Consider the following 56,557-nt stretch of genomic DNA (forward strand, 5'->3'; position numbering starts at 1 on the left):
GGTGTCGACCTTGGCCGAGATGGCGTCGGCGACCGCGTCCAGGATCTCGTCCTTCGTCGCGAAGTGGTTGTACAGCGAGGGGCCGCGCACCCCCAGCTCGGCCGCCAGCCGCCGGGTGGACAGCGCGGCCAGCCCCTCGGCGTCGACCAGCGCGGTGGCGGCAGTGACGATCCGCTCGCGGCTCAGCAACGGCGTGCGCGGGCGCACCATTCGTCCTCCACCTGTGACCACGGGTCCGACCGGCCCGCGCGCACGGGACGGGCGAGCCGGCGTGCCCGGTCGCGACGCGGGAGCGAGGCGCCACTCTCCCACAGCCGCCCGACCCCGCCGGCGCACTCGGGACCCTGGACGAACGTAAACTTGCACCGCTAGTTTGCTGGCAGCCGGCACGCCCCGCCCGCTGCCTCCCCCGACCTGGAGGGCCCGTGGACCTCAGCCTGACCCCCGAGCAGCACGCCGTGCGCCGTCTCGCCGCCGACTTCGTCGACCGGGAGGTGGTCCCCCACCGCGCCGCGTGGGACCGCGCCGAGTCCGTCGACCTCGGCGTCGTCAAACAGCTCGGTGACCTCGGCCTCCTCGGCCTGACCGTGCCCGAGGCCGACGGCGGGTCCGGGGGTGACCACCTGACCTACTGCCTCGTCCTGGAGGAGCTCGGCCGTGGTGACTCCTCGGTGCGCGGCATCGTGTCGGTCTCCCTGGGTCTGGTCGCCAAGTCCGTCGCCGCGCACGGGACGCCGGAGCAGAAGGAGCGCTGGCTGCCGGGGTTGTGCTCCGGCCAGTCGCTCGGCTGCTTCGCGCTGACCGAGCCCGGCACCGGCTCGGACGCCGCTCACCTGACCACGAGGGCGCGCCGGGACGGTCGCGACTGGGTCCTGGACGGGGCCAAGGTCTTCATCACCAACGGCACGTGGGCGGACGTCGCGCTCGTCTTCGCACGGACCGGCGGCGACGGCGCGCGCGGCGTCACCGCCTTCCTCGTCCCGACCGACACCCCCGGCTTCGAGCGCACCGAGATCCACGGCAAGCTCGGCCTGCGCGGCCAGGCCACCGCGGCGCTCACCCTGGACGGCGTCCGCGTGCCCGCCTCCGCGGTCCTCGGCGAGGAGGGCGAGGGCTTCCGCATCGCCATGAGCACCCTCGACAAGGGCCGGATGTCGGTGGCCGCGGGCTGCGTCGGCATCATCCAGGGCTGCCTGGACGCCGCCCTCGCCTACGCCGGTGAGCGCCAGCAGTTCGGCCGGCCGATCGCCGGCTTCCAGCTGGTCCAGCAGCTGCTGGCCCAGGTCGCGGTCGATGCCGAGTCGGCCCGGCTGCTCACGTGGCGCGTCGCCGACCTCGTCGACCGCGGCGAGCCGTTCGGGACGGCGGCGTCGATGGCCAAGTGGTTCGCCAGCGAGGCCGCCGTCCGGGCCGCCAACGACGCCCTGCAGGTCTTCGGCGGCTACGGCTACGTCGACGAGTACCCCGTCGGCAAGTACCTGCGCGACGCCCGGGTGATGACCCTGTACGAGGGCACCAGCCAGCTGCAGCAGCTGCTCATCGGCCGCGCGCTCACCGGCGTCAACGCCTTCGTCTGACGCTCCCCCAGCGACCCACCACCCCATCACCCACCGCGTCACCCACCACCACGTCACGCACCACCACCGGAAGGGACGGTCATGGACTTCTCGCTCACCGAGGAGGAGAAGGCGATCCGCGACACCGCGCGCGCCTTCATCCGCAAGGAGGTGGTGCCGCTCGAGCAGGAGGTCCTGCTGCGCGAGCGCAGCCACCGCCCGGGTCTGGAGATCAGCGAGCTGCGCGAGCTGCAGCGCAAGGCCAAGGAGTTCGGCTTCTGGGGCCTGGCCACCCCGGAGGAGTACGGCGGCATGGACCTGCCGGCGGTCACCCAGTCGCTGCTGTGGACGGAGATCGGCCGCTCCTTCGTCCCGTTCCGCTTCGGCGGCGAGGCCGACAACATCCTCTTCGAGGCCGACGACGCGCAGAAGGAGGAGTACCTGCTGCCCACCATCGCCGGTGAGCGCATCTCCTGCTTCGCGATCACCGAGCCCGGCGCGGGCTCCGACGCCGCGAACATCACCTTCTCCGCCCGCCGGGACGGTGACGACTGGGTCCTCAACGGCGAGAAGACCTTCATCACCAACGGCAACGACGCGGACTTCGCGATCGTCGTCGCCGTCACCGACAAGGAGAAGGGCGTCCGCGGCGGCGGCACCACCGCCTTCCTCGTCGACCGCGACATGGGCTGGAAGTCCGAGTTCATCCCCACCATGGGCGAGGGCGGCCCCGCCTCCCTCGTGTTCGAGGACGTGCGCGTCCCCAGCCGCAACGTCCTCGGCGAGGTCGGTCAGGGCTTCGAGCTCGGCATGCGCTGGATCGGCAAGGGCCGCTTCACGATCCCCTCCCACGCGGTCGGCATCGCCGAGCGCGGGCTGCAGATGGCGATCGACCACGCCAACAGCCGGCACACGTTCGGCAAGCCCATCGCCACCAACCAGGCGATCCAGTGGATGGTCGCCGACTCCGAGGTCCAGCTCGAGGCCGCCCGGCTGCTCGTCCTGCGGGCGGCGTGGACGATCGACCAGGGCCTGGACGCGCGGCACGCCTCGTCCATGGGCAAGCTCTACGGCGCCGCGATGGTCAACGACGTCATCGACCGGGTCCTGCAGATCCACGGCGGCATGGGCTACACCCGCGAGCTGCCGATCGAGCGCTGGTACCGCCAGGTCCGCCTGTACCGGATCTTCGAGGGCACCGACGAGATGCAGCGCCTGATCATCTCGCGCGACCTGCTGCGCGGCTACACCAAGGTCGGGGGGCACCTGGCATGAGGACCTTCCCCAGCGTCTCCGACCTCGTCGCGGCCGTCGGCGAGGAGCTCGGCCCCGGTCCCTGGTACGACGTCACGCAGCACGACGTCGACCTGTTCGCCGACGCGACCGGCGACCACCAGTGGATCCACGTCGACCCCGAGCGCGCCGCGCAGGGCCCGTTCGGCGGCACCATCGCGCACGGGTACATGACCCTCTCGCTCGTGCCCCGGCTGATGAAGGACCTCTACGCGGTCGACGGGGTCGCGATGGGCGTCAACTACGGCCTGGAGAAGGTCCGCTTCCCCGCCCCCTCGCGGGTCGGCGGGCGGGTCCGCGCCCGCGCCCGTCTCGCCGACGCGACTCCCGTTCCCGGCGGCTACCAGCTGGTCACGCACGTCACGATCGAGGCGGACGGCGGCGACAAGCCCGTGTGCGTCGCCGAGACCGTCTCGCGCGTCTACCCCGTGGGAGGGACGACGTGACCCTGCTGTCCCTGGCCACGGTGCTGGCCGACTCGGCCCGCCGCTACCCCGGCAAGACCGCCGTCGTGCTCGGCGACGAACGCGTGTCCTACGCGGACCTGTGGCTGCAGGCACGCGCCTACGGCGCGGCGCTGCGCGAGCTCGGCGTGCAGCCCGGCGAGACGGTGGCGCTGATGTGCCCCAACGTCACCGACTTCCCCCGCGCCTACTACGGCGTCCTCGCCGCGGGCGCCGTCGTCGTCCCGGTGCACCTGCTGCTCACCGCCGAGGAGGTCGCGTACGTGCTGCGCGACAGCCGGGCGAGCGTCCTGCTCGTGCACGGCGCGGTCGCGCCCGCCGGTGTCGCCGCGGCGCAGGCGGCCGGGGTCCGGGTCGTGACCCTCGGGGTCCCGGCGGACCTCGCCGGCGGTGCACCGCGTCTGGAGGACCTCGCGGCCGCGGTCGAGCCGCTGCGCTCCTACGCCTCCCGTGAGGCCGAGGACCCGGCGGTCGTCCTGTACACCAGCGGCACGACCGGCCAGCCGAAGGGCGCGGTCCTCACGCACCTGAACCTCGTGCTCAACGCGACCGTCAACGTCTTCGACGCCAACGACGCCCGGCACGAGGACGTCGTCCTCGGCTGCCTGCCGCTGTTCCACAGCTTCGGCCAGACCGTGGGGATGAACGGGGCGTTCCGGCTCGGCTCCACGTTGGTGCTGCTCCCCCGTTTCACCGGCGCGGACGCCATCAGGCTGATGCTCGCCGAGCAGGTCACCGTGTTCCACGGGGTCCCGACGATGTACATCGCGCTGCTGGACGCGGCGGCCGGGGCGACGGAGCTGCCGCGTCCGCGGTTGTGCGTCTCCGGCGGGGCCTCGTTGCCGGTGGCCGTCCTGGAGCGCTTCGGCGAGGTCTTCGGCGCCACCGTCTACGAGGGCTACGGGCTGTCCGAGACGTCGCCCACCGCCACCACGAACCAGCCGCACTTCGGCACCCGCCCGGGCACGGTCGGGCACCCGGTGTGGGGCGTGGAGGTCGAGATCGCCCGCCCGGAGGTCGAGGACCGGATCGAGCTGCTGACCGGCCCCGACGAGCTGGGGGAGATCGTCATCCGCGGGCACAACGTGTTCGCGGGCTACCTCGGTCGTCCCGAGGAGACGGAGCGGGCGGTCGTGGACGGCTGGTTCCGTACCGGCGACCTCGGCAGCCGCGACGCCGACGGCTTCGTGCGCATCGTGGACCGGACGAAGGACGTCGTGATCCGCGGCGGCTTCAACGTCTACCCGCGGGAGGTCGAGGAGGTCCTGGTCCGGCACCCGGCGGTCGCGCAGGTCGCGGTCATCGGGGTGCCGGACGAGACGCTCGGCGAGGAGGTGTGCGCCGTGGTGGTCCTGGCACCTCGTGAGGACGGGACGCCCCCGCCGGGCTCGGAGGAGCTCATCGAGTGGTCGAAGGGGCGCCTCGGGCGGCACAAGTACCCCCGTCGGGTGCAGGTCGTCGACGAGCTGCCCCTCGGGCCGAGCATGAAGGTCCTCAAGCGCGAGCTGCGGCGCACCGTCGCCGAAGCCGCCGCTGCGGGCGCCTGACCCGCCTGGGGACGCGGAACGGGCCGGACCCCTTGGGGTCCGGCCCGTCCCGCGTCCGTCATCAGACCGCTCCGTCGTCTGACCGCGTGGTGCCCCCGGCAGGATTCGAACCTGCGCTCCCGCCTCCGGAGGGCGGTGCTCTATCCCCTGAGCTACGGGGGCGGTGCTGACCGCGACCTGGTGCGCCGCGGCGGTGAGGAGCCTAGCAGGGTCCGCGGGCTCCCCCGAACCGCGGGGTGGCCCGCCGTGAGCCGGGCTCCCGGGGCGCGACGCGGCGCCCGGTCTCAGCCGTTGGAGGGGGTGTACTCCCAGTGCCAGGGCTCGTAGGGGCCGCTGCCACCCGAGCGGGCCCAGGCCGGGTTGTCCCAGCCGAACCGGGGCGCGTTCTCCCTCATCCACCGGTACCGCGAGCCGCCGTTCTGGATGCCGCCACCGAGGTCCACGGCCATGCCCCAGCCGTGCTCGCTCGTGCCGGGCCGCGCGGCCAGGCCCGGCTTGCGGTTGCGCACGCTGACCTGCGCGGCGTACGAGCGGTACGAGTCGGTGATCATGATCGGCTCGCCGAACGCCTCGGTGTACGCGGCGTTCAGCTCCGCGAAGGCGACGGCGGCGTCGGCGCGCAGGTGGTGGCCCGGCTTCCACAGCTCGCACAGGTCGTCCAGGTTCAGCCGGCCGTTCGCCGCTCCCGTCTCGCGCACGACGCCGTCGCACCCGGGCAGGATCGGGCGGCCGAGGTCGCGGCTGGCCCGCTCGGCCTCCTGGCGGCTCGCGGTCAGCTGGTCCAGGCTCAGCGCCGCACCGGTGCCGACCCGCAGGGCCTCCCCGCCGGCAGGCAGCTCGGGGACGACGCGGAAGTCGCTCGCCGCCAGCAGCGCCTCGGCGGACAGGGAGGCCGCGTCCTGCACGGGCTCGCTGACCTCGCTGACCCGCTGGGCGACGGTCTGCGAGGTCTCCCCGCCACCGCGCGGCTGGTCACCGGTCATCGGCGCGACGACGGTCGCCAGCCCGAGGGCCCCGACGATGCCGACCCGCGGCAGCTGGCCCGTCCAGGCGGCCGCCCGGGCGCGACGGGCCCGGCGCAGCTCCGCGATCCGCGCGGCCTCGGCCTGCGCCTGGTGCGCCCGCACCTCCCGACGGCTCAGCCCGGCGGCCTCGTCCAGCTCGGTGCCGGCCGGCGCGGTCCAGTCGACCGCGTCCCAGTCCGTCCCGGAGGACCAGCCCTCGGGGTCGTCGGCCACGAACCCGCCCGGGCCGGCCCCGTCGTCCGCCGGGTCGTCGTCCGCCGGGTCCTCACCCAGCAGCTCCTCGTCCAGCAGCTCCTCGTCCAGCAGGTCCTCGTCCAGCAGGTCCTCGCCGACGGAGTCGCCGGTGGAGCCGCCGTCCAGCGGGCCCGCGGCCCAGCGCTCGTCGTCGGCGACGCCGGCGTCGACCCAGGCGTCGTCGGCCCAGGCGCTCCCGCTCGTGCCGGCGAGCCCCTCGTAGGGACTGCCCGCGTAGGGGTCGGGCTCGTAGCTGCCCTGCTGGTAGGACGGCTGGTCGTAGGAGGCGTCGCGGTAGGCCTGCGCGTAGACGTCGTCCTCGACGTCGAACCCTGCCGCCTCGGCGGGCAGCGTGTCGAAGCGCACCGCGGACGAGGTGGCGTCCGTGGTCTCCCACCCGTCCGCGGCGGGCGGGGCGTCGGGGACCCACGTCCCCTGGACACCGTCGGCCCAGCCGGGCTCGGCCGCCGCGGTGGCGTCGGGCTCCCCGGTGGTGGACCAGTCGCTGCCGGACCGGTCGTCGCCGGACCACTCGCTGCCGGACCACTCGCTGCCGGACCGGTCGTCGCCGGACCACTCGCTGCCGGCCCAGTCGGTGCTGCGGGACCAGTCCGACGTGCTCGACCAGTCCGAGGAGCCACTGCTCGACCAGGCGGTCCCCGACGCCTCGTCGGACCAGGCGCCGGGCTCCGTCCACCCTCCGTGCGCGTCCCCGCCGGCGTCGGACCACGACGTGTCGGCGTCGGCGCCGGACGGCGGGCGGTCGAAGGCGTAGACGAGGGGCTCGTAGCGGTACCCGGCCGACGAGTCGGACACCGACGAACCGGGCACGCCCTGCTCCCAGGCGTCCGTGGCGGCACCCTGACCGTCTCCGGCCGACGGCGGCTGCTCGTCCGGCGCCTCCTGGGCCTCGAGCGAGGCGAGGTAGGCGCGGTACTCGCGCCGCGTCATCGTGGCCGACAGCGGACGGTCCGCCGGTTCGGACGCGAACGGGTCCGAACCGGCGTGCGGGTACCCGACGTCCGCGCTCCGACGGGTGGTCCCGTCTGCCTGCGGCGGTAGCACGAGTCCTGCCTCCCGAGGGCGATCAGTCGCGGCGTCCGGCACGGTCGCGCCCACCGGGAACCCGGCGGGCGAAGTCACGTGATCGTAACGGAACGCCTGGGGGCCATCAAACCCCCCGGTCGGTTCCGGTCCGGGTCACCGGCCCGCCACGCTGGGTGGCGTCGACGACCTCGCCGATGAGCTCTTCGAGCACGTCCTCCATGAAGAGCACGCCCAGCTCGCGGCCGGCGCCGTCCAGGACGCGCGCCAGGTGGGCACCGCTGCGCTGCATCGCCGCCAGCGCGTCCTCCACCTCGTCGTCGACGCCCACGTTGACCAGCGAGCGGAGCCGCTTGTCGGGGACGGACCGGTCGTGCTCGTCGTCCTCGGCGTACAGGACGTCCTTGAGGTGCAGGTAGCCGACCAGCTCCCCGTCCTGCCCGGCGACGGGGAAGCGGCTGAAGCCGGTCCGCGCGACCAGCCGCTCCACGTCCTCGGGGGTCGCCCCGCGGACCAGGGTGACGACGTCGGCCACCGGGACCATGACGTCGCCGGCCACCCGGTCGCTGAACTGCAGCGCGCCGGTCAGGAGCCCGTGCTGCTCCTCCAGCAGGCCCTCGCGGTGGGACTCGTCGACGATGCTGTGCACCTGCTGGACGGTGTACGCGGACGCGACCTCGTCCTTCGGCTCCACCCGGAACAGGCGCAGCACCCCGTTGGCGACCGCGTTCAGGGCGCGGATGACCGGGGACAGCACCCTGGCCACACCCACGAGGGCGGGGGCCAGCACCAGGGCGACGCGGTCCGTGCCGGCCAGGGCGAGGTTCTTCGGCACCATCTCGCCGACGACGACGTGCAGGTAGACCACGACGGTCAGGGCCAGCGCGAACGCGATCGGGTGCAGCAGGCCGTCGGGCAGGCCGGCCGCGTGCAGCACCGGCTCGAGGCGGTGGGCCAGCGCCGGCTCGGCGACGGCGCCCAGGCCCAGGGAGCAGACGGTGATCCCCAGCTGGGCGCAGGCCAGCATCAGCGAGACGTGCTCCATCGCCCACAGGGTGGTGCGCGCCGCGCGGCTGCCGGCCGCGGCCCGCGGCTCGACCTGGGAGCGCCGGGCGGAGATGACGGCGAACTCGGCGCCGACGAAGAACGCGTTGCCCAGCAGCAGGACGAGGCCCACGCCGAGTCCCCACCAGTCGTTCACGCCGCACCCCCGTGCGCGGTGCGCCCGCGGCGCGGGCCCCGGTGGCTGCCGGGGGGCCCACCCGTCGCGTCACCGGTCGCGCCACCCGGCGGCACGGACATGCTGGCCGGGTCGGCGGCTCGGGGGCGGTCGTCCCCGGGCCCGCCGCGCGTGACCGTCACCGGTGCCGGCACGCCGCCGTCCGGTGTCGGCGTCGTCGCGCGCGGCAGCGGCCGCAGCCGGACCCGGTCGACCCGGTGCCCGTCCATCCGCACCACGCTGAGCACCCCGCCGGGCGCGTGCACCTCGTCGCCCACGGCCGGGACGCGCCCCAGCCGGGCCATGACGAACCCGCCGAGCGTCTCGTAGGCGGCCGAGTCGGGGACGTCGACCCCGAGGCGCTCGCGGGCCTCGTCCGGGCGCGTGGAACCCGGCAGCATCCACGCGCCGTCGCGCAGCCGGCGTGCCCCGGCGCGCGAGCGGTCGTGCTCGTCGGCGACCTCGCCGACGATCTCCTCGACCAGGTCCTCCAGGGTGACCACACCCGCGGTCCCGCCGTACTCGTCGGCGACGACGGCGAGCTGCAGCCCCTGGGCCCGCAGCTCGGCCAGCAGGGGGTCGAGGCGGATCGTCTCCGGCACCCGCAGGGCCTCGCTCATCAGCGCCCCCGCGGGCACCTCCTCGCGCTTGTCGTGCGGGACGGCGATCGCCTTCTTGACGTGCACGACGCCCACCACGTCGTCCACGTCCTGGTCGATCACGGGGAACCGCGAGAACCCGGTCCGCCGCGCCAGCCGCACCACGTCGGCCGCCGACTCGTCCCGCCGCACGCTCTCCATCTCGACGCGGTGCGTCATCACGTCGACGGCGGTGTGCCGGCTGAAGCCGAGCGTCCGCTCCAGGAGCGTGGCCGTCCCGGCGTCCAGCGTGCCGACCTCCGCGGAGCGGCGGACCAGCGCCGCCAGCTCGTCCGGCGACCGGCCGCTGGACAGCTCCTCCTGCGGCTCCACGCCGAACGCGCGCAGGACGCGGTTCGCGCTGCCGTTCAGGGTCCGGATGAGCGGCAGCGTCGACCAGGTGAAGGCACGCTGCAGGGGCACCGACCACCGGGCCGTCGCCAGCGGGACGGACAGCGCGAGGTTCTTCGGCACCAGCTCGCCGAGCACCATCGAGACGCCCGTGGCCAGGGCCATGCCCAGCCCGACGCTGGTCGGGCCGACGGCCGAGGCGGGCACACCGGCCGACGCCAGGGGGCCGGCCAGCAGCCGTGACACCGACGGCTCGACGAGGAAGCCGACGAGCAGGGTGGTCAGGGTGATCCCGACCTGGGCCCCGGACAGCTGCGTGGACAGGGTGCGCAGCCCGGCCAGCACGCGACCGGACCCGGCGTCGCCCTCCCGGGCGGCCCGCTCCACGCTGGGGCGGTCGACGGTGACCAGGGAGAACTCGGCCGCCACGAAGACGCCCGTGCCGAGCGTCAGCAGGACACCGACCCCGACCAGCAGCCACTCGGTCAGCACCGGTGGCCTCCGGCCGGGGCGCCGGTTCGTGAGGGGGCGGGGTCCGGCGGGGGATGTGATCCGTTCATCGCGAGCAGGATCCTACGGCGCGCCGGGCGCCGGTGGGCACCCCGTCCGCCCGGTCACCACCCCGACGGCAGCGGCCGGCCCTCCTCGTACCCGGCGCTGGACTGGACGCCGACCACGGCCCGCTCGGCGAACTCCGCCACCGTGCGCGCCCCCGCGTACGTGAACGCGCTGCGCACCCCCGAGGTGATCTGGTCCAGCAGGTCCTCCACCCCGGGCCGCTGGGCGTCCAGCACCATCCGGGAGCTGGAGATGCCCTCCTCGAACAGCGCCTTGCGGGCGCGGTCGAACGGCGAGTCGGCCCGGGTGCGGGCGGCCACGGCACGCGCCGACGCCATCCCGAAGCTCTCCTTGTACCGGCGGCCCTGGGCGTCGGTCATGAGGTCGCCGGGGCTCTCGTAGGTGCCGGCGAACCACGAGCCGACCATCACCTGGGAGGCGCCGGCGGCGAGGGCCAGCGCGACGTCGCGCGGGTGGCGCACCCCGCCGTCCGCCCACACGTGCGCCCCGACCTCGCGCGCGGCCGCGGCGCACTCCAGGACGGCGGAGAACTGCGGCCGGCCGACCGCCGTCATCATCCGCGTGGTGCACATGGCGCCCGGCCCGACGCCGACCTTGACGACGTCGGCGCCGGCGGCCACGAGGTCCCGCACCCCCTGCGCCGTGACCACGTTGCCCGCGACGACGGGCACGCCCGGGTCGAGCGCGCGCACGGCCCGCAGGGCCGCGAGCATCTTGTCCTGGTGGCCGTGGGCGGTGTCGACGACGAGCACGTCCGCACCGGCCTCGAGGACCGCCGCGGCGTTGCCGGCGACGTCGCCGTTGATGCCGACGGCGACGCCGACGCGCAGCCGGCCGCGGGCGTCCACCGCCGGGGCGTAGATCCGCGAGCGCAGGCAGCCGGTCCGGGTGACGACCCCGACGAGCCGCCCCTCGCGCACGACGGGCGCGAAGGAGCGGTGGGCGCCGGCGAGGGCGGCGAAGACCTGCTCGAGGCCGTCGTCGCCCGGGGGCCGGTCCTCCACCAGCGAGGCGTCGACCGTCAGGGGGTGCGGCGTCATCACCTCCTGCACCTGGGTGAACCGGTCCACGCCGGTGCAGTCGGCCTCGGCGACGACGCCGAGCGGCCGCTCCTCGGCGTCCACGACGACGACCGCCCCGTGCGCCCGCTTGGGGATCAGGTGCAGCGCGTCGGTGACCGTGTCCCCGGGGCGGACCGTCAGCGCCGTCTCCCACACGCGGTGGCGGCCCTTGACCCAGGACACGACGTCGGCGACGACGTCGAGGGGCGTGTCCTGCGGCAGGACGGCGAGCCCGCCGCGGCGGGCGACCGTCTCGGCCATCCGCCGTCCCGAGACCGCCGTCATGTTCGCCACGACCACGGGCAGGGTGGTGCCCGTGCCGTCGTCGGTGGACAGGTCCACGTCGAGGCGGGAGGTGACGTCGGAGCGCGAGGGCACCAGGAAGACGTCGGAGTACGTCAGGTCGTGGTCGGGACGCTGCCCGTCGAGGAACCGCACGAGCGACCACGGTAGCGCCGCGAGGTCCGGCGCAGCCGCCCGCGGAGGCGGGCACACGATCTCCACGAGGGCCCCACCGGACCCGCCGGGAGGCGGCGCCGCGGGCGCGCCGGCCGCGCGCCGTCGTCCGTAAGGTGGTCGGGTGGCGACGAGGCGAGGCGAGGGTGCGGGCGGGGACCGGGTCCGGCCGTCGGCGGACCCCGAGCAGGCGGGCGGACGGCGGCCGGTGGTGCTCGTCGTCGAGGACGAGCCGGCGATCGCGAACGCGGTCGTCACCCGGCTGCGCGCGGAGGGCCTGACCGCCCAGGCCGTGTACGACGGCCCGAGCGGGGTGGAGGCCGCCGCGACCATGCGGCCCGACGTCGTCGTCCTGGACGTCATGCTGCCCGGGATCGACGGGCTCGAGGTCTGCCGGCGGATCCAGGCCGACTCCCCCGTGCCGGTGCTCATGCTCACCGCGCGCGACGACGAGACCGACATGCTCGTCGGTCTCGGCGTGGGCGCCGACGACTACATGACCAAGCCGTTCTCCATGCGCGAGCTCGTCGCCCGCGTGCGGGCCCTGCTGCGTCGCGTGGAGCGGGCGCGCGCGGTCGCCGGCCGCGGCGCCGGCGACGCCACGCTGGTGCTGGGCGACCTCGTGGTCGACCGGGGGCAGCGTCGGGTCCGCCGCCGCGGCGACGAGGTGCACCTGACCCCCACCGAGTTCGACCTGCTGGTCTGCCTGGCCGAGGAGCCGCGCACCGTCCTGTCCCGCGAGCGGCTGCTCGAGCAGGTGTGGGACTGGGTGGACGCCTCCGGCACCCGGACGGTCGACAGCCACGTGAAGGCCCTGCGGCGCAAGCTCGGGCCGGAGGTGATCCGGACCGTGCACGGGGTGGGGTACGCCCTGGAGCCCGTCGAGGCGCCGTGACCGAGCACGGCGCCCGCCAAGGGCCGCGGCACGGTCTGGTCGACCTGCGGCCGCTGGACCAGGTCCGGTCCCTGAAGACCAAGCTCGGGCTGCTCGTCGCGGCGACGGTGACGGTCGCCGCGCTGGTGGTCTGGCAGGGCCTGCACCACGCGGTGGGCCCGCGGTGGACCGTGCCGGCGGCGGTGGTGGTGGCGCTCGCGGTCACCCAGCTGCTGGCCCGCGGGATGACCTCACCGCTGCGGGAGATGACCGCGGCGGCACGGGCGATGGCCACCGGCGACTACAGCCGCCGGGTGCGCGCGACGAGCCGCGACGAGGTGGGCCAGCTCGCGCACGCGTTCAACCGGATGGCGGAGGACCTGGAGACCGCCGACCGCCAGCGCCGCGAGCTGGTGGCGAACGTCAGCCACGAGCTGCGCACCCCCGTCACGGCGCTGCACGCCCAGCTGGAGAACCTCGTCGACGGCGTCACCGAGCCGGACCCGCAGACGCTGGAGGCGGCGCTGGCGCAGACCGAGCGGCTGGGCCTGCTCGTCACCCAGCTGCTCGACCTGTCCCGGCTGGAGGCGGGCGTGGTGCCGCTGGAGGTGGAGGACGTGTCGGTCCGGCCCTTCCTGGAGGACGCCGTGGCCTCGGCCCGGCTGGTCGCGGCCGGCGCGGACCGCGACGTCAGCTGGCACGTCGACGTCCAGCCGCCGGACCTGCTGGCCCGCGCCGACCCGGCCCGACTGCACCAGGTGGTGGCCAACCTGCTCGACAACGCCTCCCGGCACTCCCCGACCGGCGGACGGGTGCAGGTGCTCGCGCGCCGGCTGCCGTCGAAGGAGGGGGGCGGCGTGCGGCTCGACGTCGTCGACGAGGGACCGGGGATCGCGCCCGCCGACCGCGAGCGGGTGTTCGAGCGGTTCCACCGGGGCGGTCCCGGGGACGGCACCGGCGGCACGGGCGGCACCGGCCTGGGGTTGGCGATCGCCCGCTGGGCCGTCGAGCTCCACGGCGGGACGATCGAGGTGGCCGACTCGGACGCGGGGTGCCGGATCGCCGTCGTGGTCCCCCCGGGGCTGACCAGCCGCCCCGCGACGGCCGAGATCCCCCAGGTCGACCCGGTCGAGTGAGCCGCCGGCCGGTGCCTCACGCCGACCGTCGACGTCGATCATCCCGCGGGGGGAGCCGCCGGGTCAGTCAGCGGGGTGACGACGTTCGCCCTGCCGCCCGCCAGACTGGGCACCATGCACACACCTGACGACCGCGTGGGTGACGGCAGGATCGCCGTCCGCGGCCTCACCAAGCGCTTCGGCGACGTGCTCGCCGTCGACGACCTCACCTTCGACGTCTCCCCCGGCCGCGTCACCGGCTTCCTCGGCCCGAACGGGGCCGGCAAGACCACGACGCTGCGGATGCTGCTCGGTCTGGTGACCCCGACCTCGGGCACCGCGACGGTGGACGGCGTCCGCTACGCCGACCTGCAGGCCCCGCAGCGGGTCGTCGGTGCCGCCCTGGAGGCCAGCAGCTTCCACCCCGGCCGGACGGCGCGAGACCACCTCCGCGTGCTGGCCCGCACCTCGGGCGCGTCGGACGCCCGCGTGGACGAGCTGCTCGACCTCGTCGGGCTGGCCGGCGCGGGCCGCCGGCGGGCCGGGGGCTTCTCGCTCGGCATGCGCCAGCGGCTCGGGCTCGCCTCGGCCCTCGTCGGCGACCCGCGGGTGCTGGTGCTCGACGAGCCGGCCAACGGCCTGGACCCCGAGGGCATCCGGTGGCTGCGGGGCTTCCTGCGCCACCTCGCCTCGGAGGGGCGCACGGTGCTGGTGTCCAGCCACGTGCTGTCGGAGGTGCAGCAGACGGTGGACGACGTGGTGATCATCAGCCGTGGCCGCCTGGTGCGGCAGTCGACCCTGGCCGACCTCGAGCGCGAGGCGCGCTCCGGCGTCCGCGTGCTGGCGGCCGACCCGCAGGCGCTGGTCGCGTTGGCCGCCCGCAGCGGCTGGGACCTGGACACGTCCACCCCCGGCACGACGGTGGTGCGCGGGCTGGACCCGGCCGCGGTCGGGCACGCCTGCTTCGCGGCGGGCGTCGAGCTGCACGAGCTCACCCGGGTGGGGTCGGACCTGGAGTCGACGTTCTTCGCCCTGACCTCGGGCGGTCCGCCGGCGGGCACCCCGGCTCAGCCCGCGCCCCCCGGCGGCGGCCACGACGTCGGCGCCTCGGCCGAGGCCACCACCCACCGGACCGAGGAGGTCGCGCGATGACCGCGCTGCTGTCGACCGAGATGCTCAAGATCCGCACCACGCGGGTGTGGTGGGGCATGCTCATCGGGCTGCTGGTGTGGGCGGTGCTGTGGTCGCTGCCGAACGCCTTCTTCGTCGGCGCCGACCTCGGCGCCGAGGCGGGCGGCGCGGTCGTCCCGCCGATGACCGACGACGCGATGGCACGCACCGTGTACACCACCGCGCTCACCTCGTTCGGGTACGCCTTCACGCTCGTGCTCGGCGTCCTCGTGGTCAGCGGCGAGTACCGGCACCAGACCGTGACGCCGACGTTCCTGGCGACACCGCACCGGCACCGCGTGGTGCTGGCCAAGTGGGGAGCCACCAGCGTCTACGCCCTGCTGTACGGGACGCTGGCCCTGCTGGCCTCCGTCGCCGTGACGGTCGCGATCCTCGCGGCACGCGGGCAGGAGCTGAACCTCGGCGCCGAGGGGCTCCCCCGGGCCCTGGCCTTCGCCCTCCTCGGCTTCGTGCTGTGGGGCCTGATCGGCATCGGGCTCGGCACGCTGCTCGGCAACCAGGTGGTCGCGATCCTCGTCGGGGTCGGCTTCATCTTCGTCGAGTTCGTCGCCACGATCGCCCTCAGCTTCGTGTCGTGGGGCCCGGACCTGCTCAAGTGGCTGCCGAGCAGCGCGACGAACGCGATGCTCACGCCCGTCACCCAGGAGGTCGACGGGGTCAGCGCGGAGATCCTCCCGTGGTGGGGCGGGCTGCTGGTCCTGCTCGGCTACGCGCTCCTGTCCGCCGGTCTGGGTGCCGCGTCCACGCTGCGCCGCGACGTCACCTGACGGCCGTCGCCGTAGGACACGGACAGTGACAGGTCGCCCGCGGAGCGTTCCGCCCCGCGGGCGACCTGCCGCGTCCGCGGACGCGTGCTGGACTAGGGTTGGACCCGGCGTCACCCGTGCCGTGACGCGTCGACCCACGATGGATGGAAGAGGGCGATCCTCGCCGTGTCACAGTCCCCCGTCCCCAGCTCGCGGCCCGGTTCCTCCCAGGGCACGGACCCTGCGGCGGTCTTCGGTCCGAACGAGTGGCTCGTCGACGAGCTCTACCAGCGCTACCTCGAGGACAAGGAGTCCGTCGACCCGGCCTGGTGGGAGTTCTTCGCCGACTTCACCCCCCACGACACCGGCAGCGGCGGGGCGAGGCAGGACCGGCGGGCGCAGTCCCCGGCGGACGGTGCCGGAGGGGACGACCGCGAGGCCGGGGACGCGGGAGACGCCGGAGACGCGACGCAGGGCGCCGGGACGTCGGGCGCCCCCGCGCCGGCCCGCGGCACGGACGAGGCGCCGGCGCCGCAGGAGGACCGGGCGCCGCAGGGGGACGGGGCGCCGCGCCCGGCGGCCGCGCCCTCCGGCCCGGCCCCCACCCCGAAGGCGCAGCCCCCGGCACCGGCCCGCACCCCCGACGACATCGCGATCGACCCCCGGCCCGTGGCCGCGGACCTGCCGAAGCCCCCGCCGGCGAAGGCGGCCAACCGCAAGGCCGAGGACGAGCGGACGGAGGAGACCGTCCGCCTGCGCGGCCCCGCGGCCCGCGTGGTGACCAACATGGAGGCCAGCCTCGAGGTCCCCACGGCCACGAGCGTGCGCGCCGTCCCGGCCAAGCTGCTGGTCGACAACCGGATCGTCATCAACTCCAACCTCGCCCGCGCCCGGGGTGGCAAGGTCTCGTTCACCCACATCATCGGGTTCGCGCTCGTGCAGGCGCTCAAGGCCATGCCGGAGATGAACTACGGCTACACCGAGGTCGAGGGCAAGCCGGGCGTGATCAAGCCGGCCCACGTCAACCTGGGCATCGCCATCGACCTGGCCAAGGACGACGGGACCCGCCAGCTCCTCGTCCCCAGCATCAAGAACGCCGACACGATGGACTTCGCCCAGTTCTGGGCGGCCTACGAGGACGTCGTCCGGCGCGCCCGCGCCGGCAAGCTCACCGTGGAGGACTTCGCCGGCACGACCCTGAGCCTGACGAACCCCGGCACCATCGGCACGGTCCACTCCGTGCCCCGACTGATGAAGGGCCAGGGAGCCATCATCGGCGTCGGCGCGATGGAGTACCCCGCCGAGTACCAGGGCGCGTCGGAGGAGACGCTCGCCCGCCTCGGGGTCAGCAAGGTGATGACGCTGACCTCCACGTACGACCACCGCATCATCCAGGGCGCCCAGTCCGGTGACTTCCTGCGGATGGTGCACCAGCTCCTCCTCGGCGAGGAGGAGTTCTACGACCGGATCTTCCACTCGCTGCGGATCCCCTACGAGCCCGTCCGCTGGGTGCGCGACATCTCGATCGACGAGCAGGACGAGATCGGTCGCACCGCGCGCGTCGTCGAGCTGATCCACGCCTACCGCGTGCGCGGCCACCTGATGGCCGACACCGACCCGCTGGAGTACCGCCAGCGCCGCCACCCCGACCTGGACATCCAGACCCACGGCCTGACCCTGTGGGACCTGGACCGCGAGTTCCCCACGGGCGGCTTCGGCGGCAAGCCGGTGATGAAGCTGCGGCACATCCTCGGCGTCCTGCGCGACTCGTACTGCCGCACCGTCGGCATCGAGTACATGCACATCCAGGACCCCGAGCAGCGCGCCTGGATCCAGGAGCGCGTCGAGCGCCCGTACGCGAAGCCGGACCGCGACGAGCAGCTGCGGATCCTGCGGCGGCTGAACTCTGCCGAGGCGTTCGAGACGTTCCTGCAGACCAAGTTCGTCGGCCAGAAGCGCTTCAGCCTCGAGGGCGGCGAGTCCGTCATCCCGCTGCTGGACGCCCTGCTGTCCGAGGCCGCGGACGCCGGGCTGGACGAGGCCTGCGTCGGCATGCCGCACCGCGGGCGCCTGAACGTGCTCGCGAACATCGCCGGCAAGAGCTACGGCCAGATCTTCCGGGAGTTCGAGGGCGCCCAGGACCCGCGCAGCGTCCAGGGCTCCGGCGACGTGAAGTACCACCTCGGCACCGAGGGCACCTTCACCGCCGAGTCGGGGCAGACCACCAAGGTCTACCTGGCGGCGAACCCCTCGCACCTCGAGGCGGTCAACCCCGTGCTCGAGGGGATCGTCCGCGCCAAGCAGGACCGCATCGACCTCGGCGGCACCAGCTTCCCCGTCCTGCCGGTCCTGCTGCACGGCGACGCCGCCTTCGCCGGCCAGGGCGTGGTGGCCGAGACCCTCAACCTCTCCCAGCTGCGCGGCTACCGCACCGGCGGCACGGTGCACGTGGTCATCAACAACCAGGTCGGCTTCACCACGGCCCCGACCTCGTCGCGCTCGTCGGTGTACTGCACCGACGTCGGCAAGATGATCCAGGCGCCGATCTTCCACGTGAACGGCGACGACCCGGAGGCCTGCGTGCGGGTCGCCCGGCTGGCGTTCGAGTTCCGCCAGGCGTTCGACAAGGACGTCGTCATCGACCTGGTCTGCTACCGGCGTCGCGGTCACAACGAGGGCGACGACCCCTCGATGACCCAGCCGCTGATGTACTCGCTCATCGAGAACAAGCGCAGCGTCCGCAAGCTCTACACCGAGTCCCTCATCGGCCGCGGCGACATCACGGTCGAGGAGGCCGAGTCGGCGCTCAAGGACTACCAGGAGCAGCTCGAGCGCGTCTTCGCCGAGACCCGCGCGAGCACGTCGGGCAGCGAGGCGCGCGGCCACGACGGCGCCGACGGGCCCGGTGGGCTCGAGCAGCCCGACGCCCAGCGCGCGGACGACGCGGCGCAGCCGACCGCCCCCCGCCGCACCGCCGTCCCGCTCGAGGTCATCAAGCGGATCGGCGACTCCCACGTGTCGCCGCCCGAGGGCTTCGTCGTCCACCCGAAGCTGCGCCAGCTGCTGGAGAAGCGCTCGCAGATGTCGCGCGACGGGGGCATCGACTGGGGCTACGGCGAGCTGCTCGCCTTCGGCTCCCTGGTGATGGAGGGCGTGCCCGTCCGCCTGGCCGGCCAGGACTCGCGCCGCGGCACGTTCGTGCAGCGGCACGCGGTGCTCACCGACAAGACCAGCGGCGAGGAGTGGACGCCGCTGCTGTACCTGTCGAAGGACCAGGCGCGGTTCTGGGTGTACGACTCGCTGCTGTCCGAGTTCGCGGCGATGGGCTTCGAGTACGGGTACTCCGTCGAGCGCCCCGACGCCCTGGTGCTGTGGGAGGCGCAGTTCGGCGACTTCGCCAACGGCGCGCAGTCCATCGTCGACGAGTTCATCTCCTCGTCCGAGCAGAAGTGGGGGCAGCGCTCCTCGGTGGTCCTGCTGCTGCCGCACGGGTACGAGGGCCAGGGGCCGGACCACTCCTCCGCGCGCATCGAGCGCTACCTGCAGATGTGCGCCGAGGAGAACATGACCGTCGCGATGCCCTCCACGCCCGCGTCGTACTTCCACCTGCTGCGCCGCCAGGCCTACGCCCGGCCCCGCCGCCCGCTCGTGGTCTTCACGCCGAAGTCGATGCTGCGTCTCAAGGCGGCGGCGTCCGACGTGGAGGACTTCACCGAGGGCGGCTTCCAGCCGGTCATCGGCGAGCAGTACGCCGACGCCGAGCAGGCGAAGAAGGTCGACCGGGTGCTGCTGTGCACCGGCAAGGTCTACTACGACCTGCTGGCGCACCGGGCGAAGGTCGATGACGAGCGCACCGCGATCGTGCGCGTCGAGCAGCTCCACCCGCTCGACGAGGAGTCGTTCGCCGCGGCGCTCGCGCCGTTCGGGGACGCCGAGCTGGTCTGGGTCCAGGAGGAGCCGGAGAACCAGGGCGCGTGGCCGTTCATGGCGCTCAACCTGTTCGGCAAGGGCCTGGTCGACCGCAGGGTCCGGGTCGTCTCCCGCCCGGCGTCGGCCTCGCCCGCGACCGGCTCCAGCAAGAAGCACCAGGCCGAGCAGGCGGAGCTGGTGGGACGCGCCTTCGCCCGCTGACCCGCGCCGCACCCGGTGCCCGCGCCGCCCGGCGGCGCGGGCACCGTGGTGTCCGGAGGGCCCGCCCCGGGACGCCCGCGAGCCGGACGCGGGCGCGCACCCCGCACCGGACTAGGGTGCGCGCATGTACTTCACCGACCGCGGCATCGAGGAGCTGCAGGCCCGCCGGGGCGAGGAGGAGGTGTCGATCGCGTGGCTCGCCGAGCAGCTGCGGACCTTCGTCGACCTCAACCCCGAGTTCGAGACACCGGTGGAGCGCCTGGCGACGTGGTTGGCCCGGCTGGACGACGACGACGAGTGAGCGGCCCGGTGGGACGAGGAGGCCGTCGGGGGGAGCGCACGGCACCGGTGGGTGACCGTCACGTGGTGGGGAGGACGAGGTGAACGAGCAGGAGCCGGCTGCGCCGCGGCGGGTCTGCGTGGTCGGCGACGAGCTGGTCGCCGGCCTCGGTGACCCGAAGGCCCTCGGCTGGGTCGGCCGGGTCGCCGCCCGCACCCCCTGGGACTCCGTCACGCCGTCGGGGACGTACCCGCTGGGGGTCCCCGGTGAGGGCACCGCCGGCCTGCTCGAGCGCTGGTCGTCCGAGTGCGGTCGCCGGTGGCGGCCCGGTGACGACAACCGGCTGGTGCTGGGGCTCGGCGGTGCGGACCTCAGGCAGGGGCAGTCCCTGGCTCGCAGCCGGCTGAACCTGGCCAACGTCCTGGACGACGCCGCGGCGCGCGGCCTGCCCACGATGGTCGTGGGGCCTCCCCCGACCCTGGACGCCGCGCTCAACGAGCGGCTCGGCGAGCTCGCCGACGCGTTCGCCGACGTCTGCCACCGCCGGGACGTGCCCTATGTGGACTGCTTCGGGCCGTTGGCGGCGCACGAGCAGTGGTACGCCGACCTCTCCAGCGGCGACGGCCACCACCCGCTGCAGGCCGGCTACGGGCTGATGGCGTGGCTCGTGCTGCACGGCGGCTGGTACGAGTGGCTGGGGCTGCCCCGGCCCTGACCCGTCGGCCGCCTTCTCCCGCCACCCGGCGACGCGATATATCTTGACCTGCCTCGAAACGCGATATAGCGTGATCAGACACGATGTATCGCGGGAGGACGAGGGCGATGGCGGAGCGGTGGACGGTCTCGGGACCGCGGGTGATCGAGGTGGGCGGGCCGCAGGCGCCGCCCCGCGAGGTGCGGGTGCGTCTGGTCGGCGGTCGCGCCGACGTCGTCGCCCACGACGAGCTGGACGTGGTGCGCGTGGAGGTCGCGTCCGTCCGTGGCCGGGACCTCGTGGTGACCCGGTCGGACGGGGTGCTGGAGGTCGCCCACCCCACGCTGCGCTGGGAGGGCCTGCTCGATGCGCTGCGGTCCTCGTTCGGCCGGGACGACGCCGCGGAGGTGAGCATCGCCGTCCCCCGTGGCGTCGAGGTCCGTCTGGGGACGGTGGCGGCCGACGGCCTGGTGGCGGGCACGACCGCCCCGGCCCGGGTGCGCACGGTGTCCGGCACGGTGGTCGTCGACGGCGTCCACGGTCTCGTCGAGGCTCGGACCGTCTCCGGTGCGGTCGAGGTGAGGGACCAGCACGGCCCGTTGGTGGGGGACACGGTCTCCGGCTCCCTGACCGTCCAGGCGGCGTCGCTGCCGCACCTGCGGGCGAAGAGCGTCTCGGGCTCCCTGACGGTGGACCTCGCGAGCGCTCCGGCGACCCTGGCTGCGACGACCGTGTCCGGTGACGTCACGGTGCGCATCCCCGCCGACGCGGGCTTCGCCGTCGACGTGACGTCGGTGTCCGGGCACGTCGTCGCCGGCGGCCGGCGGCTCGCGGACCGCCCGGGCACCAACGGGGGGCACCTGACCCACGGCGACGGCGCGGTGAGCCTGCACGCGAAGACGGTGTCCGGTGACGTCACGCTGCTGCAGGCGGACGGCGCCCGGCCGGACGGGGTGCCCGCATGACGCCCGTCTTCGCGCACGGCCAGCTGCGCCTCTACCTGCTGCGGCTGCTGGACCAGGCCCCGCGGCACGGGTACGAGGTCATCCGCGCCCTGGAGGACCACTTCCAGGGGCTGTACTCCCCCAGCGCCGGCACCGTGTACCCGCGGCTCGCGCGGCTCGAGGAGGAGGGCCTGGTCGAGCGCGAGGACTCCGGGCGCAAGGCGGTCTACCGCATCACCGACGCCGGCCGTGCGGAGGTGCGGGCGCGCCAGGACGACCTCGCGGACCTCGACGCCGACCTGGCGGCCTCGGTGCGCCGGCTGGCCGCCCAGGTGCGTGACCAGGTCCGGACGGCGAGCAACGACCTGCGCGGCGAGCTCGCGGCGCAGGCCCGGGCCGCCCGGGCGGCGTCGCGGGTCGCGGGGTCCGCCCCACGGCCCGGGACCACGGTCGGGTCGTCCCCGGCCGAGCTGGCGCTGGAGCGGTTCCGCGGGGAGGTGGTGGGCCTGCTGCGGCGCTCACCGGTGTCGGCCGCCCAGGCGTCACGGGTGGACGCCGTCCTGGCGGCCGCGCGCGAGGAGATCCGGGACCTGCTCGCCCGGGAGCCGAGCTGACCGGACGCGCGCTCAGCGCGTCAGGACGACCTTGCCGAAGACCTCGCCGGAGGCCACGGCCGCGATGCCGTCCGCGGCCTGCTCCATCGGCAGGACGCTGTCGACGACGGGCCGGACGTCCTTGGCGACGCAGAAGCGCAGCAGGCGGTGCAGCTCGTCGCGGGTCCCCATCGTGGAGCCGACGACGTTCAGCTGCAGGAAGAACACCCGGTTGAGGTCGGCGGACGGGTCCGGCCCGGAGGTGGCACCGGACACCACGAGCGTGCCGCCGGGGCGCAGCGACTTCAGCGAGTGCGACCAGGTGGCCTTGCCGACGGTCTCCATCACGGCGTCGACCCGCTCGGGCAGCCGCTCGCCGGAGCCGAACGCGGCGTCGGCGCCGAGCTCGACCGCGCGACGTCCCTTGTCCTCGTCGCGGCTGGTGACCCAGACCCGGTAGCCGGCGGCCGCGGCGAGCACCACGAGCGCGGTGGCGACTCCCCCACCGGCGCCCTGGACGAGCACCGTGCCACCGGGCTGCAGGCCGGACTTGGTGAAGAGCATCCGGTAGGCGGTCAGCCACGCGGTGGGCATGCAGGCCGCCTCCTCGAAGGACAGCTCCGCGGGCTTGGGCACGAGGTTGCGCGAGGGGACGACCACCTCGTCGGCGAACGTGCCCTGGTGCACCTCCGACAGCAGCGACCGGCGGGGGTCCTCGGTCTCGTCGCCCACCCAGTCCGGGCTCGACACCACGGAGTGCACGACGACCTCGTTGCCGTCGTCGTCGATGCCCGCGGCGTCGCACCCGAGGACCATCGGCAGCCGCTCGGCCGGGAGCCCGACGCCCCGCAGGCTCCACACGTCGTGGTGGTTGACGCTGGCGGCACGGACCCGGACGCGGGACCACCCCTGCGGGACCTCCGGGGCGGGGCGCTCCCCGACCACGAGACCGCTCAGCGGGTCGTCGGCGGACTGGCTGGCGGCGTAGACGGCGAACACGGCGTCACGCTAACGCGCGGACCAGCACGCCGCACGGGCCCGGCGGCGTTAGCGTGCTCACGTGACGCAGCCCCCGACGGCGACCCCAGCGCCGCGGCTGCTCCTCGGACCGCTGCTGCGGTACGTCGACGAGCGGCGCGCGACCGTCTGGGTGGAGACCGACAGCCCCTGCGAGGTCAGCGTGCTGGGCGCCCGGACGCGGACGTGGACGGTGCACGGCCACCACTACGCCCTCGTCCAGGTCGACGGCCTGGAGCCGGCGTCCACGTACGAGTACGACGTCCACCTCGACGGCACGCGGGCGTGGCCGCCCCCGGACTCGCCCTACCCGCCGAGCGTCGTGCGGACGCTGCGCCAGGACGGCACCGTGCGCCTCGCCTTCGGCTCCTGCCGCCGCACGGCGCCCTTCGACACCGACGCGCTGCGCACCTTCGGCGCGGACGCGCTGGTCGCGATGGCCGAGCGGATGGCCGAGCAGGTGCGCGCCGACGGCGACCGCTCGGCGTGGCCCGACGCCCTCTTCCTCGCCGGGGACCAGGTGTACGCCGACATGCCGTCCGAGCCGATGGTCGAGCGGCTGCGTAGGGCGCACGCCGAGGCCGACGCGGACCACGAGGAGATCCAGGACGAGATCTGGGACTACGAGGAGTACACCTGGCTGTACCGCGAGAGCTGGACGCCGGAACCGGTGCGCTGGCTGCTCTCCACGGTGCCGACGTGCATGCTGCTCGACGACCACGACCTGCGGGACGACTGGAACACCTCGGCGTCGTGGCGGCGGCACGTCACGGCGCAGCCGTGGTGGCGTGACCGGGTGGTGGGCGCGTTCGCCTCGTACTGGGTGCACCAGCACCTGGGGAACCTCTCCCCCGACGAGCTGGAGGACGACCCGACGTGGCGGATGGTCCGCTCGGTCGACGACGACGCCGAGCGCACCCGCCGGCTCGACGAGTTCGCGTTCCGCTCGGACGCGGAACCCGGGTCGGCGCGGTGGAGCTTCCACCGCGACCTCGGCGGGAACGGCACCCGGGTCCGGCTGGTGGCGGTGGACTCCCGGTGCTCGCGCCGGCTGGACCCCGACGACCGGTCGATGCTCGACGACGCGGAGTGGGCGTGGCTGCGCCGCACCGTGCTCCCGGCCGACGGGGAGCGGCCGGTGGACCACCTCCTGCTCGGCAGCACCCTGCCGTTCCTCATGGTGCCGGGCATCCACCACGCCGAGGGGTGGGACGAGGCGGTCGCCCAGGGGGCGTGGGGGCGGTGGCCGGCCCGGGCGGCGGAGGTCGTGCGGCAGGCGATCGACCTGGAGCACTGGGCGGCGTTCCGGGCGTCCCTGCACCGGGTGGTGGACCTGCTGGCCGAGGTGTGCCGGGGGCCGCGGCCCCCGGCGAGCATCCTGCTGCTGTCCGGGGACGTGCACTGCTCGTACACGGCCCGCGCGCAGCTCGACGACGTCCCGCACCCGGGGACGGCGGTCCACCAGCTGACGATGTCGCCGTTCCGCAACCCCCTGCACCTGCCGCTGCGGCTGGCGAACCGGCTGGCGCAGGCCCGCCCGGTCGAGGCCGTCACGCACGCGCTGGCCCGCGCCGCCGGGGTGCGGGACGTCGCGGCGCGCTGGGACGTCGACGGCGGCCTGTGGTTCGACAACGGGGTGATGACCATCGCCGTCGACGGCCGGACCGCGACGCTGGAGGTCGAGCACGCGACGGTCGAGGGCGGCCGGCAGGTCCTGCGACGTACCGCCACCACGGACCTCACCGGCCCCGCCGCACCCCGCCGACGGCGGGTCAGCGCCGGGCGACCCCGTCCCGCCGCGCGGCGGCGGCGACCGCAGCCGACACCGCGCTGACCACGGACTCGTCGAAGACGCTGGGCACGATCTCGTCGGCGGTCGGGTTCTCCACGACCCCAGCGATCGCCTCGGCGGCGGCGAGCTTCATGTTCTCGGTGATGCTCGTGGCCAGGACGTCCAGCGCCCCGCGGAAGATCCCCGGGAAGGCCAGCACGTTGTTGATCTGGTTCGGGAAGTCGCTGCGGCCGGTGGCGACGACGGCCGCGTACCGGGCCGCGACGACCGGGTGCACCTCCGGGTCGGGGTTCGCCAGCGCGAACACCATGGCGTCCGAGGCCATCCCGGCGAGGGCCTCCTCGGGCACCGAGCCGCCGCTGACGCCGACGAAGACGTCGGCCCCGTCGAGGGCGTCCGCCAGACCACCGGTGACCGCGCGAGGGTTCGTGGTCGCGGCGATCCGGTGCTTGTGCGGGACGAGGTCGTCGCGGTGCGGGCCGATGACCCCGCGGCTGTCGCACACGACGACGTCCCGCACCCCGGCGCGGCGCAGGATCGCGCTCACCGCGACACCGGCGGCCCCGGCGCCGCTGACCACGACGCGCAGGTCCTCGATCCGCTTGCCGACCACCGTCGCGCCGTTGCGCAGGGCCGCGAGCGCCACGACCGCCGTCCCGTGCTGGTCGTCGTGGAACACGGGCAGGTCCAGGCGCTCCTGCAGGCGGCGCTCGATCTCGAAGCAGCGCGGGGCGGAGATGTCCTCCAGGTTGATCCCGCCGAACGTCGGGGCGAGGGCCGCGACCAGCTCGACGATGGCGTCGACGTCCGTCGTCTCCACACACAGCGGGACGGCGTCGACGTCGGCGAAGTGCTTGAACAGCAGCGCCTTGCCCTCCATCACCGGCATCGCGGCCCGGGGTCCGATGTCACCGAGGCCGAGCACGGCCGTGCCGTCCGAGACCACCGCGACGGTGTTGCCCCGACCGGTGTAGGTGTCGACCAGTCCGGGGTCGGCGTCGATCGCCCGGCAGACGTCGGCGACCCCGGGGGTGTACGCCAGGGACAGGTCGCGCCGGTCGCGCAGCGGGGTGCGCGGGACCACCTCGAGCTTGCCCCCGAGGTGCAGGGCGAAGACCGGGTCGTCCGGGTCGGGAGCGGGAGAGGAAGGCATCGCGTCAGCGGACATCAGTGACCCCACAAGGTTCTCGGTGCGTGCGTACTCGTCGCGCGGTGGGGCGACCGGGTGCGGTCGACGTGCGGTCCCGAGGGACCCCGCGGACGGCGCGGGGGTCACCCTCGCCTGTCCCGCATCGTGGCACAGGCCGGTTGCGCCCGTCAGCCCCGACGTCGCCGGTGTGACGCGGCCCTCAGTCGTGGGACGACCCGCCGCGGCGGTGGTCGCGCCGCGGCCACGGCGCCCGCAGCGCTCGCGGGCGGGGCCACAACCGGGCCAGGACGACGGCCACGACGTCGGCGTCCGGCACGGCGCCCACGGACCAGGAGTCCACGCCCTCGCGCGGGTTGTCGCGCTCGACCCACCAGCCGGCCCGCTCGCGGTGCACGGCGCGCTTGACCGACAGCGGCCGGCCCCCTGGCAGGCGAGCCAGGACCAGGTCACCGGCCCGTGCGCCGGCGTGCCACCGGACCAGCAGCAGGTCACCGTCGTCCAGCGTCGGGGACATGGACCGGCCGCTCACGCGCGCCGTCCCCGTGCGTCGTCGGGGCGCGGGGCCGGCACCCGCGCGCGGGCCCCCTCCCGCCTCCTGCGGCTCGTCGGGCACGGGGGTAGTGTCGCGGGGAACCCTCACGACGTCGAAAGGGACCACCGTGATGCTTGCTCGTCTGCTCCAGCCCGTCGAGGTCAGCGCCCACTGCGACCTGCCCTGCGGCGTGTACGACCCGGCCCAGGCCAAGATCGAGGCGGAGTCCGTCAAGGCGTGCATCCAGAAGTACAACGCCTCCGACGACGAGGTCTTCAAGGCCCGTGCGCTGAAGATCAAGGAGGAGCGCTCGGACCTCGTCAAGCACCACCTGTGGGTGCTGTGGACCGACTACTTCAAGCCCCCGCACTTCGAGAAGTACCCACAGCTGCACCAGCTGTTCAACGAGGCCACGAAGCTGGCCGGCGGTGGCGGCGGCACGAAGGCCAGCCTCGACGAGGCCGTGGCCGACCAGCTCCTCGCCAAGATCGACGAGATCGCCGCGATCTTCTGGGAGACAAAGAAGGCCGCCGCCTGACGCGGCACCTCCCCCGGCGCGCCCGGCACCCCGCACGGGGTGACCGGGCGCCCTGCGTTCCCCGTCACGACACGCGCGGTCGGGTGGGTCAGGGCTCCTGCTTCCGACGCCGTTCCTCGACGCGCTGACGCCGCCAGGGCTCCAGCGCCACGGCGATGCGCAGGACCTCGTCGCGCACCTGCTGCCAGGTGCCGCCGGGAGCCAGCGCCTGCATCGCCTCCAGGTCGCACCGCTCGACGGCACGCGACCAGCCCGGTACGTCGGACGGCAGCGGCGGGACGCCGGGCCGACCCGCGGCGTCGTGCAGGAGCACAGCAAGCGGGACGCCCTCGGTCACGTCACCGACACGCGCGACCAGCTCCCTCACGACGTCCTGCACCGTGAAGGCCCTCAGCGCCTGGTCCGCCGCCTCGGCGCGTGCGGTGTCTCCGTCGTACGTCGCCTGGACCAGGTCGCGCACGGGCACGCGCGGGCCGGTGTCGTCGAGGTACCGGGCCAGGGCGTCCCGGTGCTCGTCGAGGCGCCGCTCCACCCGTTTCTGGTACGCCAGGACGGCGACCACCACGGCCGCTGCCACGAGCGCGTACACCACGTACCCCATCCGCGTCTCCTCGTCGACGAGCGAACCGGCGGCCGCGAGCGCGCGACCGGCGTGTCGAGGGACTGCCCGCCGGCCGGCAGGGTCGTCTACGGTGCGCGCATGACGCCAGCCGAGACCCCGGACGCCCACCCGCAGGATGTCACGTCGGTCGAGGGCCACGGCGGGCAGCAGGTCACGCGGGTGGCGGCGGCCCACGGGGTGGACACGGTGTTCACGCTGTCGGGGGCGCACGTGTTCCCGGTGTACGACGCGGCGGTCACGCACGAACCGGGGCTGCGGCTGCTCGACGTCCGTCACGAGCAGACCGCCGTGTTCGCCGCCGAGGGCCTGGCGAAGCTGACCCGGCGTCCAGGGTTCGCCGTGGTCACGGCCGGGCCCGGGGTGACGAACACCGTCTCCGCGGTGACGACGGCGCACTTCAACGGCTCGCCCGTCGTCGTCCTCGGTGGCCGTTCCCCCGCCTGGCGGCGGGGCACCGGCGCGCTGCAGGAGATGGACCACGTCCCGGTGCTCGCCCCCGTGACGAAGCACGCCGCCACGATCGGTGACGCCGGCTCGATCACGGCGGGCGTGCACGAGGCGTTCACCGTGGCGACCAGCCCGCACCGCGGGCCGGCGTTCGTCGACGTCCCGATGGACGTGCTGTTCTCGCGCACCGACCTGCCGGCGGTCCCGGCCGTCGCGGCGCCGCAGGTGGCCGACCCGGACGACGCCGCGCTGGCCGCCGCCGCTGAGACGCTGTGCGGCGCCCGCCACCCCGTCCTCGTGCTCGGCAGCGACGTGTGGACCGCCGGGGCCGAGGACGCCGCGCGGCGGCTCGCCGAGGCGACCGGTGCGCCGGTCATCACCAACGGGATGGGCCGCGGTGTCCTGCCCGCGGGGCACCCCCAGCTCGTCACCCGGGCCCGCGGCGCGGCCTTCGGCGGCGCGGACGTCGTGGTCGTCGTCGGCACGCCGCTGGACTTCCGGCTCGGGTACGGCGTCTTCGGCGGGGCGGATGGCGCACCTCCCGCGCGCGTCGTGCACGTCGTCGACGCCACCGACCAGCTCGCCCCGCACGTGGACCTGGCCGCCGCCCTGGTCGGTGACCTGCCGCAAGTCCTGGACGTGCTCACCGAGGCGGTCACCCGCCGCGGCGTGGACGGCGGCGTCCGCGACTGGGCGTCCGGTCTCGCGGGCACCGCCCGCGCGGCGGTGGCCCGCGACGCCGAGCTGCTCGCCGCCGACGCCGACCCGGTGCACCCGGCCCGCATCTACGGCGAGCTGAACCGGCGGCTGGCCGAGGACGCCGTCGTCATCGGTGACGGCGGTGACTTCGTGTCCTTCGCGGGACGGTTCGTCGAGCCGCGTCGTCCCGGCGGGTGGATGGACCCCGGTCCGTTCGGCTGCCTGGGCACGGGCGCGGGGTACGCGATCGCCGCGCGCCTGGCCCGGCCGTCGTCCCAGGTGGTGCTGCTGCTCGGAGACGGCGCGGCCGGCTTCTCGTTGATGGACGTCGACACGATGGTCCGGCACGGCCTGCCGGTCGTCATGGTCGTCGGCAACAACGGCGTGTGGGGCCTGGAGAAGCACCCGATGCAGATGCTCTACGGGTACGACGTCGTCGCCGACCTGGCACCGGCGACCCGGTACGACGAGGTGGTCCGGGGCCTCGGGGGCGGCGGGGAGACGGTGACCCGTCCCGACGAGATCGGTCCGGCGCTGGACCGGGCGTTCGCCTCCGGCGTGCCGTACCTGGTCAACGTCGTCACCGACCCGGCCGTGGCGTACCCGCGGTCGACCACGGGGATCTGAGTGGCCACCCGCGGGGGTGACGACGTGGTGGTGCGCGCGGTCCGCGAGGACGAGCTGGACGCCGCGGGGCGGGTCGTGGCGGACGCGTACGCCGCCGACGGTCTCGCGCACGACGACTACCTGGACGTGATCGCCGACGCGCGCACGCGGGCCCGGGACGCCGAGGTGCTCGTCGCCGTGGACGGCGCCGGGCAGCTGCTCGGCAGCGTCACCTTCACCGTGCCGCCGTCACCGTGGGCGGAGCTCAGCGGTCCCGGCGAGGCGGAGTTCCGGATGCTCGGCGTCGCCCCCGGGGCGCGCGGTCGCGGCGTCGGCGAGGCCCTGGTGCGCGCGTGCGTGGACCGCGCCCGGGCGCTGGGCGCGACGCGGCTGCGGCTGTGCACGCAGCCGGAGTCGCTGGCCGCGCACCGCCTGTACGGCAGGTACGGGTTCACCCGCGACCCGCTGCGGGACTGGACGCCCGTCCCCGGGATCGACCTGCTGGCCTACGTCCTCGAGCTGCGGGACGCCTCCGGGGTCCCCGCGGTCAGGGCGCCGGCACCCGGGCGCTGAACCGGTCCCGGTCGACGACGACCCGGGTCACCTCGCCGGTGGCGACGAGGCGCTGCTCGCGGTCGTGCGCGACCACCTCGAGGCGTCGGAGCCGGCCGTCCACGTGCACGACGGTCGCCGTCACGGTGACCCGCCCGCCGACGGGGGTCGCGAGCAGGTGGTCGAGGCGCACGCGGCTGCCGACGCTGGTCTGGTCCGGGCGCAGCGACGGCGCGAGCGCGGCGCAGGTCGCCGCCTCGCACCAGGCGAGCAGCCGCGGCGTGGCCAGGACGTCGACGTCCCCGCTGCCCAGCGCGGCGGCGGTGTCGGCGGCGGTGACGTCGTGCTCGCGGACCGCCGGCGTTCCGTCATCGGACGCGGCGTGGGGGTGGTGTCGCTCCTCAGGCACCCCGCGACCCTACGCGGGAACGGGACGTGCGCTCGTCCTCGCCTCGTGACCGCAGCACCGAGCGGTAGGCGATGGCGCTCACGAGAGGCACGGCGCTGAAGACCAGGAACGGCCACGCGTGCCACCAGGGAGTCCCCTCGACCTCCGGCTGCACCCACGCGGCGTCCGCGTACCGCACACCGACCGTGTCGCCGTGCCCGGTCCGTCCCGGTAGGGAGTCCAGCCCGAAGGCCCGCTCGTCAACTCCGTCGGTGTCGAACCGCACCTCCCAGCCGTGCCCTGACCTCACGACCTGCCCGGTCGAGGTCTCGCCGCAGCAACCGAGCCACAGCGTCTTCGCTGTCATCAGCGCGACGAGCAGGACGAGCACGGCGAACGCCGCCACGCTCGACCGGTACAGGAAACGCACCCACGCCTTGCTGGGGCCCACGGCTAGACCGACAGGGCGACGAAGGTGGCGACGAAGAGCACGGCACCGGTGGTCAGCACCACGACGTCCCACCTGGTCCAGGGCTCGGGGGCGCCGCTCACCGTCCTCTCGACCTCCCGCACGAACACGAGCGGACGTGAGAACGCGATCGCCGTGCAGATGATCCCGGCGACGAGCGACGTCGACAGGATCCACGGCCACTCGCCGTCCAGGCGGAGCGCGGACACTGGCAACGCGGCCACCGGCCAGAACCCGAAGAACGCGGCGTGACCGTGTCGGCCGGGGAAGATCCTCACGAGCAGCCGGAGGAAGGCGCCCCAGATCACGACGTTCCCCACGGCCAGCACCAGGACGAGCACGGCAGGACCCCCCTGTTGATCTCCTGTCGGACCAGGCGACGCGGCGATCAGTCGTCACCGCGGACGACGCATCCTCGCGCACCCCGCCCGGCCGGTCAGGCGATGAGGCCGAGGCGGCGCATCTCCACGGTGAGGTCGTGCGGGTTGCTGGCGGCGGCCATGGCGTCCTCGAGGGTGACGACGCCGTCGCGGACCATCGTGATGAGGTGCTGGTCGAACGTCTGCATGCCGTAGAACCCGCCCTCCTTGATGAGCTCGGTGAGGCCGCTGGTCTTGTCGGGGTCGGCGATGGCGTCGGCGACGCGGCCGGTGTTGACGCAGACCTCCATGACGACGCAGCGGCCCTGGCCGTCGGCGCGGGGCACGAGCCGCTGGCAGATGATGCCCTTGAGCGCGCCGGCCAGCGAGAGCCGGACCTGCTTCTGCTCGTGCGGCGGGAAGAAGTCGATGATGCGGGTGATCGTCTCCTGCGCGTCGGTGGTGTGCAGGGTCGACATGACGAAGTGCCCCGTCTCGGAGGCGGCGAGCGCGGCCTTGACCGTCTCGGTGTCGCGCATCTCGCCGACGAGGACGACGTCGGGGTCCTGGCGCATGGCGGCGCGCAGGGCCGTGGCGAAGTCGGAGGTGTCCTGGTGGACCTCGCGCTGGTTGATCATCGACAGCTTGTCCTGGTGCAGGACCTCGATGGGGTCCTCGATGGTGACCACGTGCACCTCGCGCAGGGTGTTGATGTGGTCGACCATGCCGGCGAGGGTCGTCGTCTTGCCGGAGCCGGTGGGGCCGGTGACGAGCACCAGGCCGCGGGGCTCGAGGGACAGCGCCGAGATGACCGGCGGCAGGCCGAGGTCGTCGAGCGGGATGGCGCCGACGGACACCCGGCGGAAGACCATGCCGGCCGAGCCGCGGGACCGGAAGGCGTTGACGCGGAAGCGGCCGAGCCCGGGCTGGGAGTAGGCGAAGTCGGCCTCGCTGCTCCGCTCGAACTGGTCCCTGAGGTCCGGCCGCAGGACCTCCTTGATCATGTTCGCGGTGTCCTCGGGGCGCAGCGCGCGCGCCTGCAGGCGGCGCAGCCGGCCGTCGATCCGCACCCGCGGCGGGGAGCCGACCTTCACGTGCAGGTCCGACCCGGACAGCTGCACCAGCGACTGGAGGAACGGGATGACGGAGAGGGGCGCGTCGTCGTCCTGCGCTGCGGACGTGCCGGCGCCAGCGGTGTCGAGGCTCACCGTCCCCTGATCGGCGTCGCGGGGGGTGCACTTGAGCCCTGAGGCACGGGCACCCCGCTGCCCTCGCCGCCCCTGGCCGCATCGGCTGCCAGGTCGGGGCCGGCGAAGGTCCTCCGGTACGCCCGCGGGGTGGTGCCGAGGGCGGCGAAGTGGCTGCGCAGGACGGCCCCGGAGCCGAAACCGACCCGGCGGGCGACCTCCTCGACGGGCAGGTCGGTCGCCTCGAGCAGCTCCCGGGCCCGCTGCATCCGCTGCTGGTTGAGCCACGCCGCGGGCGTGGCGCCGGTCGCGGCGCGGAACCGGCGCGCGAACGTGCGCGGCGACATCAGGGCCCGCGCGGCGACGTCCTCGACCCGCAGGTCCTCGGAGAGGTGCTCGACCATCCAGGCCAGCGTGGGGGCCAGGCCGTCGTCGGAGCAGGCGGGGACGGCGGAGGCGACGTACTGCGCCTGACCGCCGTCCCGGTGCGGCGGGACGACCATCCGCCGGGCGACCGCGGCGGCCGCCCCGGCGCCCATCTCGGTCCTGACGAGGTGCAGGCAGGCGTCGATCCCGGCGGCGGACCCGGCGCTGGTGATCACCCCGTCGTCCTCGACGTACAGCACGTGGGGGTCGACCTTCGCGCCGGGGAACCGCTGGGCGAGCTCGCCGGCGTACATCCAGTGGGTGGTGCAGCGCCGGCCGTCGAGCAGGCCCGCCGCGCCGAGCGCGAAGGCGCCGGAGCAGACGCTGACGACCCAGGCACCCCGCTCGACCGCCTCGTCCAGCGCCCGCGTCACCGCGGCGGGCACGTCCTGGTCCCGCGGGTACGCGGGGACGAGGACGACGTCGGCACCGGCGGCGCGGTCGAGCCCGTCGGCGACGTCGAGCGCGAACCCCGTGGACGTCGGCACCCGCCCCGGCTCGGGGGTGACGACGGCGAAGTCGACGAGCGGGACGCCGTGCTCGCGCCGGTCGATGCCGAACACCTCGCAGACGACGCCGAGCTCGAACGGGGCGACCCCGGGCAGGGCGATCGCGACAGCGGAGCGGATCACGGTCCGAGCATGGCACACGCGTGGCAGAAAATCGACGAACAACGTCAGAACCGCCACTCGTGGCAGGATCGCGATGAGCGCACGATATCTGCCATGAACACTCTCGAGCTGGCCGTGACCCTCTCCCCCTTCGTCGCCGGCGCCTGGGCCGCCTGGTGGTTCCCGCGCTGGGCGGGCGGGAGCCACGACGCCCCCGCCGACCCGACCCGCGACTGGTCGTCCGGCGACCTGCCGACGCGTCCGTACCGGGACCTCGAGCGCCTCTGACCACGTTCCGGCCCGTCCGGGACCCCGCCCGTCGTGTGGGACGATGGGCTGCAGACCGGACCCGTACGGGAGGAGGAGCGCATGAGCAAGCGCGCCCGCAAGCGTCGTTCCCGCAAGGGCAACGCCGCGAACCACGGCAAGAAGCCGAACGCCTGAGCACCCCGACCGCCGGCGGCGGTCGACGACGAAGGGCCCCACCATCGCGGTGGGGCCCTTCGTCGTGCTCGGGGTGACGCTCGCCGCGTCAGCCCTCCATGTGCACGCGCACCGAGGTGATCTGCGCCAGGATCCGCACCCGCAGGGTCTCCGGGGCGGACTCGTGGCACGACCTGCGCACGAGGGCACGCAGGTGGTCCTCGATGTCGTACTCGGCCAGGCACGGGCCGCACTCGTCGAGGTGCTGCTTGATCTTCGCGAGGTCGTCCTGCGTCACCTCGGCGTCGAGGTACTCGTACACGCGGTCGAGGACCTCGCGGCAGTCGGTGTCGTGGTGGTTGCCGCAGCTCACGACTGCTCACCCTCCCCCGACGGCCCGGCGGGCACCAGACCCCGGTCGCGCGCGTAGTCCTCGAGCAGACCGCGCAGCTGGCGCCGGCCGCGGTGCAGCCGCGACATCACGGTGCCGATCGGCGTCCCCATGATCTCGGCGATCTCCTTGTACGCGAAGCCCTCGACGTCGGCGAGGTACACGGCGATGCGGAAGTCCTCGGGGATCTCCTGCAGCGCCTTCTTGACGTCGGAGTCGGGGAGCCGGTCGAGCGCCTCCGTCTCGGCGGACCTCAGGCCGGACGACGTGTGCGACTCGGCCCGCGCGAGCTGCCAGTCCTCGATCTCCTCGGACGCCGACTGCAGCGGCTGGCGCTGCTTCTTGCGGTAGGAGTTGATGTACGTGTTCGTCAGGATCCGGTACAGCCAGGCCTTGAGGTTCGTGCCGGGCCGGTACTGGTGGAAGGAGGCGAACGCCTTCGTGAACGCCTCCTGGACGAGGTCCTCGGCGTCGGCGGGGTTGCGGGTCATCCGCATCGCGGCCGAGTAGAGCTGGTCGAGGTACTGCAGCGCCTCGGCCTCGAACCGGGCCGTGCGCTGCTCCTGGCTCTCCGCCTCGGGGGCCCTGCTCGTGTCCTCGCTCATCACCGGGAAGCCTAGTGCCCGCGACGAGCCGGCGCCGATCGAGCGGAACGGGTGCGAGGTCACCGCCCCCGCGCCGGCTGTGTCCAAGCCGTGCAGCATGTCGTGGCAGCCTCCTGGTTCGACGGACCCGGGGTGGCGACCCGGGCAGTCGGCGCACCGGCGGACCGGGCACCTCCCTCGCCGTCAGCAACACCCGACCCGGCCGACGTCATTCCTGACCGCACGACCGGCCGCCGGTCACGGACCCGCGGCGGCCACCTCGTCCAGGAACGGCCCGACCGCCTCGGCCACCGCCCCGGCGCCGCGCAGGGAGTGGTCACCCGCGACGGCGACCACGCGCGTCCCCGCCGGCCCCTGGGCCCGCACGTCGTCCGGCCCGCCGAACGGGTCGCGCTCCCCCTGGACGACGAGCAGCGGCACCCGCGCCAGCGCCAGCTCACCGGCCCGCGAGCGCTCCGGCCGGCCCGGCGGGTGCAACGGGAACGCCAGGCACAGCACGGCCGAGGCGCCCAGCGCCTGCGCGGTGCGGCACGCCACCCGGGCGCCGGCGCTGCGCCCACCCAGCACCATGGGGACGGCACCGGCCGACGTCCCGGCCCGCACCGCGTCAAGGCCGTCCGGCGGGTCGGCCCGCAACGCCCCCAGCACCTCCGTCAGCCCCTGGTCGAGCCGCGGCGGCGGCGAGGCCACGCGCTTTCCGGCCACCCGCCACGGCTGCTCGACCCGCAGCACCAGCCACCCGCGGGCGACGGCGCAGGCGGTCGCGGCGACCAGGTCCGGGGCCTGCACCCCACCGCCGGCACCGTGGCCGAGCACGAGCAGGCCCACGGGACCGGCGCCTCCCCCGTCGGCACCCGCCCCCTCGACCCCGTCCACGTGCACGCGCGCGGGGCCCAGCGACGTGGGGACGTCCACGACCCGGTTCGGCTGCTGCGCGCCCGAGGCGCTCGGCCCGCCGTCAGGAGTCGGCCCGCTGTCAGAAGAGGGCACCGGTCTGCTCCTCCAGGACCTCGCCGGTGACCGGGTCGACGGCACCGACGACCTGGTCGAGCGGGATCGGCTCGACCAGCTCCGGCCCGCCGTTGCGCACGTCGTTGACGCGGGTGGAGACCGGGACGGCGACGAGGCGGCCGACGTCCGGCGGGGTCAGCAGCGAGCGCACCTCCTCCGGGTCGCGGACCTCCGGGTCCAGCCACGCGTCCCAGCGGTCGCGGGGCAGCACCCACGGCATCCGGTCGTGGACGCGCTCCAGGTGCCCCTGCGCCGGACCCGTGACGACGGCGAAGGTGGCCAGCCACGCCTGCGGGTCGTCGCCGTCACGGTCGGGATCGCGCCACAGCTCGTACACCCCGGCCAGCGCCAGCAGGCCGCCGTCGGCCTCCCGGACGAAGAACGGCTGCTTGCGAGGTCGGCCCCGCTGGTCGCGAGCCACCGGGCTGGGCTGCCACTCGTACCAGCCGTCGACGGGGACCAGGCAGCGGCGGGCGACGGCCGCGCGCCGGTACGCGGGCTTGTCGAGCAGCGTCTCCACCCGGGCGTTGATCATCCGCGAGCCCACCGAGCGGTCCTTGGCCCACGAGGGCACGAGGCCCCAGGTGAGCGCGCGCAGCTGCCGGACCGGCACTGGTTCGTCGGCCGCCTCGCCTGCCGTCTCGTCCGAGGCCCCGTCCGGTTCCTGTGCGGGGTCCGCTCCCACCCCGCCGGTGCTGTCCGGTCGCGGGCGCCGCTCGAGGACCACCGGTGCCGTCTTCGTCGGCGCCACGTTCCAGTCGGCCTGGACCCCACCCGCCTCCGCGGTCCGGTCCTCCTCGACCTCCAGCTCCTCGACGAGGTCCTCCGGGCTCCGGCTCGCCGCATACCGTCCGCACACGCTGCCAGCCTGCCAGGCCCGGGCGACACCCACCGGTCGACCGCCCGGCGGCCCCGGGCGCCCTCCGCCGGACGGTCCCGAGGCACCGGCGGGACGGGATGCCGCCGGGCCGCGTTTGCGGTAGGCAAGGACCCATGACCCTCGTGCGCCGCCTCGCCCGCCCGCTGCTCGCCGCGACCTTCGTCCAGGGTGGCCTGGACCAGCTCCGGCACCCCGGCCCCAAGGTCGACGCCGCCCGGCCGCTGGTGGCCAAGGCCGCCGGTCCGCTGCACCTGCCGAACGACCCGGAGACGCTGGTGCGCGCCAACGGCGCCGCGATGGCCGGTGCGGGGGCGCTGCTCGCGCTCGGCCGGCTGCCTCGCCTGTCCGCGGTGGTCCTGGCGGCGACGATCGTCCCGACCACGTACGCGGGTCACCAGTTCTGGGCCGAGTCCGACCCGGAGCGCAAGCGCCAGCAGCGGCAGCACTTCGTCAAGAACATGGGCCTGCTCGGCGGCGCGATGCTCGCGGCGGTCGACACCGAGGGCCGCCCGGGCCTGGCCTGGCGCAGCCGCCGGGCCGCCAAGGACGCCAAGAAGGCCGCCGGGCACGCCCGCAAGGACGCGCGCCGCGCGACCAGGTCGGCCCGCCGCGAGGCCAAGGCGGCCGCGCACCGTGCCGGGGACGCCGTCCACCGGTGAGCCGCCGGCCGACGGGTCGTCGTTACGCTGGCGGCCCATGACCTCAGGAGACTGGTCCGCCCCCGTCGCCACCGCGCCCCTGCGCGCCCGTGTGCGGCTGCCCGGGTCGAAGTCCCTGACCAACCGCTACCTCGTCCTGGCAGCCCTGGCCTCCCAGCCCTCCCGGCTGCGTGCGCCGCTGCGCTCACGCGACACCGCGCTCATGGTCGAGGCGCTGCGCTCCCTCGGTGTCGGTGTCGAGGACGTCGACACGGTGCAGGCGGCGCAGGGCGAGGAGCCCGACTGGCTGGTCACGCCGGGACGGCTCCGCGGCGGCTCGCACGTCGACTGCGGCCTGGCTGGCACCGTCATGCGCTTCCTGCCGCCCGTCGCCGCGCTGGCGGACGGGCCGGTGCTGTTCGACGGCGACGCCCGGGCGCGCGAGCGCCCGATGGGTCCGGTGCTGGACGCGCTGCGCGACCTCGGCGTCCGGGTCGACGACGGCGGGCGCGGCAGCCTGCCGTTCACCGTCGACGCCACCGGCCGCGTCCGCGGTGGCTCCGTCGAGCTCGACGCGTCGGCGTCCAGCCAGTTCGTCTCCGGCCTGCTGCTGGCCGGCGCCCGGTTCGACGAGGGCGTCACCGTCCGGCACGTCGGCCCGCCGATCCCCTCCCAGCCGCACGTCACCATGACCGTCGAGTCGCTGCGCGACGTCGGTGTGGTGGTCGAGGAGCCCGAGCCCGACGTGTGGCGGGTCGAGCCGGGTGAGGTCGCCGGCCTGGACGTGCAGGTCGAGCCCGACCTGTCGAACGCCGGCGCGTTCGTCGCCGCGGCGGCCGTCGCCGGCGGGGAGGTCACGGTCCCCGGCTGGCCGCAGTGGACGACGCAGGCCGGCGACTCGATGCGCGACCTGCTCGACCAGATGGGCGCCGAGGTCAGCCTCGACCGGGACGGGCTCACCGTCCGCGGCACCGGCGACCTGTACGGGATCGACGCGGACCTGCACGAGTGCGGCGAGCTGACCCCGGTGCTCGCCGCCGTCGCCGCGCTCGCGGACTCGCCGTCCCACCTGCACGGGGTGGCGCACCTGCGTGGTCACGAGACCGACCGGCTCGCGGCGCTGGCGACCGAGCTCAACCGGCTGGGGGGCGACGTCACCGAGACCCAGGACGGCCTGGTGATCCGGCCCCGCCCGCTGCACGGCGGCCTGTTCCGCACCTACGACGACCACCGGATCGCCCAGGCCGCGGCCATCGTCGGCCTGAGGGTGCCGGGGGTGGTGGTGGAGAACGTCGGGACGACGGCCAAGACGCTGCCGGGCTTCACCGCGCTGTGGGGGTCGATGCTCGGGTCCGCTGCCGTGACCGAGGAGGGCCGCGTCGGGTGACGCCGCCCGCGGACCGCTCCGGGGGCCGGCTCAGCGGCCGGCTCGGGCGCTACGACGAGAGCGACGTGAAGGTGCGCCCCAACCGGCGCGGGTCGCGGCCCCGCACGAAGGAGCGGCCGGAGCACGCCGACGCCGTCCCGGGCGTCGTGGTGGCCGTCGACCGCGGCCGCTGCACGGTGCTCGTCGAGGAGGGCGGCACCGACGAGCGGCTGGTGACGGCGATGCGTGCCCGCGAGCTGGGCCGCACCGGCATCGTCGTCGGCGACCGGGTCGCGCTCGTGGGCGACACGAGCGGGACGCCGGACACCCTGGCCCGTCTGGTCCGGCGCGAACAGCGGTCGACGGTGCTGCGCCGCACCGCGGACGACACCGACCCGGTGGAGCGGGTCCTCGTGGCCAACGTCGACCAGCTCGTCGTGGTGACGGCCGTGGCCGACCCGCAGCCGCGTCCGCGAATGGTCGACCGCTGCCTCGTCGCGGCCTACGACGCCCGGCTCGACCCCCTGCTGTGCCTGACCAAGGCCGACCTGGCCGACCCGGCCGAGTTCCTCGCCGGGTACGCGGACCTCGACGTGCCGGTCGTGACCACCCGTCGCCCCGCCGGGACGGTCCACGACCCGATCGGGCTGGACCACCTGCGGCACGCCCTGGCGGGACGACGCAGCGTGCTCGTGGGCCACTCCGGGGTCGGCAAGTCGACGCTGGTCAACGCCCTCGTCCCCGACGCGGGTCGTGCCACGGGCGAGGTGAACGACGTCACCGGGCGCGGGCGGCACACGTCCTCGTCCGCCGTGATGCTGCGCCTGCGCGACCCCGACGGCACGCCGGCCGGCTGGGTCGTCGACACCCCCGGCGTCCGCTCGTTCGGCCTGGCGCACGTGGACCCCCAGCGGCTGCTGGGCGCCTTCCCGGACCTGGCCGCGGGCAGCGACGAGTGCCCCCGAGGGTGCACCCACGACGAGCCGGAGTGCGGCCTCGACGCCTTCGTCACCGCCGGCGGGGCCGGACCTGCCGGCCCGCACCGGCTGGAGTCGCTGCGCCGGCTGCTGCGCTCGCGCACCGGCGGCGACACGGACTGACCGGCCGCGCGGCTGGGGTGGTCAGGTCGTCGTGTTCTCCACCACCGGCTCCCACACCGCGCGGGCACCGCTGTCGCCGACCCGGACCGTCCACACGGTGGCCGCGAGCCCGGCGACCACGGCGAGCACGAGCACCGTCGTGGCCAGCGGCCGGCGGTGGCGTACCACCGGGACGAGCACCGACACCACGAGCAGGCCGAGCACGAACCAGGGCAGCACCTCGCCCAGGTCGGAGTGCTCCTCGACGACCGCCTCCCCCACCCGCCGCTCCAGCGCCTCGCCCGACTGCGTGGCGACCCAGGCCACCACGAGCAGGACGCCGTTCAGCGCCGCGACGGCCCACGCCGGGCGCGACCGCCAACGCGGGACCGCCGCGACGGCGACGGTCAGGAGCGACGCGACGGGGACACCGACGACCACCGCGTGGACGACGAGCACGTGCACGGGCAGGCCGGCGACGGTGTCGAAGACGCCGCCGGCGGTGGTCATGCCGTCATCCAACCGGTCCGGAGCCTGCGCCGCCACGGGGACGCCCGGTCCCGTCACGACGTCACGGCCGCGTCAGACGGTCCCGCCGGTCCGCCAGTACACCCCGCCGTCCCGGGCCATGAAGCCCTCGTCGACGAGGTAGCGCCGCAGCATCGCGTGGTCGTCGCTGAAGGCGTGCAGCAGCGCGTTGACCTCGGTCTCGGGGTAGCGCACCCCGGGCTCGAAGACGCGGCAGACGTGGTCGAGCAGCACCAGGCGCTTGGAGTGCTTCGCGGGCATCCGGCGAATCCGGCCGCACTCGTCGAGGAACGCCCGCAGCACCCGGTCGCGGTCCTTCAGCGCCTGCACCAGCGGTACCCGGTCCATCCCCCGATCATCCCGCCACCGGCCCGGTGGGTACGCGCCGGGTCCGGCGAATCCCGGCCCCCGCGGCGCCCGGACGGTACGGTGCGCGTCGTGAGCACCGAGTCGCTGCGCCGTGTCGCGTCCTACGACGACGACCTGCGGCTGGCCCACGTCATCTGCGACCAGGTGGACGGGCTGACGACGTCCCGGTTCAAGGCCCAGGACCTGCACGTGGAGACCAAGCCCGACCTCACGCCGGTGTCCGACGCCGACCGCAGCGCCGAGGAGCTCGTGCGCTCCCAGCTGCGCCGGACCCGCCCGCGGGACGCGGTCGTCGGCGAGGAGATGGCGAGCACCGGCCACGGCGCGCGCCAGTGGGTGGTCGACCCGATCGACGGCACGAAGAACTTCGTCCGCGGCGTCCCGGTCTGGGCGACGCTCGTCGCCCTGGTGGACGACGGGGTGCCCGTGCTGGGCGTCGTGTCGGCGCCCGCCCTGTCGCGGCGCTGGTGGGCCGCCACCGGGTCGGGGGCGTGGACCGGGCGCTCCCTGTCGTCGGCGTCGCGGATCCACGTGTCGTCGGTGACCGACCTCGCGGACGCCTCCCTGTCGTACTCCAGCCTGACGGGCTGGGAGGAGCAGGGGCGGCTCGACGGCTTCCTCGACCTGACGCGGCGGGTGTGGCGGACCCGGGCCTACGGTGACTTCTGGTCGCACGTCCTGGTCGCCGAGGGCGCCGTGGACGTCGCGTGCGAACCCGAGCTCGAGCTGCACGACATGGCGGCGCTCGTCCCGATCGTCACCGAGGCGGGGGGCAGGTTCACGTCGCTGGACGGGGTCGACGGCCCGTTCGGCGGCAACGCGGTGACGACCAACGGGCTGCTGCACGACGCGGTCCTGGAGCGCCTGGCGCGCAGCAGCGACGCAGCGGACGACGCCGACGTCCACCAGCGCAGCAGCACCGGCGCCAGCAGCAACGCGTAGAGGTCGAACCACCCGTACCCGCCGGCGGCACCCGAGGGCGGGTTGCCCTGGCTGACGACGCCGAGCACCGGGTCGTGGGTGGCCCACGCCCACGTCCCCAGGTACGTGCCGACGAGCTCGAGCCAGCTGACGACGACGAAGGCGCCGACGTACAGCGTCCGCGAGCGGCCCCACAGCAGGAAGCCGACGAGGCAGGCGAACCAGAACGCCCCGAGGTCGTCGCGCCGGTCGGCCAGCAGCACGCCGTGCAGCGCCCACGCGCCGCCGACGACGACGGTGGCCGCGACGAGGGCCCGCCGGTAGCGCCGGAACAGCGGGGTCCGCCCGAGGGCGAGGGCCGCCAGGTAGACGAGCCCGTGCCCGGGCGGGACGTAGGCGGGCACGTTGCCGAGCCGGTACGTGTACGCCTCGAGCGTGGGCGCGAACGTGTACTCCACGAGCGTCGCGAGGACGACGACGACACCGGTCTGCACCCGCACGAGCGGGGTCTCGCGGCGCAGCAGCCCCACCAGCACCGCCCAGGTCAGCCCGCCGAGCAGCAGCTGCTCGCGGAGGGGGCCGGAGGTGTCCAGGAGCAGGACGACGCCGATCCACGCCATCACCCCGCCCGCGAGGGCGAGGTCCGGGCCGCTGCGGTCCGGTGCCGTGGTCGGCGTCGTCGCTGCGCGGGCTGTCACCCGCCGATCATGCCGGACGACGTCCCGAGCGGTTCTGCTGGCCACCGCCGCGGGGGCCGCCGGAACGGGAGCCACCCGACCGGGCGGCGCCGTTGCCGGGGCCGCCGCTGCGGCGCCGCGGCGGGCGCCCTCCCTCGCGGCGGCCGCCGCCACCCTGGCCCTGGGCGGCCGCGGCGCGCGGCGGGAGGGCCCGGACGACGACCGGCTCGCCGGAGGTGGCGAGCTCGCGCACGGCGGGGTGCCCGGCGCGGACGTCGACGAGGACGGGGTCGACGCGAGCCGCCTGGTAGAGCCGGCGCATGTCACCCACCTGGGCGTGCTGCAGCAGGGCGACGACGGTGCCGTCGGTGCCGGCCCGGGCGGTGCGCCCGGAGCGGTGCAGGTAGTCCTTGTGGTCGTTCGGCGGGTCGAAGTGCACGACGAGGTCGACGTCGTCGACGTGGATCCCGCGGGCCGCGACGTCCGTGGCCACGAGCACCCGCGGGCTGCCGGCGGTGAAGCCGTCCAGGGCCCGCTGCCGGGCACCCTGGGTGAGGTTGCCGTGGATGGCCGTGGCCTCGACGCCGTGCTTGCCGAGCTGCTTGGCGAGCCGCGACGCGCCGTGCTTGGTGCGGACGAACACGATCGTCCGCCCCGGACGCGAGGTGACCTCCGCGGTCACGGCGAGCTTCTCCTCGGCGGAGACCGTGAACGCCTTGTGCTCCATCGCCTCCACCGGCGCGGCGGCCGGTGCGACCGCGTGCACGGCCGGGTCGGTGAGGTAGCGGTGGACGAGGCGGTCGACGCCCCGGTCGAGCGTCGCGGAGAACAGCAGCCGCTGCCCACCGGCCGGGGTGGCGTCCAGGATCCGGGTGACCGCGGGCAGGAACCCGAGGTCGGCCATGTAGTCGGCCTCGTCGAGCACCGACACCTCGACGCCGTCGAGGCGGACGGCGCGGCGGTCCATCAGGTCGATGAGCCGCCCGGGGGTGGCCACGACCAGGTCGACGCCGCGCTGCAGGTCACTGATCTGGCGGCCGATGGACGCCCCGCCGTACACGGCGGTGGTCCGCAGGCCGAGCGCCCGCCCGAGCGGCTCGAGCGCGTCCGTCACCTGGGTGGCGAGCTCACGGGTCGGGACGAGGACCAGCGCGCGGGGCGCGGTGGGAACCCGCCGTCCCCCGGCCAGGCGGGCCAGCACGGGCAGCCCGAAGCCGAGGGTCTTGCCCGACCCGGTCTGGGCGCGGCCCAGCACGTCGCGTCCGGCCAGGGCGTCGGGCAGCGTGCGCTTCTGGATCGCGAACGGTGCGCGGATGCCGGTCGCCACGAGGGCGTCGACGAGCGGGGTCGGCAGGCCGGTCTCGGCGAAGGAGCGGACGTCCGGCTCGGGCTGGGCCTGCGCGGCGTCCAGCAGGCGGTCGAGCTCGCTGACCGGAGACGGCGGCTGCGTGCGGGGGGCGGTGGTGGCCGACGGGCCGCGACCGCGGCCGCGGCGCCGGGAGCGTCCCGGCCGCCCGGACGACGTCCCGCCGGCGTTCGCGGCGGACGTGCGGGCGGAGGGACGGGAGGAGCGGGCGGGGGTGTTCCCCGCCTGGGTGGGAGCAGACAAGAAGAAGGTCTCCGTAGCGGTTGGTCGGCCGCGAGACGTGGCGGTGGCTGTGACCAGCGGCACCGGGAGCGCGCTCGGCCGGTCCGTGACCGGGGCGGGCTCGTGGCTGCGAGCAGCACGCACGAGGAGCGACCGCGCGGACACACTCGTCCGCGGGAGTGGGCCGGCAAGGACGCCGACCACGTCCCCACCCTACCCCGGCCGGGCCTGCGTCCCGGATCGGCGTCCCGCCCGACGTGTCGCAGCCGTCGCGTCACGCTGCGCGTCGTTGCCGTTCCGTGTCCTGGACCACCCGGTTTCGACGAGCGGACCCCCGTCATCCCCGCCATGATCGACGCGCCACGTCACCCCCGGAGAGCCCGGGGGGTGCACAAGGAGGTAGTCGATGATCGTCCTCGGACTGATCCTGCTCATCCTGGGTTTCCTGCTCGACATCAGCATCCTCTGGACCATCGGTGTGATCCTGCTGGTCGTCGGTGCGATCCTGTGGATCCTGGGTGCGAGCGGCCGCGCCATCGGCGGTCGCAAGCACTGGTTCTAGGAGCGGGCGCGCCTCGGGGGCGACCGCTGAACCGGTGAGCGCGGCTGCCGCGCGAGCCACCGGTCGAGCGGCCCGCTGACGTCACAGGCCCCGTGCACGAGCGATCGTGCACGGGGCCTGTCGCGTCCCCCGCCCGCGGCGACCCGTCCGGGGGGCCGCCGCGGGGAGCCGTCAGTGCAGCCGGCGGGAACCCGGGTGGGTGACGCGCAGCCACCGGTAGCCGTAGCCGTCCAGCTCGACGGCGGCCCTCCCCCGCTCGTCGAGGTCGACCCTCCCGTCGGCGAGCAGGTCCGCCAGCCAGTGGTCGGCTCCACAGCCCTCCAGGGTGAGCGGCACGGTGCACGGCTCCGACGACAGGTTGTGCACCGCCACCATCGACGCGTCTCCCCACGTGCACCGGTGGGCCAGGACGTTCGGGTGCGGCTGGTCGAGCACGTCCACCTCGGACCACCCCAGCTCGGGGCACTCGCGGTAGCGACGCGCGAGCATCGAGATGAACGACAGCAGGGAGTCCGGGTCGCGCCGTTGCTCGGCCACGTTGACGTGCTCGGGACCGAAACCGCCCTGCACCACCTTCGCGGGCAGCCGTGACGGCGCGGCCGTGGAGAAGCCGCCGTTGCGTCCCGAGGACCACTGCATCGGCGTGCGGACGGCGAGACGACCGGGCTCGTCGAGGTTCTCGCCCATGCCGATCTCCTCGCCGTAGAACAGCACGGGAGTACCCGGCAGGGAGAACATCAGGGAGTAGACCATCCGGACCCGGCGCGGGTCGCCGTCCAGCATCGGCGGCAGGCGGCGGCGCAGGCCGCGGTCGTAGATCTGCATCTCCGGCTCGGGACCGAATGCGGCGAAGACCTCCCGCCGCTCCTCGTCGCTGAGCTTGTCGAGGGTGAGCTCGTCGTGGTTGCGGACGAACATCGCCCACTGGCTCTCCCGGGAGGCGTCCGGGCGGGAGCGCAGCGCCTCGACCAGCGGCCCGGCGTCCGACCGGGCCAGCGACAGGTACATCTTCTGCATCGCGACGAAGTCGAACTGCATCGTCAGCTCGTCGCCGTCCTCACCGCCGAAGTAGGCGAGCTGCTCCTCGTACGGCAGGTTCACCTCGCCGAGGAAGATGCCGTCCGCCGAGCGCCGGGCCAGGAACGAGCGCAGGTCCCTGAGGTAGGAGTGCGGGTCGGCCACGAAGCCGTCGTGGGCCGCCTCGTCGCGGTGGTCCGCCCCGACCGTCTCCAGCAGGTACGGGACGGCGTCGACCCGGAAGCCGGAGATGCCCAGCGAGAGCCAGAACCCGATGACGCGGGAGATCTCCTCCCGCACGGCGGGGTTGGCGACGTTGAGGTCGGGCTGGTGGCGGTAGAACCGGTGCAGGTACCACTCACCGGTCTTGTCGTCGTGCTCCCAGATGCCGTCCTCCTGGTCGGGGAAGACGACCTGGCCGGAGGTGTCCGGCGGCGGGTCGGACCGCCACACGTAGTAGTCGCGGAACCGCGCGTCCTTGCTGGTGCGCGCGTTGCGGAACCACGGGTGGCGGTCCGAGGTGTGGTTGAGGACGAGGTCGACGATGACCCGCATCCCCCGGTCCCTCGCCGTCCGGATCACCTCGACGAGGTGGCCGTGGTCCCCCAGGCGCTCGTCGACGCCGTAGAAGTCGGTGATGTCGTACCCGTCGTCGCGCTCCGCGGTCGGGTAGAAGGGCATCAGCCACAGGCACGTGACGCCGAGCTCGGCGAGGTAGTCGACCCGCTGCGCCAGTCCCTCGAAGTCGCCGGTGCCGTCACCGTCCCAGTCCAGGAACGTCTCGACGTCCATGCAGTAGACGACGGCGGTCTTCCACCACAGGTCGGAGGTCTCGGTGATCCTCACGCGCGCCCACCCCCGGCGGACCCGGTGAGCTGCGGGAGCACGTGCTCGCCGAAGGCGTCGAGGAAGGCGTCCTGCTCCTGGCCGACGTGGTGCAGGTACACGCGGTCGAAGCCGAGGCCGGCGAGGTCCTGGACCTGCTGGGCCAGGCGGCCGAGGTCGCTGGAGACGAGGACCGGCCCGCGCAACACCTCCGGGGGGACGTGCTCGCTGACCGCGTCGAAGACCTCCGGGGTGTCGATGTCCCAGGAGGCGGGCGGACCGGAGACGTTGGTGCGCCACTGGTCGTGGGCGATCGCGAGCGCCTCGTCCTCCGTGGGGGCCCAGGACAGGTGGACCTGCAGGACGGTCTCGCCCCCGCCACCGCCCTCGCGGTAGGCGTCCAGGACCCGTCGCAGGTGCTCCGGCGGGCCGTTGACCGTCGCCAGGCCGTCGGCCCACTCCCCCACCCAGCGGGCGGTCTCGACGCTGACGGCCGCCCCGACGATCGCCGGTGGCACCTCGGGCAGCGACCACACCCGCGCCCGGTCGACGGTCACCAGGCCCTCGTGGCTGACCTCCTCGCCCGCGAGCAGCGCGCGGATGACGTCGACGCACTCGCGCAGCCGCTGGTTGCGCAGGCCCTTGCGCGGCCACGGGTCGCCGGTGACGTGCTCGTTCATCGCCTCGCCGGACCCCATCGCCACCCACAGCCGCTCGGGGAACATGGCCTGCAGCGTCGCCATCGCCTGCGCGATCACCACCGGGTGGTACCGCTGGCCGGGCGCGTTGACCACCCCGTACGTGAGGTCGGTCGTGGCCATCGCCGCGCCGAGCCAGCTCCAGGCGAACCCGGAGTGCCCCTGGCGGGCGCTCCACGGCGCGAGGTGGTCCGAGCACATGGCCGCCTGGAAGCCGACCTCCTGGGCGCGGCGGGCGGCGCGCAGCAGCTCGCCGGGGTGGACCTGCTCGTGGGACGCGTGGAATCCGTAGGTCGTCACCGCACCGTTCCTACCCGGTGCACGGCGGCGGCGCGCGGTGAGCGGCGGTCCGCCGCGACCCGCCGCTCACCAGACGACCGGCTTGGCCCCCGTGCGCACCCAGACGTCGAAGAACGCCTGCAGGTCCCGGCCGCTGACGTCCTCGGCGACCTGCTGGAAGTCGTCGGTGGTCGCGGTGCCGTCGTCGTACCGCTGCACCCACTCGCGGGCGATGGCGAAGAACGTCTCGTCACCGACCTCGAGGCGCAGCGCGTGCAGCGTCGCGGCGCCGCGGTTGTAGACCTGGGAGGCGAACAGGCCCATCGGACCGGGTTCGGCGACGACGAACGACCAGTACGGCGAGTCCGCCGGGCGGGACATCTCGGTGTCGAACCGCACCTGCGCGGTGCGGCCGCCGTCGTGCTCCTCCCACATCCAGGACGCGTAGGTCGCCCAGCCCTCGTTCAACCAGATGTCCCTCCACCGCTCGGGGCTGACGGCGTTACCCATCCACTGGTGGGCGAGCTCGTGCGCGACGGTGCCCTCGTTCGCCCTGGTCGAGTAGATGGGCCGGGTCTGGGTCTCCAGGGCGTAGCCGAGGCTGTCGTCGTCGACGATCGCGCCGTAGGAGGTGAACGGGTAGGGACCGAACCGCTCGGCGAAGAACACGACCATCTCGCCCTGCTGCTCCAGACCGTCGTCGGCGGACGCCGGCAGGTCGGCGTCGACGGCGTCGAGGAGCGGCAGCCCGTTCGGTGCGGTGTACGTGCGCACCTCGTAGTTGCCGACCGAGGCGGTCGCCAGGTACGCGGCCATCTGGTCCGGGGCGTCCCACGACCAGGTCGTCCACCTGTCCCGGGTGGTGGTGGCGACGAGGTCCCCGTTGGCGACGGCGACGAGGCCCTCGGGGACGGTGACGTCGAAGGCGTACGTCGCCTTGTCGGTCGGGTGGTCGTTGGCGGGGAACCACGTGGACGCGCCGTCCGGCTCGCTGGCGACCATCGCGCCGTCGCGGGTGGTGACCCAGCCGTACAGGGCCCCCTCGATGTCGGTGGGCCGCGTCGTCGTGCCGCCGTAGTCGATCTCCACGGTGACGGGGACGCCGTCGCGCAGCTTGGGGCGCGGGTCGATGACGAGCTCGCCGCCGTCCTGGGAGAACGTCACGCGCTTGCCCTTGATCCGCACCCGCTCGACGTCCAGCCCGCGCAGGTCGAGGTGGAAGCGGTGCAGGTCCTGGGTCGGCACGAGGTCGATCCGCGCGGTGGCGTCGAGGGTCCCCTCGAGCGGGGCGGGCGCCGGTGCGGGCGGGGTGTACCGCAGGTCGAGGTCGTAGTGGACGACGTCGATCCCCCCGTTCCCGGCGAGCGGGAAGTACGGGTCGCCCACCCCCGGGGCGCCGGCGATGAACCGCGGGGACCCCGGCTGGCCCGGTGCCGCCGCGGCGGGTCCGCCGGCGAGCGACACGGCGAGGCCGGCCACCGCGGCCGCCCCGACCGCCACGGCCGCGGCCGGTCGTCGAGGTGCCCGCCGGGGTGCCGGCCGAGGCGCCCGTGACGCCGCCCTGGCTCGTGCCCGTTCGTCGCTGGTCATGCCGCCCACCTCGCCTGCCGGTGCCGCCCACGGGTCTCGTGGGGGTTGCGGGCCGACACTAGGCCGGTCGGGTGACGGCGCGCCACCACTTCGCTGCACCTGGTGACCGCGCGTGCCGGGCGGGTCAAGGTCCGCGCGGCCGGCACCGATGCAGCGGGGGACGACGGACCGGGCGTGTGCCCGGCCCGTCACCGACGAGCAGGACGGTGGAGGACGACGGGTGGACGGCATCGCGGCGGTCAGCGCGCGCATCGCGGAGATCCAGTCCCGCATCGCCTCGCTGCAGGCCCCGCCCGTCCCGGCCGCCGCGGCCGGCGGCGGGACGGCGTTCGCCTCCGCGCTGTCCCAGGCGGTCGTCGACCACGCCCGCGCGACGGCGGGGACGACCTCGACGACGGCCTCGGCGACGGCCCGTACGGCGGCGCCGGGCACCGCCACGGCCCCCAGCGGGCGGCTGGACGCCCGCGGCGTCCCGGTGGAGCTCGCCGCCTACGGCAACGGGAAGGTCCCCGCCTCCGCGCTGTCCCCGATCGGGCACGGCAGCCACCGGCTCTGGGCGCCTGCGGCGGAGGCGTTCGGCCGGATGGAGAAGGCCGCCGCCCGCGACGGCGTCACCATCAAGGTCACCGACTCCTACCGGTCCTACGAGGCCCAGGTGGACGTCGCCCGGCGCAAGGGGCTCTACTCCGAGGGCGGCCTGGCCGCCAAGCCGGGGACCAGCGACCACGGCTGGGGCCGGTCGCTGGACCTCGACCTCGACAGCAAGGCCCTGTCGTGGATGCGCGCGAACGCCAAGGAGTTCGGCTTCGTCGAGGACGTGCCGCGCGAGCCGTGGCACTGGACGTACACGCCCTGACCGCTGCTAGCCCTCCCCCGGCCCGGCCGCCGTGTCGAGCCGGCGCTCCGCCAGCGCGTCGGTGAGCAGGGTGACCAGCGCCTCGAGCTGGACGTCGGCCGCGGCGTCGACGTCCTCGTCGGACCCGTCGACGGCGCGGGCGGCGAGCCCGGCCTTGCTGTCGATGAGCTGGGCGATCCGGGTGTCGACGGTCTGCGCGGCGATGACCCGCCACGCCGTGACGGGGTTCTCCTGGCCGATCCGGTGCACCCGATCGATCGCCTGGGTCTGCTCGGCGTCGGTCCACGACAGCTCGGCCAGCACCACGTCGGAGGCGACCTGCAGGTTCAGCCCCACGCCGGCCGCCGTCAGCGAGCACACCACCACCGCGACGTCCGGGTCCGTGAGGAAGGCGTCGACGTTCTCCTGGCGGGCCTTCGGCGTCTGGTCCCCGCGGATCGAGGAGTACCGCAGCCCGCGGGCCGCGAAGGTCTGCTCCGCGGCGTCCATGACGTCGACGTGCTTGGCGAAGAACACGACCTTGCCGACGTTGCGGGCCAGCTGCGCGGCGTAGTCGGCGGCCAGCCCGGCCTTGGCCTGGCCGATCCGCCGCAGCACCGAGAAGACGTTGTCGCCGGTCTTCGTGGAGGTGTCGGCGCGCTCCCACCCGGCGACCTTGCGGACGAGGTCGTGGTCGATGCCGTCGGCGGGGTCGCCACCGCGGGCCACCAGCGCCGACTCGTACCGCTTGACCAGCCGGGCGGCGAGCTCGCGCTCGGCGGCGCGGATCGAGCGGCCCGACTCGTCGTCCAGCTCGACGGGCAGGTCCGCGACCCGGCGGGCGGGGATGTCGGACGCGACGTCGACCTTGCGGCGGCGCACGATGCCGGTGTCCACGACCGTCTGGCGCGCCGAGCGGTAGAAGCCCGGGTCGGACGGGACGAGGCCGTTGTCCTCCAGCGCGGCCATCAGGTCCCCGACGGGCTTGGTGTCGTCGATCCAGCCGAGGAACTGCCAGATCGCGCGGAAGTCCTCGATGTCGTTGATCAGCGGGGTGCCGGTGAGGGCCATCAGCAGCGGCCGGGCGGTCCGCTCGCGGATCCGCTGGGACAGCTCCAGGACGTGCCGCGAGCGCTGGGAGGTCTTGTTCTTGATGAAGTGGGCCTCGTCGACGACCATCGCGCGGAAGCCGTGGTCACCGAGCCAGCCGACGTGCCGGTCGAGGACCTCGTAGTTGACGACCACGACGTCGGCGAAGCCGTCGACGGTGTTGCCGTCACCGTGGACGACGGTCGTCGAGCGCCCGGGCACCCACAGCTCCGCCTCGCGCGCCCAGCTGCGCTTGACGACGTTCGGGACGACGGCCAGCAGCGGGAAGGCGTCGGCGGCCTGCGCGGCCATCAGGGCCTGCGCGGTCTTGCCGAGGCCGGGCTCGTCGGCGAGCAGGAACGTGCGGTGGCCGTCCGCGGCCGCCTGGACGACCTGGGCCTGGTGGCGCATGAGCTCCTGGCCGGCGGGGGCGCGCACGCCGGCGGGCTCGGGCAGGTCCATGCAGGACGGGCCGCCGCGCTCCTCGAAGGCGCGGAAGAGCGGCGTCAGCAGCTCCCAGCCGGCGAGCCGGCGGGCGCGGACGGGGCGCAGCGTGGCGCCGGCCTCGAAGTCCGGCTGGAGGAAGGGGTTGGCGAGCTGGCGGGACAGCACCGACTGCGGCACGACCCCGCGGGAGGGCCGGGCCGGCTCGGAGGTGGCGGCGGGCTCCGCCTCGGGCTCGGGCTCGGGGGCCGGCTCGATCCCCCCGGCGCGCAGCAGCTCGAGCCGCATGTCGTCCGCGCCGTCGGAGACCTTCGCGTCGTCGGCGAGCAGCGCCAGCAGGGACGGGTCGCGGGCGGCGACCTTCGCCAGCGAGGTGGCGATCGCGTCGAGCTTCTTGAGGTCGGCCGTGCGGCCCGGGACGCCGGTGGCGGTCTTGAGCCGGTCGCGCTCGGAGCGCACGACGAGGGCGACCGCCTGGAAGGCGTCGCGGCCGGAGCGGCGCAGGGCACCGCGCTGGGCCTGGTTCTCGACGTCCCGGATGGTCCGCGACAGGGCGTCGACGACGCTGCGGGGCCGGCTCTGCCGGCCGGCGCCGGACCTGCCGCTGGACCGGTTCGCGGAGCGCCCACCGCGTCCGCCACCCGACCGGCCGGTCGTCGGGGTGTCCGTGGTGCCGGGTCGCCCGTCGCGGCTGCCGCCGCGGCGCTGGCCTGCTCGCCCCAAGTGCTGCTCCTCCGTGGGCCGCGTGGCGGCCCGTCGAACGGCGTCGCCGTCCCGGCGCCGCCGGGGGTGCCGACGGCCGGTCCGGCCGTGTCCGCACCGGTCGGGACCGGTGCCCGGTCAGACGTGCTGACCTGCGTGCTCGTGCCGGCCGCCCGGTGGGTCTCGACCCGGGCGCCGGTCGCGTCCGCTCGGCCGGCGGCGGCGCGTCGGACGAGCGTCCAGGCGCCGGACCCGGCCGGTCGACGCCCCGCGGGCGGCGACACGTGGCGGTCGTCCCCCAGCGTACCGGTCCCGCTGCGCTCAGCGAGCGCGCGGCACCCCGACGGTCGCCTCGGCCCGGGCCTCGCGCAGCGCCCGGGCGAGGCTCGCCGCGTCGTGCGGCCCGGAGTGCCGGCGTCCGTTGACGAAGAACGTCGGCGTGCCGCGGGCGCCGCTGGCCTCCGCGCTGGCGACGTCGGCGCGGACCCGGGCGTGCAGGGCCTCGTCCTCGAGGTCGCGGACGAACGCCTCGACGTCCAGGCCGAGGTCCCCGGCGTACCCCAGCAGGTCCTCGAGCTCGAGCTCGTCCTGGTGGGCGAACAGGACGTCGTGCAGGTCCCAGAACCGGCCCTGCCGGTCGGCGGCCAGGGCGGCGCGTGCGGCGAGCTCGGCGTGCGGGTGGACGTCGTCCAGCGGCAGGTGCCGGAAGACGTAGCGCAGGTCGTCCCCGAACGTCTCGCGCAGGTCGTGCGCGACCCCGGTGGTGCGGGCGCAGAACGGGCACTCGAAGTCCCCGTACTCGACCAGGGTCAGCGGTGCGCCGACGGGGCCGCGGACGTGGTCGACGGCCGGGTCGACGTCCCGGTCCAGGACGCGGGGCAGGTCCGCGTCGCCCTCGCCGCGCAGCCGCCGTCCGGCCTGGAAGAGCACCCACCCGAGGGCGGTCGCCAGGACGGCGGACAGCAGCACGCCGACGGTGGCCCGGTCGGCCAGGTCGGGGTCGTCGAAGGCGAGCCCGGCGACGAGCAGGGACACGGTGAAGCCGATCCCGGACAGCGCTCCTCCCCCGGCGACGTGACCGGCGCGCACGCCCTGCGGCAGCCGGCCGACGCCCAGCCGCGACCCGACCAGCGATGCGCCGGCGACCCCGAGCGGCTTGCCGAGGACGAGGGCGACGGCGACACCCCAGGTCAGCGGGGAGCGCAGCGCCTCCCCGAGCAGCCCGCCCCGCAGGTCGACCCCGGCGTTGGCGAACGCGAACAGCGGCACGACGACGTACCCCGTCCAGGGGTGCAGCGCGGTCTGGAGCCGCTCGTTGACGGACAGCGCCCGGGCGACGCCCTGGGTGGCGGACCGGCCGAGGTCGACGACGGGTGACTGCCGGAAGGCGCGGAACCGCGAGGCGGCGTGCTCGACGGTCGCCCGCTCCGGCGACCGGGCGGCGACGAGCAGGCCGGCGAGCATTCCGGCGACCGAGCCGTGCAGGCCGGCCTCGACGGTGGCCAGCCAGAGCACGACGGTGACGAGGACGTACGGCGAGGCCCGCCAGGTCCGCAGCCGGCCGAGGGCGACCAGCGCGACGAGGCACCCGAGGGCGACGACCAGCCACCGGCCCTGCAGGTCGTCGGAGTAGACGACGCCGATGACGCTGACGGCGACGACGTCGTCGATCACCGTGAGGGTGAGCAGGAAGATCCGCAGCTGGGTGGCGAACCGGGGGCCGACGACGGCCAGCGCGCCGAGCATGAACGCGGTGTCGGTACCGATGACGACCCCCCAGCCGTGCCGGGCGTCGGCGGGGACGACGGCCAGGTACAGCAGCGCGGGGACGACCATCCCCGCGACCCCGGCGAGCAGGGGCAGGCGGACCCGGCGGCGGTCGGTGAGCTCGCCGACGGACAGCTCGCGGCGGACCTCGAGGCCGACGACGAGGAAGAACAGCGCCATCAGCGCGTCGTTGACCCAGTGGTGCAGGTCCATGGCCAGGCCGGCGTCCCCGACGGCGAGGGACACCTCGGTGGACCACAGCGCCTCGTACGCGCCCGACCAGGGCGAGTTGGCCCACGCGAGCGCGAGTACGCAGGCGACGAGGAGGAACGCCGCGCTGCCGGCCTCGGTTGCGACGTACCGGCGCAGCGGCCGGGACAGCTGGGCGGCGAGCGCCGTGCGCGGCCGGGGGCGCGAGGAGCCGCGGTCGTCGCTCAGCTCAGGCGTCCTTCATCCACCACGGCGCCTTGGCCGGGATCCGCTCGAGCGGCGAGTCGACCCGGCCGAACCGGTCGTCCCGGGCCGCCCAGGACCGGTACGCGTCCTCGACCTCCTCCTTCGTGCGGGCGACGAAGTTCCACCACATGAGGACCGGCTCGTCGAACGGCTCCCCGCCGACCAGCATCACCCGGGTGGGTTCGCGGACGTCGAGGCCCAGCTCGTCGCGGTCCTCGCCCAGGTACCCGAGCCGGCCGGGGGCGAGCGGCTGCCCGTTGACGGCGACACCCCCCTGCAGCACGACGAGGGCGTACTCCCAGTCGGGGCGCAGCGGCACGGTGACGGGTGCGGTCACGTCGAGCTCGACCCCGACGAGCGGGGTGTCGCGACGGGCGGGGCTGGTCAGTCCGGCGAACTCGCCGAGCAGGACGGTCGCCGTCCCCCCATGGACGTCGGCGCGCGGCAGCTCGGCGTGGTGCTCGAACCCGCCGTCGCCGCCGCGGGTGGCGTCGGGCAGGGCGACCCACAGCTGGATGCCCTCCAGGGTGCCGCGGTAGTGGCCGGTGGCCTCCTCGGAGTGGGTGATCCCGCCACCGGACGTCATGAGGTTCAGCTGGCCGGGGGCGATGACCTGCTCGGAGCCCAGGCTGTCGCGGTGCAGGACCTGCCCGTCGGTGAGCCAGGTGACGGTCTGCAGGCCGATGTGCGGGTGGGGGCCGACGTCCAGGCCGCTGTTCTCGGTCACGTCGGCCGGGCCCATGTGGTCGGCGAAGCACCACGCACCGACCGTCCTGCGGCCGCGTCGCGGCAGCGCCCGCCGCACGGTGATCCGCCCCACCCGGCTCTCGTGGGACTCGGTCACCTCCATGCACGCGTGCCCGGGGTGGCCGGTGTCGGCGACGTCGCTCGGGGCGTCGACCTCGGTGACCGGTCCGCTCATCTCCGCACCTCGTCGCTCAGGTTGGTCGCTCAGGTTGGTCGATCAGGGTTGTGGGTGCTCACGCTGCCACACGACAGTGGGCAGCGGCAGGCCGGACGACCGCGACCAGGGAGCTGGTGACGATGACGCGCTCGAAGGACCCGGAACACGCACCGAGGCTGCTGTCCGGCGGCAACCCGCAGGTCCCGAAGGGAGACGGCGAGGGACCGGTGCGGACGTACGTGGAGGCCATGCCGGGGTGGAAGCGGGACGTCGGCCGCCGCCTCGACCGCCTCGTCACCGAGACGGTCCCGGACGTGCGCAAGGTCGTCCGGTGGAACCAGCCGTTCTACGGCTTCGGCGCGGACGGGTGGCACCTGGCGTTCCGCTGCTACACCCGGTACGTGCAGGTCCAGCTGCTCAAGGGCTCGTCGCTCGACCCGGTGCCGCCGAAGGCGTCGAAGCACGACGAGGTCCGCTACCTCGACGTGCACGAGGACGACGCGCTGGACGAGGACCTGCTGCGCTCCTGGGTCGAGCAGTCCGCCCGCCTGCCGGGCACCGCCCTGTGAGCTGCCTGGGTCAGGGAGCGAGCTCTCCGACGAGGGCTGCGGTCCGCAGGTGCTCGGGGGCGGGAGCGGGGTCCCGGGGGCGCGCGTGGTCGTCGAGGTCCGCCGCCGCGCTCCAGGTGCGGTAGCCGCCGTCCAGGTTGACCGCGTCGCGCCCGTGCGCTCGCAGCAGCATCGTGGCGGTGTGGGCCCGCTGGCCGACCCCGCAGTACACGACGACCGGACCCGCGGGGACCTCGTCCAGGCGGTGGCGCAGCGCGTCCAGCTCGATGTTCACCGCTCCCGGCAGGTGCCCCGCGGCGTACTCCGCGGGGGTCCGCACGTCGAGCAGCGCCGCACCGGCGGCGACCCGCTCGGCCACCTCGTGCCACTGCACGGTGCCCGTCGTCCCGGTCAGGAGGTTCTCTGCGACGTACCCGAGCACGTTCACGGGGTCCTTCGCCGAGCCGAACGGCGGCGCGTACGCCAGCTCCAGGTCGGCCAGCTCGGGCGCGGTCAGGCCACCGCGGACCGCCGTGGCCAGGACGTCGATGCGCTTGTCGACGCCGTCGCGCCCCACGGCCTGGGCGCCGAGCAGCGTGCCCTCGGGTGCCAGGACGACCTTGAGGGACAGGGGCTCGGCGCCCGGGTAGTACCCGGCGTGGGACGCGGCGTGGGTGTGCACCACGTGGTGCTCCGCGCCTGCCCTGCGGGCACGGGCCTCGTTCCACCCGGTGACGGCCACGGTGAGACCGAAGACCTTGACGACGGCGGTGCCCAGCGACGCGGCGGCCGGGCGGGGGCGTCCGGCGATGGCGTCCGCGGCCCGGCGGCCGGCCCGGTTGGCCACGTTCGCGAGGGGGACGAGGACCGCGGAGCCGTCGACGGCGTCGACCTTCTCGGCGGCGTCCCCGACGGCGTAGACGTGCGCGTCGCTG

At 74.8% G+C, this 56,557-nt stretch carries 54 protein-coding genes and 1 tRNA gene (2 of these 55 cut by a window edge); 26 read left to right on the forward strand and 29 right to left on the reverse strand.

What is annotated here, in order from left to right:
• Positions 1-210, reverse strand: the beginning of a protein-coding gene (locus ACYVQV_RS02140) for a TetR/AcrR family transcriptional regulator (RefSeq protein ID WP_461021611.1). The gene continues 456 nt to the left of window position 1, outside the view; only the first 210 of its 666 coding nucleotides appear in the window; it begins with the start codon at positions 208-210; its stop codon lies off the left edge, out of view.
• A gap of 215 nt (positions 211-425) precedes the next feature.
• Between ACYVQV_RS02140 and ACYVQV_RS02145 the strand changes: the two genes are divergently transcribed.
• The 4 genes from ACYVQV_RS02145 to ACYVQV_RS02160 all read left to right on the forward strand — a co-directional run bounded on the left by ACYVQV_RS02145 (position 426) and on the right by ACYVQV_RS02160 (position 4,860).
• Positions 426-1,577: an acyl-CoA dehydrogenase family protein gene (locus ACYVQV_RS02145; RefSeq protein WP_461021612.1), complete on the forward strand. Its 1,152-nt coding sequence runs from the start codon at positions 426-428 to the stop codon at positions 1,575-1,577.
• An 81-nt stretch (positions 1,578-1,658) separates the two neighbouring features.
• Positions 1,659-2,831, forward strand: a complete 1,173-nt coding sequence (locus tag ACYVQV_RS02150) for an acyl-CoA dehydrogenase family protein (protein WP_461021613.1) — start codon at positions 1,659-1,661, stop codon at positions 2,829-2,831.
• A complete protein-coding gene (locus tag ACYVQV_RS02155; RefSeq protein WP_461021614.1) occupies positions 2,828-3,295 on the forward strand; it encodes a MaoC family dehydratase in 468 nt (155 codons plus the stop codon). Before ACYVQV_RS02150 ends, ACYVQV_RS02155 begins: the two co-directional genes overlap by 4 nt.
• Positions 3,292-4,860: a long-chain-fatty-acid--CoA ligase gene (locus tag ACYVQV_RS02160; RefSeq protein WP_461021615.1), complete on the forward strand. Its 1,569-nt coding sequence runs from the start codon at positions 3,292-3,294 to the stop codon at positions 4,858-4,860. The genes ACYVQV_RS02155 and ACYVQV_RS02160 overlap by 4 nt, the downstream gene beginning before the upstream one ends.
• An 87-nt stretch (positions 4,861-4,947) precedes the next feature.
• On the opposite strand, the gene ACYVQV_RS02165 is transcribed toward ACYVQV_RS02160, so the two are convergent.
• The 5 genes from ACYVQV_RS02165 to ACYVQV_RS02185 form a co-directional block, all read right to left on the reverse strand.
• A tRNA-Arg gene (locus ACYVQV_RS02165) sits at positions 4,948-5,022 on the reverse strand.
• Positions 5,023-5,144: 122 nt separating this feature from the next.
• Positions 5,145-7,070: a D-alanyl-D-alanine carboxypeptidase family protein gene (locus tag ACYVQV_RS02170; RefSeq protein WP_461021616.1), complete on the reverse strand. Its 1,926-nt coding sequence runs from the start codon at positions 7,068-7,070 to the stop codon at positions 5,145-5,147.
• 220 nt (positions 7,071-7,290) lie between these two features.
• Positions 7,291-8,364 carry a hemolysin family protein gene (locus ACYVQV_RS02175; protein WP_461021617.1) on the reverse strand — a complete coding sequence of 358 codons (1,074 nt, stop codon included), beginning with the start codon at positions 8,362-8,364 and terminating at the stop codon, positions 7,291-7,293.
• A complete protein-coding gene (locus ACYVQV_RS02180) occupies positions 8,361-9,860 on the reverse strand; it encodes a hemolysin family protein (RefSeq protein WP_461021730.1) in 1,500 nt (499 codons plus the stop codon). Before ACYVQV_RS02180 ends, ACYVQV_RS02175 begins: the two co-directional genes overlap by 4 nt.
• Before the next feature lie 125 nt (positions 9,861-9,985).
• The gene (locus ACYVQV_RS02185; RefSeq protein WP_461021618.1) at positions 9,986-11,449 is read right to left on the reverse strand and encodes a GuaB1 family IMP dehydrogenase-related protein; all 1,464 of its coding nucleotides are present in this window, start codon (positions 11,447-11,449) and stop codon (positions 9,986-9,988) included.
• Positions 11,450-11,678: 229 nt separating this feature from the next.
• On the opposite strand from ACYVQV_RS02185, the gene ACYVQV_RS02190 reads away from it, so the two are divergent.
• From ACYVQV_RS02190 to ACYVQV_RS02230, 9 genes are all read left to right on the forward strand, one after another.
• The gene (locus ACYVQV_RS02190; protein WP_461021731.1) at positions 11,679-12,362 is read left to right on the forward strand and encodes a response regulator; all 684 of its coding nucleotides are present in this window, start codon (positions 11,679-11,681) and stop codon (positions 12,360-12,362) included.
• On the forward strand, positions 12,359-13,477 hold the full coding sequence (locus ACYVQV_RS02195) for a sensor histidine kinase (protein WP_461021619.1): 1,119 nt from the start codon (positions 12,359-12,361) through the stop codon (positions 13,475-13,477). The genes ACYVQV_RS02190 and ACYVQV_RS02195 overlap by 4 nt, the downstream gene beginning before the upstream one ends.
• Positions 13,478-13,591: 114 nt before the next feature.
• The gene (locus ACYVQV_RS02200) at positions 13,592-14,608 is read left to right on the forward strand and encodes an ABC transporter ATP-binding protein (protein WP_461021620.1); all 1,017 of its coding nucleotides are present in this window, start codon (positions 13,592-13,594) and stop codon (positions 14,606-14,608) included.
• Complete coding sequence (locus tag ACYVQV_RS02205) at positions 14,605-15,414, forward strand: ABC transporter permease subunit (protein WP_461021621.1); 810 nt, start codon at positions 14,605-14,607, stop codon at positions 15,412-15,414. Before ACYVQV_RS02200 ends, ACYVQV_RS02205 begins: the two co-directional genes overlap by 4 nt.
• A gap of 165 nt (positions 15,415-15,579) precedes the next feature.
• A complete protein-coding gene (locus tag ACYVQV_RS02210) occupies positions 15,580-19,524 on the forward strand; it encodes a multifunctional oxoglutarate decarboxylase/oxoglutarate dehydrogenase thiamine pyrophosphate-binding subunit/dihydrolipoyllysine-residue succinyltransferase subunit (protein WP_461021622.1) in 3,945 nt (1,314 codons plus the stop codon).
• Between the two features lie 124 nt (positions 19,525-19,648).
• Positions 19,649-19,825: a DUF6104 family protein gene (locus tag ACYVQV_RS02215; protein ID WP_461021623.1), complete on the forward strand. Its 177-nt coding sequence runs from the start codon at positions 19,649-19,651 to the stop codon at positions 19,823-19,825.
• A 79-nt stretch (positions 19,826-19,904) separates the two neighbouring features.
• Positions 19,905-20,519, forward strand: coding sequence for a GDSL-type esterase/lipase family protein (locus tag ACYVQV_RS02220; RefSeq protein WP_461021624.1), 615 nt, complete (start codon positions 19,905-19,907; stop codon positions 20,517-20,519).
• A gap of 107 nt (positions 20,520-20,626) precedes the next feature.
• The gene (locus ACYVQV_RS02225) at positions 20,627-21,463 is read left to right on the forward strand and encodes a DUF4097 family beta strand repeat-containing protein (RefSeq protein WP_461021625.1); all 837 of its coding nucleotides are present in this window, start codon (positions 20,627-20,629) and stop codon (positions 21,461-21,463) included.
• Positions 21,460-22,056, forward strand: coding sequence for a PadR family transcriptional regulator (locus ACYVQV_RS02230; RefSeq protein ID WP_461021626.1), 597 nt, complete (start codon positions 21,460-21,462; stop codon positions 22,054-22,056). The genes ACYVQV_RS02225 and ACYVQV_RS02230 overlap by 4 nt, the downstream gene beginning before the upstream one ends.
• Before the next feature lie 12 nt (positions 22,057-22,068).
• Here ACYVQV_RS02230 and ACYVQV_RS02235 read toward each other — a convergent pair whose 3' ends face one another.
• Positions 22,069-23,034, reverse strand: a complete 966-nt coding sequence (locus tag ACYVQV_RS02235) for a zinc-binding dehydrogenase (protein ID WP_461021627.1) — start codon at positions 23,032-23,034, stop codon at positions 22,069-22,071.
• Positions 23,035-23,095: 61 nt separating this feature from the next.
• Between ACYVQV_RS02235 and ACYVQV_RS02240 the strand changes: the two genes are divergently transcribed.
• On the forward strand, positions 23,096-24,886 hold the full coding sequence (locus ACYVQV_RS02240; protein WP_461021628.1) for a DUF7800 domain-containing protein: 1,791 nt from the start codon (positions 23,096-23,098) through the stop codon (positions 24,884-24,886).
• Here ACYVQV_RS02240 and ACYVQV_RS02245 read toward each other — a convergent pair.
• Both ACYVQV_RS02245 and ACYVQV_RS02250 read right to left on the reverse strand, forming a co-directional pair.
• Complete coding sequence (locus ACYVQV_RS02245) at positions 24,825-26,012, reverse strand: NAD(P)-dependent malic enzyme (RefSeq protein WP_461021629.1); 1,188 nt, start codon at positions 26,010-26,012, stop codon at positions 24,825-24,827. The genes ACYVQV_RS02240 and ACYVQV_RS02245 overlap by 62 nt on opposite strands.
• A gap of 181 nt (positions 26,013-26,193) precedes the next feature.
• Positions 26,194-26,607 carry a S24/S26 family peptidase gene (locus ACYVQV_RS02250; protein WP_461021630.1) on the reverse strand — a complete coding sequence of 138 codons (414 nt, stop codon included), beginning with the start codon at positions 26,605-26,607 and terminating at the stop codon, positions 26,194-26,196.
• Between the two features lie 49 nt (positions 26,608-26,656).
• On the opposite strand from ACYVQV_RS02250, the gene sodN reads away from it, so the two are divergent.
• Complete coding sequence (gene sodN / locus ACYVQV_RS02255; protein WP_461021631.1) at positions 26,657-27,064, forward strand: superoxide dismutase, Ni; 408 nt, start codon at positions 26,657-26,659, stop codon at positions 27,062-27,064.
• Positions 27,065-27,152: 88 nt separating this feature from the next.
• Here sodN and ACYVQV_RS02260 read toward each other — a convergent pair whose 3' ends face one another.
• A complete protein-coding gene (locus ACYVQV_RS02260; protein WP_461021632.1) occupies positions 27,153-27,665 on the reverse strand; it encodes a hypothetical protein in 513 nt (170 codons plus the stop codon).
• Positions 27,666-27,764: 99 nt separating this feature from the next.
• On the opposite strand from ACYVQV_RS02260, the gene ACYVQV_RS02265 reads away from it, so the two are divergent.
• Positions 27,765-29,459, forward strand: a complete 1,695-nt coding sequence (locus tag ACYVQV_RS02265) for an acetolactate synthase (protein WP_461021633.1) — start codon at positions 27,765-27,767, stop codon at positions 29,457-29,459.
• Positions 29,460-30,011 (forward strand): GNAT family N-acetyltransferase, encoded by a 552-nt coding sequence (locus ACYVQV_RS02270; protein ID WP_461021634.1) that lies wholly within the window; start codon positions 29,460-29,462, stop codon positions 30,009-30,011.
• Here ACYVQV_RS02270 and ACYVQV_RS02275 read toward each other — a convergent pair.
• From ACYVQV_RS02275 to ACYVQV_RS02295, 5 genes are all read right to left on the reverse strand, one after another.
• Positions 29,986-30,399, reverse strand: a complete 414-nt coding sequence (locus ACYVQV_RS02275; RefSeq protein WP_461021635.1) for a thioesterase family protein — start codon at positions 30,397-30,399, stop codon at positions 29,986-29,988. The genes ACYVQV_RS02270 and ACYVQV_RS02275 overlap by 26 nt on opposite strands.
• On the reverse strand, positions 30,392-30,829 hold the full coding sequence (locus ACYVQV_RS02280; protein WP_461021636.1) for a hypothetical protein: 438 nt from the start codon (positions 30,827-30,829) through the stop codon (positions 30,392-30,394). The genes ACYVQV_RS02275 and ACYVQV_RS02280 overlap by 8 nt, the downstream gene beginning before the upstream one ends.
• A 2-nt stretch (positions 30,830-30,831) precedes the next feature.
• Entirely contained in the window at positions 30,832-31,188 is a 357-nt protein-coding gene (locus ACYVQV_RS02285; RefSeq protein ID WP_461021637.1) for a hypothetical protein, read from the reverse strand.
• 95 nt (positions 31,189-31,283) lie between these two features.
• Positions 31,284-32,414, reverse strand: coding sequence for a type IV pilus twitching motility protein PilT (locus ACYVQV_RS02290; protein WP_461021638.1), 1,131 nt, complete (start codon positions 32,412-32,414; stop codon positions 31,284-31,286).
• On the reverse strand, positions 32,411-33,451 hold the full coding sequence (locus tag ACYVQV_RS02295; protein ID WP_461021639.1) for a GlxA family transcriptional regulator: 1,041 nt from the start codon (positions 33,449-33,451) through the stop codon (positions 32,411-32,413). Before ACYVQV_RS02295 ends, ACYVQV_RS02290 begins: the two co-directional genes overlap by 4 nt.
• A 93-nt stretch (positions 33,452-33,544) precedes the next feature.
• On the opposite strand from ACYVQV_RS02295, the gene ACYVQV_RS02300 reads away from it, so the two are divergent.
• Both ACYVQV_RS02300 and ACYVQV_RS02305 read left to right on the forward strand, forming a co-directional pair.
• On the forward strand, positions 33,545-33,718 hold the full coding sequence (locus tag ACYVQV_RS02300) for a hypothetical protein (RefSeq protein ID WP_461021640.1): 174 nt from the start codon (positions 33,545-33,547) through the stop codon (positions 33,716-33,718).
• An 81-nt stretch (positions 33,719-33,799) separates the two neighbouring features.
• The gene (locus ACYVQV_RS02305) at positions 33,800-33,874 is read left to right on the forward strand and encodes a 50S ribosomal protein bL37 (RefSeq protein ID WP_369853652.1); all 75 of its coding nucleotides are present in this window, start codon (positions 33,800-33,802) and stop codon (positions 33,872-33,874) included.
• A gap of 88 nt (positions 33,875-33,962) precedes the next feature.
• Here ACYVQV_RS02305 and rsrA read toward each other — a convergent pair whose 3' ends face one another.
• The 4 genes from rsrA to ACYVQV_RS02325 all read right to left on the reverse strand — a co-directional run bounded on the left by rsrA (position 33,963) and on the right by ACYVQV_RS02325 (position 36,719).
• On the reverse strand, positions 33,963-34,226 hold the full coding sequence (gene rsrA, locus ACYVQV_RS02310) for a mycothiol system anti-sigma-R factor (RefSeq protein WP_461021641.1): 264 nt from the start codon (positions 34,224-34,226) through the stop codon (positions 33,963-33,965).
• The gene (locus ACYVQV_RS02315) at positions 34,223-34,849 is read right to left on the reverse strand and encodes a sigma-70 family RNA polymerase sigma factor (RefSeq protein WP_461021642.1); all 627 of its coding nucleotides are present in this window, start codon (positions 34,847-34,849) and stop codon (positions 34,223-34,225) included. The genes rsrA and ACYVQV_RS02315 overlap by 4 nt, the downstream gene beginning before the upstream one ends.
• 237 nt (positions 34,850-35,086) lie before the next feature.
• A complete protein-coding gene (locus ACYVQV_RS02320) occupies positions 35,087-35,839 on the reverse strand; it encodes an alpha/beta hydrolase family protein (protein ID WP_461021643.1) in 753 nt (250 codons plus the stop codon).
• Complete coding sequence (locus ACYVQV_RS02325) at positions 35,826-36,719, reverse strand: SOS response-associated peptidase (protein WP_461021644.1); 894 nt, start codon at positions 36,717-36,719, stop codon at positions 35,826-35,828. Before ACYVQV_RS02325 ends, ACYVQV_RS02320 begins: the two co-directional genes overlap by 14 nt.
• A gap of 134 nt (positions 36,720-36,853) precedes the next feature.
• Here ACYVQV_RS02325 and ACYVQV_RS02330 point away from each other — a divergent pair, with 134 nt between their 5' ends.
• The 3 genes from ACYVQV_RS02330 to rsgA are packed head-to-tail and all read left to right on the forward strand — an operon-like array spanning position 36,854 to position 39,844.
• Complete coding sequence (locus ACYVQV_RS02330; RefSeq protein WP_461021645.1) at positions 36,854-37,399, forward strand: DoxX family membrane protein; 546 nt, start codon at positions 36,854-36,856, stop codon at positions 37,397-37,399.
• A gap of 37 nt (positions 37,400-37,436) precedes the next feature.
• Positions 37,437-38,765: a 3-phosphoshikimate 1-carboxyvinyltransferase gene (aroA, locus tag ACYVQV_RS02335; protein ID WP_461021646.1), complete on the forward strand. Its 1,329-nt coding sequence runs from the start codon at positions 37,437-37,439 to the stop codon at positions 38,763-38,765.
• Positions 38,762-39,844, forward strand: coding sequence for a ribosome small subunit-dependent GTPase A (gene rsgA, locus ACYVQV_RS02340; protein ID WP_461021647.1), 1,083 nt, complete (start codon positions 38,762-38,764; stop codon positions 39,842-39,844). The genes aroA and rsgA overlap by 4 nt, the downstream gene beginning before the upstream one ends.
• Before the next feature lie 21 nt (positions 39,845-39,865).
• Here rsgA and ACYVQV_RS02345 read toward each other — a convergent pair whose 3' ends face one another.
• Both ACYVQV_RS02345 and ACYVQV_RS02350 read right to left on the reverse strand, forming a co-directional pair.
• Entirely contained in the window at positions 39,866-40,333 is a 468-nt protein-coding gene (locus ACYVQV_RS02345) for a DUF2231 domain-containing protein (protein ID WP_461021648.1), read from the reverse strand.
• Positions 40,334-40,405: 72 nt separating this feature from the next.
• Positions 40,406-40,699 carry a DUF2087 domain-containing protein gene (locus tag ACYVQV_RS02350; protein WP_461021649.1) on the reverse strand — a complete coding sequence of 98 codons (294 nt, stop codon included), beginning with the start codon at positions 40,697-40,699 and terminating at the stop codon, positions 40,406-40,408.
• 90 nt (positions 40,700-40,789) lie between these two features.
• Between ACYVQV_RS02350 and hisN the strand changes: the two genes are divergently transcribed.
• Positions 40,790-41,662, forward strand: coding sequence for a histidinol-phosphatase (hisN, locus tag ACYVQV_RS02355; protein WP_461021650.1), 873 nt, complete (start codon positions 40,790-40,792; stop codon positions 41,660-41,662).
• A gap of 684 nt (positions 41,663-42,346) precedes the next feature.
• On the opposite strand, the gene ACYVQV_RS02360 is transcribed toward hisN, so the two are convergent.
• Positions 42,347-43,927, reverse strand: a complete 1,581-nt coding sequence (locus ACYVQV_RS02360; RefSeq protein ID WP_461021651.1) for a DEAD/DEAH box helicase — start codon at positions 43,925-43,927, stop codon at positions 42,347-42,349.
• 385 nt (positions 43,928-44,312) lie between these two features.
• Between ACYVQV_RS02360 and ACYVQV_RS02365 the strand changes: the two genes are divergently transcribed.
• The gene (locus ACYVQV_RS02365) at positions 44,313-44,468 is read left to right on the forward strand and encodes a DUF6131 family protein (protein ID WP_461021652.1); all 156 of its coding nucleotides are present in this window, start codon (positions 44,313-44,315) and stop codon (positions 44,466-44,468) included.
• A gap of 171 nt (positions 44,469-44,639) precedes the next feature.
• Here ACYVQV_RS02365 and ACYVQV_RS02370 read toward each other — a convergent pair whose 3' ends face one another.
• The 3 genes from ACYVQV_RS02370 to ACYVQV_RS02380 all read right to left on the reverse strand — a co-directional run bounded on the left by ACYVQV_RS02370 (position 44,640) and on the right by ACYVQV_RS02380 (position 48,787).
• The gene (locus tag ACYVQV_RS02370) at positions 44,640-46,331 is read right to left on the reverse strand and encodes an alpha-amylase family protein (RefSeq protein ID WP_461021653.1); all 1,692 of its coding nucleotides are present in this window, start codon (positions 46,329-46,331) and stop codon (positions 44,640-44,642) included.
• Positions 46,328-47,308, reverse strand: coding sequence for a TIGR03885 family FMN-dependent LLM class oxidoreductase (locus ACYVQV_RS02375; protein WP_461021654.1), 981 nt, complete (start codon positions 47,306-47,308; stop codon positions 46,328-46,330). The genes ACYVQV_RS02370 and ACYVQV_RS02375 overlap by 4 nt, the downstream gene beginning before the upstream one ends.
• Before the next feature lie 66 nt (positions 47,309-47,374).
• Complete coding sequence (locus tag ACYVQV_RS02380; protein WP_461021655.1) at positions 47,375-48,787, reverse strand: M1 family metallopeptidase; 1,413 nt, start codon at positions 48,785-48,787, stop codon at positions 47,375-47,377.
• Between the two features lie 310 nt (positions 48,788-49,097).
• Here ACYVQV_RS02380 and ACYVQV_RS02385 point away from each other — a divergent pair, with 310 nt between their 5' ends.
• Positions 49,098-49,733, forward strand: coding sequence for a M15 family metallopeptidase (locus ACYVQV_RS02385; protein ID WP_461021656.1), 636 nt, complete (start codon positions 49,098-49,100; stop codon positions 49,731-49,733).
• A gap of 6 nt (positions 49,734-49,739) precedes the next feature.
• Here the strand turns inward: ACYVQV_RS02385 and ACYVQV_RS02390 are convergent, their stop codons facing one another.
• The 3 genes from ACYVQV_RS02390 to ACYVQV_RS02400 all read right to left on the reverse strand — a co-directional run bounded on the left by ACYVQV_RS02390 (position 49,740) and on the right by ACYVQV_RS02400 (position 55,092).
• Complete coding sequence (locus ACYVQV_RS02390; RefSeq protein WP_461021657.1) at positions 49,740-51,968, reverse strand: DEAD/DEAH box helicase; 2,229 nt, start codon at positions 51,966-51,968, stop codon at positions 49,740-49,742.
• A 300-nt stretch (positions 51,969-52,268) separates the two neighbouring features.
• A complete protein-coding gene (gene nhaA / locus ACYVQV_RS02395) occupies positions 52,269-54,152 on the reverse strand; it encodes a Na+/H+ antiporter NhaA (protein ID WP_461021732.1) in 1,884 nt (627 codons plus the stop codon).
• A 1-nt stretch (position 54,153) separates the two neighbouring features.
• The gene (locus tag ACYVQV_RS02400) at positions 54,154-55,092 is read right to left on the reverse strand and encodes a pirin family protein (RefSeq protein WP_461021658.1); all 939 of its coding nucleotides are present in this window, start codon (positions 55,090-55,092) and stop codon (positions 54,154-54,156) included.
• Positions 55,093-55,214: 122 nt separating this feature from the next.
• On the opposite strand from ACYVQV_RS02400, the gene ACYVQV_RS02405 reads away from it, so the two are divergent.
• Positions 55,215-55,643 (forward strand): DUF1801 domain-containing protein, encoded by a 429-nt coding sequence (locus ACYVQV_RS02405; protein WP_461021659.1) that lies wholly within the window; start codon positions 55,215-55,217, stop codon positions 55,641-55,643.
• A 10-nt stretch (positions 55,644-55,653) separates the two neighbouring features.
• Here the strand turns inward: ACYVQV_RS02405 and ACYVQV_RS02410 are convergent, their stop codons facing one another.
• Positions 55,654-56,557: the 3' portion of an FAD-dependent oxidoreductase gene (locus ACYVQV_RS02410; RefSeq protein WP_461021660.1), read on the reverse strand. Its footprint extends 797 nt past the window's final position; 904 of the gene's 1,701 nt are visible here — the last part of the coding sequence; its start codon lies beyond the right edge, outside the window; the stop codon is at positions 55,654-55,656.

Source organism: Thalassiella azotivora (assembly GCF_054781695.1).

Excerpts from the sequence above, each read along its gene's own strand:
- ACYVQV_RS02350 (WP_461021649.1), bottom strand. The coding sequence starts at position 40,699 with ATGGACCGGGTACCGCTGGTGCAGGCGCTGAAGGACCGCGACCGGGTG.
- ACYVQV_RS02315 (WP_461021642.1), bottom strand. The coding sequence starts at position 34,849 with ATGAGCGAGGACACGAGCAGGGCCCCCGAGGCGGAGAGCCAGGAGCAG.
- sodN (WP_461021631.1), top strand. The coding sequence starts at position 26,657 with ATGCTTGCTCGTCTGCTCCAGCCCGTCGAGGTCAGCGCCCACTGCGAC.
- ACYVQV_RS02400 (WP_461021658.1), bottom strand. The coding sequence starts at position 55,092 with ATGAGCGGACCGGTCACCGAGGTCGACGCCCCGAGCGACGTCGCCGAC.
- ACYVQV_RS02260 (WP_461021632.1), bottom strand. The coding sequence starts at position 27,665 with ATGGGGTACGTGGTGTACGCGCTCGTGGCAGCGGCCGTGGTGGTCGCC.
- ACYVQV_RS02170 (WP_461021616.1), bottom strand. The coding sequence starts at position 7,070 with ATGACGCGGCGCGAGTACCGCGCCTACCTCGCCTCGCTCGAGGCCCAG.
- ACYVQV_RS02405 (WP_461021659.1), top strand. The coding sequence starts at position 55,215 with ATGACGCGCTCGAAGGACCCGGAACACGCACCGAGGCTGCTGTCCGGC.
- ACYVQV_RS02245 (WP_461021629.1), bottom strand. The coding sequence starts at position 26,012 with ATGTCCGCTGACGCGATGCCTTCCTCTCCCGCTCCCGACCCGGACGAC.
- ACYVQV_RS02200 (WP_461021620.1), top strand. The coding sequence starts at position 13,592 with ATGCACACACCTGACGACCGCGTGGGTGACGGCAGGATCGCCGTCCGC.
- ACYVQV_RS02150 (WP_461021613.1), top strand. The coding sequence starts at position 1,659 with ATGGACTTCTCGCTCACCGAGGAGGAGAAGGCGATCCGCGACACCGCG.
- ACYVQV_RS02265 (WP_461021633.1), top strand. The coding sequence starts at position 27,765 with ATGACGCCAGCCGAGACCCCGGACGCCCACCCGCAGGATGTCACGTCG.
- ACYVQV_RS02155 (WP_461021614.1), top strand. The coding sequence starts at position 2,828 with ATGAGGACCTTCCCCAGCGTCTCCGACCTCGTCGCGGCCGTCGGCGAG.
- ACYVQV_RS02365 (WP_461021652.1), top strand. The coding sequence starts at position 44,313 with ATGATCGTCCTCGGACTGATCCTGCTCATCCTGGGTTTCCTGCTCGAC.
- aroA (WP_461021646.1), top strand. The coding sequence starts at position 37,437 with ATGACCTCAGGAGACTGGTCCGCCCCCGTCGCCACCGCGCCCCTGCGC.
- ACYVQV_RS02230 (WP_461021626.1), top strand. The coding sequence starts at position 21,460 with ATGACGCCCGTCTTCGCGCACGGCCAGCTGCGCCTCTACCTGCTGCGG.
- ACYVQV_RS02330 (WP_461021645.1), top strand. The coding sequence starts at position 36,854 with ATGACCCTCGTGCGCCGCCTCGCCCGCCCGCTGCTCGCCGCGACCTTC.
- ACYVQV_RS02205 (WP_461021621.1), top strand. The coding sequence starts at position 14,605 with ATGACCGCGCTGCTGTCGACCGAGATGCTCAAGATCCGCACCACGCGG.
- ACYVQV_RS02345 (WP_461021648.1), bottom strand. The coding sequence starts at position 40,333 with ATGACCACCGCCGGCGGCGTCTTCGACACCGTCGCCGGCCTGCCCGTG.
- ACYVQV_RS02225 (WP_461021625.1), top strand. The coding sequence starts at position 20,627 with ATGGCGGAGCGGTGGACGGTCTCGGGACCGCGGGTGATCGAGGTGGGC.
- ACYVQV_RS02300 (WP_461021640.1), top strand. The coding sequence starts at position 33,545 with ATGAACACTCTCGAGCTGGCCGTGACCCTCTCCCCCTTCGTCGCCGGC.
- ACYVQV_RS02215 (WP_461021623.1), top strand. The coding sequence starts at position 19,649 with ATGTACTTCACCGACCGCGGCATCGAGGAGCTGCAGGCCCGCCGGGGC.